General features: G+C 73.0%; 51 protein-coding genes (1 of these 51 running past the window's edge). 25 read left to right on the forward strand and 26 right to left on the reverse strand.

What is annotated here, in order from left to right; all coding sequences use genetic code 11:
• Positions 1-127 precede the first annotated feature (127 nt).
• Together V5O40_RS13355 and V5O40_RS13360 are read right to left on the reverse strand one after the other, a co-directional pair.
• A complete protein-coding gene (locus tag V5O40_RS13355) occupies positions 128-1,126 on the reverse strand; it encodes an aldo/keto reductase family protein (RefSeq protein WP_269737555.1) in 999 nt (332 codons plus the stop codon).
• Positions 1,127-1,171: 45 nt separating this feature from the next.
• A complete protein-coding gene (locus V5O40_RS13360; RefSeq protein WP_332905724.1) occupies positions 1,172-1,837 on the reverse strand; it encodes a TetR/AcrR family transcriptional regulator in 666 nt (221 codons plus the stop codon).
• A gap of 109 nt (positions 1,838-1,946) precedes the next feature.
• Between V5O40_RS13360 and V5O40_RS13365 the strand changes: the two genes are divergently transcribed.
• Positions 1,947-2,459, forward strand: coding sequence for a quercetin 2,3-dioxygenase (locus V5O40_RS13365; protein ID WP_332905725.1), 513 nt, complete (start codon positions 1,947-1,949; stop codon positions 2,457-2,459).
• A 285-nt stretch (positions 2,460-2,744) separates the two neighbouring features.
• Here V5O40_RS13365 and V5O40_RS13370 read toward each other — a convergent pair whose 3' ends face one another.
• From V5O40_RS13370 to nadA, 4 genes are all read right to left on the reverse strand, one after another.
• Positions 2,745-6,977 (reverse strand): WG repeat-containing protein, encoded by a 4,233-nt coding sequence (locus V5O40_RS13370; protein WP_332905726.1) that lies wholly within the window; start codon positions 6,975-6,977, stop codon positions 2,745-2,747.
• 491 nt (positions 6,978-7,468) lie between these two features.
• On the reverse strand, positions 7,469-8,074 hold the full coding sequence (locus tag V5O40_RS13375) for a DUF3043 domain-containing protein (RefSeq protein ID WP_332905727.1): 606 nt from the start codon (positions 8,072-8,074) through the stop codon (positions 7,469-7,471).
• A gap of 79 nt (positions 8,075-8,153) precedes the next feature.
• Positions 8,154-9,509: a UDP-N-acetylglucosamine 1-carboxyvinyltransferase gene (murA, locus tag V5O40_RS13380; protein ID WP_332905774.1), complete on the reverse strand. Its 1,356-nt coding sequence runs from the start codon at positions 9,507-9,509 to the stop codon at positions 8,154-8,156.
• A gap of 226 nt (positions 9,510-9,735) precedes the next feature.
• Positions 9,736-10,911 carry a quinolinate synthase NadA gene (gene nadA, locus V5O40_RS13385; protein WP_332905728.1) on the reverse strand — a complete coding sequence of 392 codons (1,176 nt, stop codon included), beginning with the start codon at positions 10,909-10,911 and terminating at the stop codon, positions 9,736-9,738.
• A 68-nt stretch (positions 10,912-10,979) separates the two neighbouring features.
• On the opposite strand from nadA, the gene V5O40_RS13390 reads away from it, so the two are divergent.
• From V5O40_RS13390 to V5O40_RS13400, 3 genes are all read left to right on the forward strand, one after another.
• Positions 10,980-12,119, forward strand: coding sequence for a glycerate kinase family protein (locus V5O40_RS13390; protein WP_332905729.1), 1,140 nt, complete (start codon positions 10,980-10,982; stop codon positions 12,117-12,119).
• Between the two features lie 151 nt (positions 12,120-12,270).
• The gene (erpA, locus tag V5O40_RS13395) at positions 12,271-12,639 is read left to right on the forward strand and encodes an iron-sulfur cluster insertion protein ErpA (protein ID WP_093401225.1); all 369 of its coding nucleotides are present in this window, start codon (positions 12,271-12,273) and stop codon (positions 12,637-12,639) included.
• Positions 12,640-12,899: 260 nt separating this feature from the next.
• A complete protein-coding gene (locus tag V5O40_RS13400; protein WP_332905730.1) occupies positions 12,900-13,877 on the forward strand; it encodes a carbohydrate kinase family protein in 978 nt (325 codons plus the stop codon).
• A 78-nt stretch (positions 13,878-13,955) separates the two neighbouring features.
• Here V5O40_RS13400 and V5O40_RS13405 read toward each other — a convergent pair whose 3' ends face one another.
• Positions 13,956-14,192, reverse strand: coding sequence for a sulfurtransferase TusA family protein (locus V5O40_RS13405; RefSeq protein WP_332905731.1), 237 nt, complete (start codon positions 14,190-14,192; stop codon positions 13,956-13,958).
• A complete protein-coding gene (locus V5O40_RS13410) occupies positions 14,189-15,340 on the reverse strand; it encodes a cysteine desulfurase family protein (protein ID WP_332905732.1) in 1,152 nt (383 codons plus the stop codon). Before V5O40_RS13410 ends, V5O40_RS13405 begins: the two co-directional genes overlap by 4 nt.
• A 193-nt stretch (positions 15,341-15,533) precedes the next feature.
• On the opposite strand from V5O40_RS13410, the gene ctaC reads away from it, so the two are divergent.
• Together ctaC and V5O40_RS13420 are read left to right on the forward strand one after the other, a co-directional pair.
• The gene (ctaC, locus tag V5O40_RS13415; RefSeq protein ID WP_332905733.1) at positions 15,534-16,505 is read left to right on the forward strand and encodes an aa3-type cytochrome oxidase subunit II; all 972 of its coding nucleotides are present in this window, start codon (positions 15,534-15,536) and stop codon (positions 16,503-16,505) included.
• A gap of 10 nt (positions 16,506-16,515) precedes the next feature.
• Positions 16,516-16,944: a cytochrome c oxidase subunit 4 gene (locus V5O40_RS13420; protein WP_269737544.1), complete on the forward strand. Its 429-nt coding sequence runs from the start codon at positions 16,516-16,518 to the stop codon at positions 16,942-16,944.
• A gap of 68 nt (positions 16,945-17,012) precedes the next feature.
• On the opposite strand, the gene V5O40_RS13425 is transcribed toward V5O40_RS13420, so the two are convergent.
• From V5O40_RS13425 to V5O40_RS13440, 4 genes are all read right to left on the reverse strand, one after another.
• Positions 17,013-17,210: a hypothetical protein gene (locus V5O40_RS13425; protein ID WP_269737543.1), complete on the reverse strand. Its 198-nt coding sequence runs from the start codon at positions 17,208-17,210 to the stop codon at positions 17,013-17,015.
• A 108-nt stretch (positions 17,211-17,318) separates the two neighbouring features.
• Complete coding sequence (gene trpD, locus V5O40_RS13430) at positions 17,319-18,365, reverse strand: anthranilate phosphoribosyltransferase (protein WP_332905734.1); 1,047 nt, start codon at positions 18,363-18,365, stop codon at positions 17,319-17,321.
• Positions 18,366-18,449: 84 nt separating this feature from the next.
• Positions 18,450-18,845: a response regulator gene (locus tag V5O40_RS13435; RefSeq protein ID WP_269737541.1), complete on the reverse strand. Its 396-nt coding sequence runs from the start codon at positions 18,843-18,845 to the stop codon at positions 18,450-18,452.
• A gap of 174 nt (positions 18,846-19,019) precedes the next feature.
• Positions 19,020-20,018 carry a cytochrome c oxidase assembly protein gene (locus tag V5O40_RS13440; RefSeq protein WP_408631871.1) on the reverse strand — a complete coding sequence of 333 codons (999 nt, stop codon included), beginning with the start codon at positions 20,016-20,018 and terminating at the stop codon, positions 19,020-19,022.
• Between the two features lie 108 nt (positions 20,019-20,126).
• On the opposite strand from V5O40_RS13440, the gene ctaE reads away from it, so the two are divergent.
• The 5 genes from ctaE (at position 20,127) to V5O40_RS13465 (ending at position 25,197) form a co-directional block, all read left to right on the forward strand.
• On the forward strand, positions 20,127-20,726 hold the full coding sequence (gene ctaE, locus V5O40_RS13445; RefSeq protein ID WP_164449244.1) for an aa3-type cytochrome oxidase subunit III: 600 nt from the start codon (positions 20,127-20,129) through the stop codon (positions 20,724-20,726).
• Positions 20,727-20,803: 77 nt separating this feature from the next.
• The gene (qcrC, locus tag V5O40_RS13450) at positions 20,804-21,643 is read left to right on the forward strand and encodes a cytochrome bc1 complex diheme cytochrome c subunit (protein ID WP_269737539.1); all 840 of its coding nucleotides are present in this window, start codon (positions 20,804-20,806) and stop codon (positions 21,641-21,643) included.
• Positions 21,644-21,654: 11 nt separating this feature from the next.
• Positions 21,655-22,740: a cytochrome bc1 complex Rieske iron-sulfur subunit gene (qcrA, locus tag V5O40_RS13455; RefSeq protein WP_332905735.1), complete on the forward strand. Its 1,086-nt coding sequence runs from the start codon at positions 21,655-21,657 to the stop codon at positions 22,738-22,740.
• Positions 22,737-24,356, forward strand: a complete 1,620-nt coding sequence (gene qcrB, locus V5O40_RS13460) for a cytochrome bc1 complex cytochrome b subunit (RefSeq protein WP_332905736.1) — start codon at positions 22,737-22,739, stop codon at positions 24,354-24,356. Before qcrA ends, qcrB begins: the two co-directional genes overlap by 4 nt.
• 166 nt (positions 24,357-24,522) lie before the next feature.
• Positions 24,523-25,197: a DUF4142 domain-containing protein gene (locus V5O40_RS13465; protein WP_332905737.1), complete on the forward strand. Its 675-nt coding sequence runs from the start codon at positions 24,523-24,525 to the stop codon at positions 25,195-25,197.
• A 48-nt stretch (positions 25,198-25,245) separates the two neighbouring features.
• Here V5O40_RS13465 and V5O40_RS13470 read toward each other — a convergent pair whose 3' ends face one another.
• The 5 genes from V5O40_RS13470 to V5O40_RS13490 all read right to left on the reverse strand — a co-directional run bounded on the left by V5O40_RS13470 (position 25,246) and on the right by V5O40_RS13490 (position 30,757).
• On the reverse strand, positions 25,246-25,533 hold the full coding sequence (locus V5O40_RS13470) for an Lrp/AsnC family transcriptional regulator (protein ID WP_164449239.1): 288 nt from the start codon (positions 25,531-25,533) through the stop codon (positions 25,246-25,248).
• A gap of 51 nt (positions 25,534-25,584) precedes the next feature.
• Positions 25,585-26,472: a sugar phosphate nucleotidyltransferase gene (locus V5O40_RS13475; RefSeq protein ID WP_332905738.1), complete on the reverse strand. Its 888-nt coding sequence runs from the start codon at positions 26,470-26,472 to the stop codon at positions 25,585-25,587.
• Complete coding sequence (locus tag V5O40_RS13480; protein ID WP_332905739.1) at positions 26,469-27,011, reverse strand: NUDIX hydrolase; 543 nt, start codon at positions 27,009-27,011, stop codon at positions 26,469-26,471. Before V5O40_RS13480 ends, V5O40_RS13475 begins: the two co-directional genes overlap by 4 nt.
• 74 nt (positions 27,012-27,085) lie before the next feature.
• Positions 27,086-28,873: a RelA/SpoT family protein gene (locus V5O40_RS13485; protein WP_332905740.1), complete on the reverse strand. Its 1,788-nt coding sequence runs from the start codon at positions 28,871-28,873 to the stop codon at positions 27,086-27,088.
• Between the two features lie 129 nt (positions 28,874-29,002).
• A complete protein-coding gene (locus V5O40_RS13490) occupies positions 29,003-30,757 on the reverse strand; it encodes a DEDD exonuclease domain-containing protein (RefSeq protein ID WP_332905741.1) in 1,755 nt (584 codons plus the stop codon).
• Positions 30,758-30,884: 127 nt separating this feature from the next.
• On the opposite strand from V5O40_RS13490, the gene V5O40_RS13495 reads away from it, so the two are divergent.
• The 3 genes from V5O40_RS13495 to V5O40_RS13505 all read left to right on the forward strand — a co-directional run bounded on the left by V5O40_RS13495 (position 30,885) and on the right by V5O40_RS13505 (position 34,873).
• Positions 30,885-32,315, forward strand: a complete 1,431-nt coding sequence (locus tag V5O40_RS13495) for an NYN domain-containing protein (protein ID WP_332905742.1) — start codon at positions 30,885-30,887, stop codon at positions 32,313-32,315.
• A 177-nt stretch (positions 32,316-32,492) separates the two neighbouring features.
• Positions 32,493-33,752, forward strand: coding sequence for a M48 family metallopeptidase (locus V5O40_RS13500; protein WP_332905743.1), 1,260 nt, complete (start codon positions 32,493-32,495; stop codon positions 33,750-33,752).
• The gene (locus tag V5O40_RS13505; protein ID WP_332905744.1) at positions 33,749-34,873 is read left to right on the forward strand and encodes a glycosyltransferase family 4 protein; all 1,125 of its coding nucleotides are present in this window, start codon (positions 33,749-33,751) and stop codon (positions 34,871-34,873) included. Before V5O40_RS13500 ends, V5O40_RS13505 begins: the two co-directional genes overlap by 4 nt.
• Before the next feature lie 135 nt (positions 34,874-35,008).
• Here V5O40_RS13505 and V5O40_RS13510 read toward each other — a convergent pair whose 3' ends face one another.
• From V5O40_RS13510 to V5O40_RS13530, 5 genes are all read right to left on the reverse strand, one after another.
• A complete protein-coding gene (locus tag V5O40_RS13510; RefSeq protein ID WP_332905776.1) occupies positions 35,009-36,664 on the reverse strand; it encodes a putative bifunctional diguanylate cyclase/phosphodiesterase in 1,656 nt (551 codons plus the stop codon).
• A 79-nt stretch (positions 36,665-36,743) separates the two neighbouring features.
• On the reverse strand, positions 36,744-37,553 hold the full coding sequence (locus V5O40_RS13515; protein ID WP_269738666.1) for an SAM-dependent methyltransferase: 810 nt from the start codon (positions 37,551-37,553) through the stop codon (positions 36,744-36,746).
• 162 nt (positions 37,554-37,715) lie between these two features.
• On the reverse strand, positions 37,716-38,384 hold the full coding sequence (locus V5O40_RS13520) for a response regulator transcription factor (RefSeq protein ID WP_007072219.1): 669 nt from the start codon (positions 38,382-38,384) through the stop codon (positions 37,716-37,718).
• Positions 38,385-38,391: 7 nt separating this feature from the next.
• A complete protein-coding gene (locus V5O40_RS13525) occupies positions 38,392-40,086 on the reverse strand; it encodes a GAF domain-containing sensor histidine kinase (protein WP_332905745.1) in 1,695 nt (564 codons plus the stop codon).
• Positions 40,087-40,100: 14 nt separating this feature from the next.
• The gene (locus tag V5O40_RS13530; RefSeq protein ID WP_332905746.1) at positions 40,101-41,900 is read right to left on the reverse strand and encodes an AMP-dependent synthetase/ligase; all 1,800 of its coding nucleotides are present in this window, start codon (positions 41,898-41,900) and stop codon (positions 40,101-40,103) included.
• Between the two features lie 145 nt (positions 41,901-42,045).
• Here V5O40_RS13530 and V5O40_RS13535 point away from each other — a divergent pair, with 145 nt between their 5' ends.
• The 6 genes from V5O40_RS13535 (at position 42,046) to V5O40_RS13560 (ending at position 47,303) form a co-directional block, all read left to right on the forward strand.
• Positions 42,046-42,501 carry an SRPBCC family protein gene (locus tag V5O40_RS13535; RefSeq protein WP_332905747.1) on the forward strand — a complete coding sequence of 152 codons (456 nt, stop codon included), beginning with the start codon at positions 42,046-42,048 and terminating at the stop codon, positions 42,499-42,501.
• 40 nt (positions 42,502-42,541) lie between these two features.
• Positions 42,542-43,246 carry a hypothetical protein gene (locus V5O40_RS13540; RefSeq protein WP_332905748.1) on the forward strand — a complete coding sequence of 235 codons (705 nt, stop codon included), beginning with the start codon at positions 42,542-42,544 and terminating at the stop codon, positions 43,244-43,246.
• Between the two features lie 68 nt (positions 43,247-43,314).
• On the forward strand, positions 43,315-44,262 hold the full coding sequence (locus V5O40_RS13545) for an ROK family glucokinase (protein WP_332905777.1): 948 nt from the start codon (positions 43,315-43,317) through the stop codon (positions 44,260-44,262).
• A gap of 2 nt (positions 44,263-44,264) precedes the next feature.
• Positions 44,265-44,990 (forward strand): endonuclease/exonuclease/phosphatase family protein, encoded by a 726-nt coding sequence (locus tag V5O40_RS13550; protein ID WP_408631872.1) that lies wholly within the window; start codon positions 44,265-44,267, stop codon positions 44,988-44,990.
• 91 nt (positions 44,991-45,081) lie between these two features.
• Positions 45,082-46,488 (forward strand): flavin-containing monooxygenase, encoded by a 1,407-nt coding sequence (locus V5O40_RS13555; protein WP_332905749.1) that lies wholly within the window; start codon positions 45,082-45,084, stop codon positions 46,486-46,488.
• An 11-nt stretch (positions 46,489-46,499) separates the two neighbouring features.
• Positions 46,500-47,303, forward strand: coding sequence for an alpha/beta hydrolase (locus tag V5O40_RS13560; RefSeq protein ID WP_408631873.1), 804 nt, complete (start codon positions 46,500-46,502; stop codon positions 47,301-47,303).
• Between the two features lie 31 nt (positions 47,304-47,334).
• Here V5O40_RS13560 and V5O40_RS13565 read toward each other — a convergent pair whose 3' ends face one another.
• On the reverse strand, positions 47,335-48,750 hold the full coding sequence (locus V5O40_RS13565; RefSeq protein WP_332905751.1) for an alpha,alpha-trehalose-phosphate synthase (UDP-forming): 1,416 nt from the start codon (positions 48,748-48,750) through the stop codon (positions 47,335-47,337).
• 175 nt (positions 48,751-48,925) lie between these two features.
• Entirely contained in the window at positions 48,926-49,771 is an 846-nt protein-coding gene (locus tag V5O40_RS13570; RefSeq protein WP_332905752.1) for a DUF308 domain-containing protein, read from the reverse strand.
• 284 nt (positions 49,772-50,055) lie between these two features.
• Between V5O40_RS13570 and V5O40_RS13575 the strand changes: the two genes are divergently transcribed.
• Positions 50,056-50,766, forward strand: a complete 711-nt coding sequence (locus V5O40_RS13575; RefSeq protein WP_332905753.1) for a lysophospholipid acyltransferase family protein — start codon at positions 50,056-50,058, stop codon at positions 50,764-50,766.
• Between the two features lie 43 nt (positions 50,767-50,809).
• On the opposite strand, the gene V5O40_RS13580 is transcribed toward V5O40_RS13575, so the two are convergent.
• Positions 50,810-54,427 (reverse strand): ATP-binding protein, encoded by a 3,618-nt coding sequence (locus V5O40_RS13580; protein WP_332905754.1) that lies wholly within the window; start codon positions 54,425-54,427, stop codon positions 50,810-50,812.
• Positions 54,428-54,540: 113 nt separating this feature from the next.
• Between V5O40_RS13580 and V5O40_RS13585 the strand changes: the two genes are divergently transcribed.
• Positions 54,541-54,750, forward strand: coding sequence for a hypothetical protein (locus V5O40_RS13585; RefSeq protein WP_210830200.1), 210 nt, complete (start codon positions 54,541-54,543; stop codon positions 54,748-54,750).
• A 79-nt stretch (positions 54,751-54,829) separates the two neighbouring features.
• On the opposite strand, the gene V5O40_RS13590 is transcribed toward V5O40_RS13585, so the two are convergent.
• Positions 54,830-55,522 carry a Crp/Fnr family transcriptional regulator gene (locus V5O40_RS13590; RefSeq protein ID WP_164449224.1) on the reverse strand — a complete coding sequence of 231 codons (693 nt, stop codon included), beginning with the start codon at positions 55,520-55,522 and terminating at the stop codon, positions 54,830-54,832.
• A gap of 263 nt (positions 55,523-55,785) precedes the next feature.
• On the opposite strand from V5O40_RS13590, the gene V5O40_RS13595 reads away from it, so the two are divergent.
• The 3 genes from V5O40_RS13595 to V5O40_RS13605 form a co-directional block, all read left to right on the forward strand.
• Complete coding sequence (locus V5O40_RS13595; RefSeq protein WP_164449223.1) at positions 55,786-56,283, forward strand: polyadenylate-specific 3'-exoribonuclease AS; 498 nt, start codon at positions 55,786-55,788, stop codon at positions 56,281-56,283.
• A 108-nt stretch (positions 56,284-56,391) separates the two neighbouring features.
• Positions 56,392-56,886 (forward strand): pyridoxamine 5'-phosphate oxidase family protein, encoded by a 495-nt coding sequence (locus V5O40_RS13600; protein WP_332905755.1) that lies wholly within the window; start codon positions 56,392-56,394, stop codon positions 56,884-56,886.
• Between the two features lie 156 nt (positions 56,887-57,042).
• Positions 57,043-57,671, forward strand: partial view of a 6-phosphofructokinase gene (locus tag V5O40_RS13605; protein WP_093401195.1) — the 5' portion only. It continues 400 nt past the right edge of the window; 629 of the gene's 1,029 nt are visible here — the first part of the coding sequence; the start codon lies at positions 57,043-57,045; its stop codon lies beyond the right edge, outside the window.

Consider the following 57,671-nt stretch of genomic DNA (forward strand, 5'->3'; position numbering starts at 1 on the left):
CTGCTCGGCCTGCCGCCGGGGCTGTACGCGACCGGTCTGGACCTGGTCCGCTTCTGGCAGGGCTGAGCCCGACCCAGGGGAGGCGTCCGCCCGGCCGGCGTGTGGTACGCCGGCCGGGCGGGACGGGTCAGGGCCGCTCGGCCGGCGACTCGGTGCGCGCCGGGTCCCGCTCGGTCACCGGCTCGACGATCTCGTCGATCGCCTTGAGCAGGCCGGCGTCGAGCTTGACACCGGCCGCCTTGACGTTGTCGTGCACCTGCTCGGGGCGCGAGGCGCCGATGATGGCCGACGACACGTTGGGGTTCTGCAGCACCCAGGCGATGGCCAGCTGGGGCATGGTCAGCCCGGCCTGGTCGGCCAGCGGCTTGAGCTGCTGCACCCGGGTCAGCACGTCGTCGGTCAGCCACTTGGCGATGAAGCCGGCACCGGACTTCTCGTCGGTGGCCCGGGAACCGGCCGGCGGCGGCTGGCCGGGCAGGTACTTGCCGGAGAGCACCCCCTGGGCCATCGGCGACCAGACGATCTGCCCGAGGCCCAGCTCCTCGCTGGTGGGGATGACCTCGCTCTCGATGACCCGCCAGAGCATCGAGTACTGCGGCTGGCTGGACACCAGCGGGATGCGCAGCTCGCGGGCGAGGCCGTGCGCCTCGCGGATCTGCGACGCCTTCCACTCGGAGACGCCGATGTAGTGCGCCTTGCCGGAGTGCACGACGTCGGCGAAGGCCTCCATCGTCTCCTCCAGCGGGGTGCTGTAGTCGTACCGGTGGGCCTGGTAGAGGTCCACGTAGTCGGTACGCAGCCGACGCAGCGATCCGTTGATCGACTCCATGATGTGCTTCCGGGACAGGCCCCGGTCGTTGCGACCCGGCCCGGTGGGCCAGTACACCTTGGTGAAGATCTCCAGACCCTCGCGTCGCTCCTGCTGGAGCGCCCGGCCGAGGACGTCCTCGGCGCGGGTGCCGGCGTAGACGTCGGCGGTGTCGAAGGTGGTGATGCCGGCGTCGAGGGCGGCTCGCACGCAGGCGAACGCCGCTTCCTCCTCGACCTGCGAACCGTGGGTGATCCAGTTGCCGTACGAGATCTCACTGACCATGAGGCCGGAGCGGCCCAGGTGTCGGAATTCCATGCTCTGACCCTAGCCCGCCCTGGTGGACCCGGCAGGCGACGGTGATCAGTCGGGGTCGGACAGCAGGGCGTGGCGCAGGCTGCGGCCGAGCCAGCGGCGGAAGGTCTCCTCGCGCCACCCGCGTTCCAGCACCAGCGCGCCGTAGTGCGCCGGGTCGTTGTAGAACCACACCTCGTCGATGGCGGTCTCGACGTCGGAACCCTGGCGCAACCGCGCGTCCAGGGCGCCCATCCGCTCGACCACCATCGTCGCGCCGAGCCGGCGGTTGCGCAGCAGCGTCCGCCAGACCTCGGCCACCTCGGGGCTGCCGTCGGCGGCCCGCCGGACGGTCTCGAACACCCGGGTGGTCCGCGCGCCGATCAGGGTGCAGACCCCGGCGTACGCGTCGAGTACCGCACCACCGGTGGTGGCCTCCCACACCGGCCGGTACCAGGGGCGTTGTGCCACCGGCACCGGCTCGTCGTCGCCGGCGAGCGCCTCGTCGAGCACCTGTCGCAGCAGCGCCGCCTTGGAGCCGAACGCGGCGAACACGGTGGGTCGGGCCACCCCGGCCGCGGCTGCCACGTCGGCCAGCGAGGTGGCCGTGTAGCCGCGGGCGACGAAGAGTTCGGTCGCCGCCGCGACCACGGCCTGTCGGGTACGACGGGCGTTCTCCTCGCGGATCCGGGACCGGTACGGCCTGGTCGGTTTTCCGTCCTTGACTTCATCCATGGCGTCGTCATACTAGCAATGTATTCACTAGACTCCCAGCTATCGAATAGCGGCTGACTATCCAATAGCTGACTGTCCAGCGAAGTTCGTCGTCACCGGGGAGGCACCCATGTCCGTCCATCCGTTCGTACGTCGGCCCGACGAGGGGGAGGCGTACTGGTTCCTGGGCAACCTGGTCACCGTCAAGGCCGCCGGCGCGCAGACCGGCGGTCGGCTCACCGCTGCCGAGTTCGTCAACCCGCCCGGTTTCGCCCCGCCACTGCACCGGCACCAGGTCGAGGACGAGATGTTCTACCTGCTGTCCGGCACCGCCACCTTCTACTGCGACGACGCGGTGCTGACCGCCGCACCCGGCGACTTCGTGCTGCTACCGGCGGGCCTGCCGCACACCTTCGTGGTCGGTCCGGACGAGCCGCTGCGGGTGCTGCAACTGACCACCCCCGCCGGCTTCGAGGAGTACGTCGCCGAGGTCGGGGTGCCGGCGGCGGAGCGTCGGCTGCCGGACCCGGCACCGGTCGACCCGGCCGCGCTCGGGCACGCCTCCGCGCGGCACGGGATCGAACTGCTGGGCCCACCACCCGGCCACCAGCCGACGGGCCCGACCCACCGGCCAGTACCGTGACCGCCCCCGGCGCACGTTCGGACGGGTCGAGGCCCGGTAGCGCCGGTGACGGCGCGCGGCGCCGGAGGATCGTCCTCGGCATTCCCGGCTACGAGCGCACTCCCGGCACCGGCGCCGGCACGCACCACCGGTGCGTGCCGGGCCCTCGCACCGGACGCCGCCACCCGTGCCGGGTGGGACCCAAGACCGGGCAGGCCCGGACGCGGCCGGTGGCGCCGGCCTGATCCCGCGCCGGAAGGCGACCGCCGGGTGGCCGTGCGGCGACAGGCGGTCGGGTCGCCGGCCTCAGAGCACCGGGTTGGCGTCGGCGAGCAGTCCGTCGATCTCGGCCACCACCGCGCCCGGGTGGTGGAACATCGGGTCGATCAACGACTCGCCACGCCGGTCCAGGGCACCCCAGTTCCCGGCGCTGTTGGTGGCCAGGAAGGCGACCGGGTGGATCAGCAACGCCGGATGCGCCGGCGCGACGATCACCTGGCCGCTCCGGTCCACCACGCCCTTGCGGCCCGCCAGGTCCACCACGGCCAGCCCCTCCTCGGTGAAGCCGTCGACGTGGTGGCCGTCGGCCAGGGTGGTGTGGAAGCCGTGGTAGCGGGTCGGCACCACGATCCGGCCGGTGCGGTCGACGGCGCCCCAGCCCTCCCGGCGGACCACCGCCACACCCTTGTGGAAGGGCCGCACGTCGGCGAAGCCCGGCGGCACCGCCACCGCGCCGGTGGCGTCGACGGCGTGCCAACCGCTCTCGTCGCGCACCACCCAGGCCAGGCCGTCGGAGAACGGCCGAGCCGCCAGGTAGGTCGGTTCGAGTACCGTCTCGCCGGCCAGGTCGATCAACGACCAGCGGTCGGTCCGCGGTCCGCGTACCCAGGCCAGACCGTCCCGGAACGGCTGCGCCTCCGCGTACCGGGCGGGCACCACCATGTCGCCCTCGGCGTCCGCGTAGCCCCACAGGCCCTGGCCGCCGTCGCGCGCCGGCACCGGAGTGCGGTCGCGCTCCAACACCTCGTCCCAACTGCGCGGGTACGGCCCGAAGCCGCTCTCCTCGGCTCGGCTGGCGACCGCGTCGAGGCCGGTCCGGACCCGGTCCAGCAACTCGGCGTCCTGCTCGCCGCGCAGGTCGAGAGCTCGCTCGAAGTGATGGCAGGCCTCGATCAGCCGGCCCTGGTCGTAGCAGCAGCGGGCGGCGTGCTCGTGCAGCGCGGCGCGGAGCCGGTCGGGTAGCTCGATCGAGTTGGCCTCCGCGAACAGCCGGTCGGCCTCGGCGAATTCGCCCCGCCAGCGCAGGATGTGGGCCAGCCGGGCCTGGGCGAGCGCGGCCCGGCGCAACTCACCGGTCGCCTCGGCGTAGGTCAGCGCCATCCGGCCGTCGGCCAGCGCGTCGTCCAGGTCGTTGAGGACCCGCGAGGCGACCGCGCGCAGGCTCAGCAGCCGGGCGCGGGACCGGTTGTCCAGCGCCGAGGCGAGTTTCTCGGTGAGCCGCTCCCGGACCTCGCGCAGCTCCTCCGGGTCGTCGACGGTCTCCCGCAGAGTCACCGGATCGAGACGCCAGCGGAAGTGGGCCAGCACCTGCTCGGGATCGGCCGGTGGTTCCGGTGCCGGCTCGTCGTCGGTCGCGTCCGCAACGTCCGGATCGTCGGCGGCCGGGAGCCCCGAGTCGGCCGAGGGGTCGGGCATCGCGTCGACCGGGCCGCTGCCATTGCCGACGTCACCCAGGGCGGTGCCGGCAGCACTCTCGGCGGCCTCGCCGGGGCGCCGGGTGTCACCGCCCGCCGCGCCGGTGGGCCCGGTGGGGTACCCGAGCTGAGCCGGGTCGTCCGCCGGCCGGGGGTCACCGGTCGGTGGGGGAGCCGGCGGCGTCGACACCGGCACGGCCGAGACCGGCGCACCGAGGTCGGTTCCGCCGGGAGCCCAGGAGTCCGGCGGTGCCGATACGGGCACGGCCGAGACCGGCGCACCGAGGTCGGGTCCGCCGGGAGCCCAGGAGTCCGGCGGTGCCGACACGGGTGGTGCCGTGGTCGGCGGTGTCCCGGCAGCCGGCGTGGGGACCGGTGGCTGCGAGACGGCGGGCGCCGGGAGCGGCGGCTGCGGCACCGGCGGTGGCGACGCGGGAGGTGCCGAGACCGGGGGCGGCGGGGTCGCCGGTGCCGGTGGTGTGACAGCCGGGCGATCGGGTGCTGGTGGTGCGGACGGTGCCGGGCTCGGAGGGGCCGAGACCGGCGGCGCGGCGGCCGCGACGTCGGGCGGTGCGAGGTCGGGTGGCGCCGGCCGGTCCGGCGCGGCGTAGCCGGGTGGTGCCGACACGGGTTCGGCGAGCGGCTCGGGGCCGGGTGGTGCGGGCGCCCCCCGTGGCGGTGCGGCGGTGGGCGGGGCCTGCGCCGCTGCGGGCGGCTCGGTGGTGGGCCCGAACCAGCTCTGTGGACCATCGGCGGGGGGACGGGCGGGTCCGGGCGCGGAGGGCTGGGGCGCTGGCGGAACGTACCGGGTGGGTTGGCGGGCCGGCGGTGCGGTCGGCATTCCCGGGTCGCTGCCGGCGAGATCGGGTCCTATCTCCGGCGGCGGTCCCACCGGTGCCGGATCGGCGACAGCCCCGGGCATCCGCCCCGACGCCACGGGCACCGACGGGTGGGTGGGTGGTGCGGAGACCGGCCGGTGGGCCGGTGGTGCGGGCACGGGCGGCTGGGTGGGTGGTGCGGAGACCGGTCGGTGGGTGGGTGGTGCGGAGACCGGTCGGTGGGTCGGTGGCGGAGCGACGGGTGGTGCGGCGGCCACCGAGGGTGCCGGTGTCGGTGGTGGCGAGGCGACGACCGGCTGATCGTGCAGGGGAGCGGGACGTACCTGGTGCTCGTGCAACGGCGCGGGACGTACCTCGTGCTGGTGCAGCGGTGCCGGTCGGACGGCGTCCCCCGTCGGTGCCCGGTCGGCAGCGGAGGCGGCCGCCGGCCGTTCCCGGTCCTGGCCGGGAAGGTCGGTCCGGTTGCGGTCGGGGCGGCCGACCGGTGCCCGGTCTGGACCTGGCGGCTTCAGGTCTTCGGCCGGCGCGGCAGGGCGATGGTGTGGCGCGGGGTCGACCCCCGGCTGAAGGTGCTGCGGAGCGGGGGAGACGGGCCGGGCCCGGCCGGCTGCGGGTGAGACGGGGCGGTCCCGCTCCGGGGCGGGAGAGACGGGATGGTCCGGCACCACCGACAGGTGACGGCGGCGGGGATCCTGGTCGGGTGCCCCGGAGACCGGCCGCTCGGGGTCGGGCAGCGCGGCGGCCGGCCGGTCGACGAACCGCTCCGGTTCGGGACCGTCCGGCCGCCGGTCGGCATCCCGTTCCTGCGGAGTCGGCCGCTGGTACTCGCGATGGTCCCGACCGCTGCTCGGCCGCAAGGGTCCGGGCGCCGGCCAGGGCAGGTCGCCGCGCGGCGGAGCGCCGTGCTCCTGCGGATCCGACGTCGACGGCTGCGGGCCACCCCACCGGCGGTTGCGGTCCGGGCGGACCCACTCGTCGGACGCGGTGCGGACCGGTTCGTCGTCGACATAGCCGTCCGGGTACGGCGCGGCGTCCGGGTCGCCGCCGCCGACGAAGTCTCCGCGGTAACCGTCGACCACCGGGCCGTCGGCGCGGGCCGGCTGCCCGGGGTGGTGACTCCACTGGTAGCGGGGACGCTGGGAGCCGTCCCCGGGTGGCCGGCGGTCGAGGCCGTCGGCCGGGCGGTGTGCGGCGGCGGGCCGACGCTCCTCGTCCGTCTCCGCCACCCAGCCGGGCTCCGGGCGGGCGGCCGGCGACACCGGTGCCCCGCGCCGGTACTCGTCGCGGCCGGTCGGCTCGGCGCGACGGCGCGGCCGATCCGGGTACGACTCGGGCTCGCGCTGGCCCCGTCGCTCCGGTTCGGGTCGTGGGTACCGGTCGTCGCGCCGATCGGGGTCACGTCGGTCGGGCTCCCGGCCGGCGTACCGCTGCGGGTCCCGTCGCGCGTACCGGTCGGGGTCGCGCTGGTCGCGGGCGCGGTCCGGGTCGCGTCGGTCGGACTCGCGCGGGTCCCGGCGATCCACGTACCGGTCCGGGTCGCGTCGGTCGCGCCGCGGCGGCGCGCCGGCGCCCGAGGCCTGCGGCCCGAAGTCCGACCAGACGACCCCGTCACGGCCTCGGGGAGCATCGTCGTACGAACGCCGCCCCTCGGGCCGGGCCCGCTCCGTCCGGGAGCCGGGTGGCACCGACCGGTCGTACGGTTGGGCTCCGTTCGGGCTCCCGGCGGGTCGACGGTCAGGGACTTCGTGCCGGCCCGGCCAGCCGTCCGGCTCGTCGTCCCAGGACCGGCCGACGTAGGTGCCGTCGGGCCGGGTCGGCGCGAGCGGCGGCACCTCGGCGCGTCCGACGGCGCTCGCCCGACCTCGTGGGGGCGGTGGCTGGTGCTCGACCCCGATGTCACCCGGGTAACGCTGGCCGGGGAACTGCGGCTGCCATTCGCTCGTCGGCTCGACGACCCAGGACGGCTCGGCGGGATCGTGCCACCGGTCGGCGTAGCCGCGACTCATCCGTCGGACCTGTCGCTGCGATCGGGACGCCGCCGGCAGGCGGCGCACGTCTGGCCGACGGAGGAACCGACGGCCTGACGCCGCCGGTCGGTCGGGACACCCGGCGCGGGAGCCCGTCCGACGCAACCGCGACGACCGGGCCGTGCACCACGGCCCGTGCCGGAGCCCAGGGCCGGCGCCCGCCCGCTCACGGTCGCGCCCCGGTGGTCGGCTCGCGTCCGCTCGCTCACGGCGATGTCACCTCGTCGGAAATGGTCGCGCTGGGCACCCCCGGAGGCCGACAAAATCGCTTGTCCGGGCACCGGATGGCTGCGCATGGAGGGTAACGGCGCGGGCTCGGTCACCGCCACTGCGGCACCCTCGTCAACCCAAACGTTATCCTATTGATCCGGACATTTATCCCTATGCCGGTATCGGACTCCCGACGCTGCCACACCCACCGTCAGCCGCTCGTCGCCCGGCCCGGTGTGCGGCGCGGACCGGACCCGCGGTCAGACCCGGTCGCCGATGGCGACCCGTGGCTCCGGCGTACGCAGCTTGCGGAAGGTGATCGCGCGCATGATCGCGTAGAGGTACAGCGACCCCATCCGCTGGGTGGACTTCGGGAACCGCTCGCGGACCAGCTTCTTGATCTTGCGCGAGATGAGCACCGAGTCGACCACCACACCCAGCGCCAGCGCACCCCAGAGCAGGTTGGAGGCCAACCGGATCACCGGCGGCATCGCCTGGTTCGAGCCGATCAGCACCACCAGCGCGCCACCGAAGAACCAGGTGCCGACGGTGCGCCGGGAGTCGACCACGTTGCGGGCCAGCAGCCGCTCCGGCCCCCGGTCGCGGGGGCCGCCCTCCCGCCGGAACTCCGCTGCCGCCTCGGCTCGACGCTGCCGGCGTACCACCTTCGCCTCGTCCTTGCTCAGCGGCTTCGTCGCCCCGGCGGGTCGACGCCCGGTCACGGGCCGCTTGGGCGTCTCCCGGCCCTTGGCCGGGGTGTAGGCACGGGACCGAGCCGCCTCGGCCGCCTCCTCCTGCGCCGGGGTCAGCGGCTCGGTGGCGGGATCGGCGAGGTCGGCGGACTTGCGACGAAACAGCGACGGCACGCGGCAAGGGTAGCCAACGCCGCGCGCCCGCCGCACATCGCGGTGCGGCGAACGCGCGGTGGGTGGCGCCTCGGGCCGGCTACGGTCGTTCCACGTGCGCGCCGAGGTCGGCGAGCTTGGCCTCGAAGTCCTCGTAACCCCGGTTGATCAGGTCGACGCCGTAGACCCGGGAGGTGCCCTCGGCGGCCAGCGCGGCGATCAGGTGGCTGAAGCCCGCCCGCAGGTCGGGAATGACCAGGTCGGCGGCGTGCAACTTGCTCGGGCCGGCGATCACCGCGGAGTGCTTGAAGTTGCGTCGGCCGAAGCGGCACGGGGTGCCGCCCAGGCAGTCCCGGTAGACCTGGATGTTCGCGCCCATCGAGTTCAGCGCCTCGGTGTAGCCGAGTCGCTGCTCGTAGACCGTCTCGTGGACGATGGACAGCCCGCGCGCCTGGGTCAGGGCGACCACCAGCGGTTGCTGCCAGTCGGTCATGAAGCCCGGGTGCACGTCGGTCTCCAGCGCGGTGGCCTGGAGTTCGCCGCCCGGGTGCCAGAAGCGGATGCCGCCCTCCTGCCCCGGCTGTCCCAGCCGAGGGGGACGGGTGTCGGTCACCTCGTACTCGCCGCCGACCGAGCGGAAGACGTTCAGGAAGGTCATCATGTCGGCCTGTTCGGCGCCGAGCACCTCGACGTGACCCCGGGTGGCAAGCGCCGCCGCCGCCCAGCTCGCCGCCTCGATCCGGTCCGGGATCGGCCGGTGGGTGTAGCCGTGCAGCTTCGGTACGCCCTGGATCTCGATCACCCGGTCGGTGTGCACCTTGATGATCGCGCCCATCTTCTGCAGGACACAGATCAGGTCGACGATCTCCGGCTCCACCGCCGCGTTGCGCAGCTCGGTGACGCCCTCGGCCATCACCGCGGTCAGCAGCACCTGCTCGGTCGCGCCCACACTCGGGTAGGGCAGCGCGAACTTGGTGCCGTGCAGCCCGTTCGGCGCGGACAGGTGCAGCCCTTCGGGGGTCTTCTCGACGGTCGCACCGAACTCCCGCAGCGCCTGCAGGTGGAAGTCGATCGGCCGGGGCCCGATGTGGCAGCCGCCCAGGTCCGGAATGAAGGCGTGCCCGAGGCGGTGCAGCAGCGGCCCGCAGAACAGGATCGGGATCCGGCTGGAGCCGGCGTGCACGTTGATCTGGTCGGTGCTGGCGCTCTCCACGTTGGCCGGGTCGAAGACCAGCTCGCCATCCTCGTCGCCGTCGGTGACCTTGACACCGTGCAGCCCGAGCAGACCCCGGACGACCTCGACATCGCGGATCTTCGGTACGTCGAACAGCCGGCTCGGGCTGTCGCCGAGCAGGGCGGCGACCATCGCCTTGGAGACCAGGTTCTTCGCGCCGCGCACGCAGATCCGCCCTTGCAGCGGCGTGCCTCCGTGTACGACCAGGATGTCGTCGGTCAACGCAACCTCCAGCGCGTGCGTGCTGCCGTTTCGATGGATGGACACCACCGGTTCGCTACCCGGGGCGCGACCGCGCGCAAACGCCCGCGCCCGCATGTGTCGTCGCCCGGCAGCATAGCCCTCCGTGATGAGAATGGATCCGGTCACACCGCCTCGGAGGGCATTTATCGGTGATCCGGCACTTTCGCGTACACCGGGTGTTACTGAGAGTGATGCCCGGTCGAGATCAGGCGCCAGGCAGCGCGAGCATCTGGTCCAGCGCCACCCGCGCGTGGTGCGCGGTGTCGGCGTCAACCGTGATCCGGTTGACCACCCGCCCGGCGACCAGTTCCTCAAGCGCCCAGACCAGGTGCGGCAGGTCGATGCGGTTCATCGTCGAGCAGTAGCAGACCGCCCGGTCCAGGAACATGATCTGCTTGTCGGGGTGGGCCAGCGCCAGCCGGCGGACCAGGTTCAGCTCGGTCCCCACGGCCCAGGCGGAGCCGGCCGGGGCGGCCTCGATGGTCCTGATGATGTACTCCGTCGACCCGACCAGGTCGGCCGCCCGCACCACCTCGTGCCGGCACTCGGGGTGCACCAGCACGGTCACCCCGGGCACCCGCTGCCGGACGTCGTTGACGCTGTCGAGGGTGAACCGGCCGTGCACCGAGCAGTGCCCGCGCCAGAGGATCATCTTCGCCTCGCGCAGCTGCTCGGCGGTGAGCCCGCCGCCCGGCTTGTGCGGGTCGTACAGGACACAGTCGTCGAGGGAGAAGCCCATCTCCAGCACGGCGGTGTTGCGGCCCAGGTGCTGGTCGGGCAGGAAGAGCACCTTCTCGCCCTGCTGGTACGCCCACTCCAGGGCCCGCTTCGCGTTCGACGAGGTGCAGACCACGCCACCGTTGCGCCCGACGAAGCCCTTGATGTCCGCCGAGGAGTTCATGTAGGTGACCGGGACGGTGCGCTCCGCCAGGCCCAGCTCGGTGAGCACGTCCCAGGCGTTCTCGACCTGTGGCAGCGCGGCCATGTCCGCCATCGAGCAGCCGGCGGCCAGGTCGGGCAGTACGACCTGCTGCGCGTCCGAGGTGAGGATGTCCGCGCTCTCGGCCATGAAGTGCACGCCGCAGAAGACGATGAACTCGGCCTGCGGCCGGGCCGCGGCCTCGCGGGCCAGCTTGAACGAGTCGCCGGTCACGTCGGCGAACTGGATCACCTCGTCGCGCTGGTAGTGGTGGCCCAGCACGAAGACCCGGTCACCGAGGGCGGCCTTGGCCGCCGTCGCGCGGGCCACCAGGTCGGGATCGCTCGGTGCCGGCAGGTCACCCGGACACTCCACGCCACGTTCGGTGGCGGGGTCGCTGCCGCGGCCGAGGAGCAGCAGCGCAGTGGCGGTGTTGGAGGGCTCAACCCAGGTCGACGTCACGCCCTCCATGGTCCCACAGCGCGACCGCCCTGCCGCCCGTGCCGGTGTGGGCTGCCACACTGCCAGGCATGCGCGTACTGCTCTGCCCGGACAAGTTCGCCGGTACGCTCCCGGCCCCGCAGGTCGCCGCCGCCGTGGCGGAGGGCTGGCGGGAGGTGGCACCCGGCGACGACCTGCTGGTCAGGCCGTTGGCCGACGGAGGGCCGGGCTTCCTCGACGTGCTCGCCGAGGCGCTGCCCGGCCAGCGGGTGCCGGTGCCGACGACAGATCCACTGGGCCGCCCGGTCACCGGTGAGATGCTGCTCACCGACGGGGGCGCGGTCGCCTGGCTGGAGAGCGCGCAGGCCTGCGGGCTGCACCTGCTCTCCGCCGCCGAGCGCGACCCGCTGGCCACCACGTCGTACGGCCTGGGTCTGCTGATCGCCGCCGCGGTCGAGGCCGGCGCGCGCACGGTGGTGGTCGGGCTCGGTGGCTCGGCGACGAACGACGGTGGCGCGGGAATGTTCGCCGCCCTGGGCGCGGTGGCGCTGGACGGCACCGGCGCGGCCCTGCCGTACGGCGGTGCGGCGCTGGCCGCGGCGGCGAAACTCGACGGGACGCCCCGGTTGCGGGACGCCCGGCTGATCGCGGCGACCGACGTCGACAACCCGCTGCTCGGGCTGCACGGCGCGAGCAACGTCTTCGGCCCGCAGAAGGGCGCCGACCGGGCCGACGTGCTGCTGCTCGATGCCGCGCTCGGACGCTGGGCCGAGGTGCTGGAGCGGGACCTGCCCGGCTGTCCCAGTGGGTTGGGCGCACTGCCCGGTGGCGGCGCCGCCGGCGGTGTCGGTGCCGGGCTGCTCGCCCTGGGCGGGCGGTGCGAGTCCGGCATCGGGCTGGTCAGCCGGGCCGTCGAACTGGACACCGTGCTCGACGAGGTCGATCTGGTGGTCACCGGGGAGGGCCGATTCGACCACCAGTCGCTGCGCGGCAAGGTGGTGGCCGGAGTGGCCGGGGCCGCGCGTGACCGGGGCGTACCCTGTGTCGTGCTCGCCGGGCAGGTCAGCACCGGGCGGCGGGAGGCGGCGTCGGTCGGGGTGACCGACACGTACAGCCTGGTGGAGCACTTCGGCGGTGAGGAGCGCGGCGGGTTGGCCGCCGCGCTGGAGCGCCCGGCGCAGGGGCTGCGTGAACTCGGCGCCCGGCTGGCCCGGCAGTGGAGCCGCTGACCCGGTTCGCGCCGAGTGCCTGGTCACGCCGCCGGGTGCCGCGGCCACCGGCGGCCTACAATCAGAAACTGGACCACTGTGGGAATCGCTGACCGGCGGCTGACGTTGGCCAGGGGAGGACCACACCGACGCGCCGCAGGGAGAATTCCACGTGACCACGCCAGCGCAGACCGAGTCGACCGAGGCCAAGGCCCCCACGTCCGTCGTCCTCACCGACGTCGCGGCGCAGAAGGTCAAGGCCCTGATCGAGCAGGAGGGCCGCGACGACCTGCGGCTCCGGGTCGCCGTGCAGCCGGGCGGCTGCTCCGGCCTGCGGTACCAGCTCTTCTTCGACGAGCGTTCGCTCGACGGTGACATCGTCACCGACTACGACGGTGTCGAGGTCGTCGTCGACCGGATGAGCGCCCCCTACCTGGCCGGCGCCACGATCGACTTCGCCGACCGGATCGACGCCCAGGGCTTCACGATCGACAACCCCAACGCGGGCAACTCCTGCGCCTGCGGAGACTCCTTCAGCTGAGCCCCGGTTCTGCACGCGGACGGCGGGACGGCCCAACGGCCCTCCCGCCGTCCGCGTCTCTGCTTCCGGACGCCGCGCCCAACGGCGTCGACCAAGAAGTTCTGGTCGCGACACGCTCGGCGGCACGGCCAGAACTTCTTGATCATCCGTGCGGGGCTTGGGGTCGGTGGGTGGGGCGGGCGGGATGGCGTCGGGTGGTCGCTCGGGGATCGCGGTGCCGGTAGGCTGACCGGGCTCTGCCGCCGAATCCGAGGGTTGCCATGAAGATCGCCGTGACCGGCTCGATCGCCACCGACCACCTGATGAGCTTCCCCGGTCGGTTCGCCGACCAGCTCATCGCCGACCAGCTGCACAAGGTCTCGCTCTCCTTCCTGGTGGACGATCTGGTGCTGCGCCGGGGCGGGGTGGCGGCCAACATCGCGTTCGGCATGGGCCAGCTCGGTCTCCAACCGGTGCTGCTCGGCGCCGTCGGCGCCGACTTCGCCGACTACCGCTCCTGGTTGGAGCGGCACGGCGTGGACTGCGACTCGGTGCACGTCAGCGAGATCGCGCACACCGCCCGCTTCGTGTGCACCACCGACACCGACATGTGCCAGATCGCCTCGTTCTACGCCGGGGCGATGAGCGAGGCTCGCAACATCGAGCTGCACCCGGTCGCCCGGCGTCTCGGCGGGCTGGACCTGGTGCTGGTCGGCGCGAACGACCCGGAGGCGATGCTGCGCCACTCCGCCGAGTGCCGTGAGCGTGGCTACCCGTTCGCCGCCGACCCGTCGCAGCAGCTCGCCCGGATGCCCGGCGAGGACGTGGTGGCCCTGATCGACGGTGCCGACTACCTGATGACCAACGACTACGAGAAGTCGCTGCTGCAGAGCAAGGCCGGACTCTCCGACGCGCAGCTGCTGGACCGGGTGAAGATCCGGGTCACCACGCTGGGCAAGCACGGGGTGGAGATCGCTGGGCGGGAGATCGAGACGATTCACGTGCCGATCGCCCGGGAGACCCAGGCGGTCGATCCGACCGGCGTCGGCGACGGCTTCCGCGCCGGCTTCTTCACCGCGCTGTCCTGGGGGGTCGGGCTGGAGCGGGCCGCGCAGGTCGGCTCGTTGCTCGCCACGCTGGTGCTGGAAACCGTCGGCACCCAGGAGTACCAGGTGCGCCGTGACGCCTTCGTCAAGCGCCTCGCCGAGTCCTACGGCGACCACGCCGCCGACGAGATCCGCCCGCACCTGCTCCGCTGACCGGCCCAGCGGCCGTGACCCGGCTGCGCGGTCAGCTCGACAGCGGCCACATACCCGTCCCACTGCCGTGCCGGTCGGTCAGTGGGCGCGGCGCACGTCGTAGCCGGGCCCGGGGGCGTCGCCCAGGAACTCCTGCTGGCGCATGCGGCACCAGGCCGGGATGTCGACAGCGGCGGCCGGATCGTCGGCGAGCACCCGGACCACCGCGCCCACCGGCAGCTCCGGCAGCCGGCGGGCCAGGGCGATCACCGGCAGCGGGCAGCGCTGGCCGAGGCAGTCGAGCACCTCGTCGAGCTGGTCGTCGGGGTTGGTCACAGCCCCACCACCCCCGCCTGTTCCCGCAGGTCGGCGACGATGCCGGGCAGCTCGGTGAGGAAACGCTCCACGTCGGCCTCGGTGCTGCCCGGGTGCAGCGACACCCGGACGTTGCCGTGCGAGAGCACCCCCATCGCCTCCAGCACGTGCGACGGGCGCAGGGTGGACGAGGTGCAGGACGAGCCCGAGGAGACGGCAAAACCCCGCCGGTCCAGCGCGTGCAGCAGCGCCTCCCCGTCGACGTACAGGCAGGAGAAGGTGACCAGGTGCGGTAGCCGGCGCTCGGGATCGCCGACCACCTCCACGTCCGGCACCTCGGCCGCCACCCGGGCCCGGATCCGGTCCACCAGCGCGGACAGCCGCGCCGCCTGGGCCGCCGCGTCGGCCGCCACCGCGCGCAGACTCGCCGCCGCCGCGACCACCGCCGGCAGGTTGAGCGTGCCTGGCGTACGTCCCGACTCCCGCTCGTCGGTCGGCCAGGGCGACTCCCAGCGGGTGCCCTTGCGCACCACGAGCAGTCCCACGCCGGGCGGACCGCCCCACTTGCGGGCACTCGCGGTCAACACCGACCAGCCGGGTGGCACCGGCACCCGGCCCACCACCTGGGCGGCGTCGACGTAGAGCGGCACGCCGACCCGGGCGCAGGCCGCGGCGGCGGCCTCGACCGGCTGCACCGTGCCCACCTCGTGACTGGCCGCGATCAGCGCGGCCGACGCCACCTGCGCCCCGGCGACCGCCGTCGACCAGGCGTCCAGGTCCAGCCGGCCGAGGCGGTCGACCGGCACCTCGACGGCCGTGCCGCCGTCGGCGACGTGCTGTTCGGCGGCGTGCAGCACGGCCGAGTGTTCGATCGCCGAGTGCACCAGCACCCGGCCGGCCCGCCGGCGTCCACGCAGGCCACCGAGCACGGCGGCGTGCGCGGCGGCGGTGCCGCTGGCGGTGAAGGACAGCTCGTCGGGGCGTACGCCGAGGGTCTCGGCCGTGGCCTCGCGCGCGGCGTCGAGCAACTGACGCGCGCGCCGGGCCGGCGAGTAGAGCCGGTCCGGGTCGGCCCAGCCGTCGTCGAGCGCGGCCAGCAGCGCCTGGCGGGCGACCGGATGCAGCGGCGCGGCGGTGGCCGCGTCCAGGTAGACGGGGGAGGCAGTCACGTCTGCCCACGCTATCGCCCCGGTCGGCACCCGATCCCCCGTCGGGTGCGGACAACGACCCCAACCGGGTCCAGCCCGTCATGGTCGAGTAATCTGCGACCGTCGGTGACGCCTTTGCCGCCGGTGCGGCGGCTCCGCTCGGCGGAGCCGGCCGAAACGAGGACACCGCGGCGCGCTAGGGAGGCAGGACCAGGTGGTCGCAAGGAGTTCGGAGGTACGGCCGACGGCCGTACGGCACAGCGCATCCTCGCGAGCCGGTGGGCGGCGGGGGCGGCGTGCCGGGCGTCTCGCCGGGCTCGGATTCAGTGGGGCGGCGCTGCTGGTCCTGCTCACGGGCTGTGACGTCGGAGCGGCGTTCGGCGGCTTCGGCTGGCCGCAGGGCGGCATCACTCCCGAGGCCCGGCGGATGTACGACCTGTGGATCGCCTCGTGCATCGCGGCGCTCGCGGTCGGCTTCCTCGTCTGGGGCCTGATCTTCTGGTGCATCGTGCGCTACCGCAAGCGCGGCAACGAACTGCCGGTGCAGACCCGCTACAACCTGCCGATGGAGTTCCTCTACACCATCGCGCCGGTGCTGATCGTCTCGGTGCTCTTCTACTACACCGCGGTGGTGCAGACCGACGTGGTGAAGACCACCAACAACCCCGACGTGACCGTCGAGGTGGTGGCCTTCAAGTGGAACTGGCAGTTCAACTACCGCGACGGCCAGGGCGTCGACGCCGAGACCACCGCGTCGGTGCTCGGCACCAGCGAGGTCATCCCGATCCTGGTGCTGCCAACCGACCGGTCCATCCGGTTCGAGGAGACCAGCCGCGACGTCATCCACTCCTTCTGGGTGCCGGAGATGCTGTTCAAGCGGGACGTCTTCCCCGGCAGCATCCGTAACGTGTTCCAGGTCTCGGAGTTGCAGACCGAGGGGGCCTACGTGGGGCGCTGCGCCGAGCTGTGCGGCAGCTACCACGCCTTCATGAACTTCGAGCTGCGGGTCGTCTCGCCGGAGAACTTCGACCGCTTCCTCGCCGCGAAGCAGGGCGGCGCCTCGACCCAGGAGGCGTTGACCTCCATCGGCGAGGAGCCGTACGCGATCACCACGAGGCCGTTCGAGACGCGGCGTGACGAGAGCAACTTCAACCCGGACACCGCTCCGGCCGGCACGGGAAGCTGAGGCAACCGGCATGAAGACCGAGTGGCGTATCTTCCTGATCATCGCCGGGTTCCTGCTCTTCGCGACCGTCCTCTACGGCGGCTGGACGTGGGCCGACTCGGACGGTCGGGTCGAGTGGATCGGCACCGTGGCCCTGCTGCTGTCGTTCCTGCTCTGCGCGATGTGCGGCGGCTTCTTCTGGTTCGTCTCCCGCCGCATCGACCTGCGCCCGGAGGACCGGCCGGACGCCGAGATCGCCGACGGCGCGGGTGAGATCGGCTTCTTCAGCCCGGGCAGCTACTGGCCGTTCGGGCTGGCCCTGGCCGCCGCGATCGCCGGCCTGGGCCTGGTGTTCTGGCAGTTCTGGCTGCTCGGCCTCGGTGCGGTGGCCGTGATCCTGGCCGCCTGCGGCCTGCTGTTCGAGTACTACAGCGGCACTCGGCGTACCGCCGAGCACTGAGCCTCGCAACGCGACAGGGCCCGCCCCCACCGGGGCGGGCCCTGTCGTCGTCGGGTGGGCGGGTTGGTTCAGGCGGCGCGGTGGTGGACGGCCGCACGGCGGCGGGTCGACCGGCGCGGTGCCGTGCTGACGAACATCATGATCGCCGCACCGCAGCCGGCGCAGGCCCGTTCGGGGCAGTCGGCGCCGTGGCCGTCGACACAGGGCGGTGCCTCGAACGGCTGGATGCTGCCGCAGATGTCGCAGTGAAGCTCGCGCTCCGACACGGACCTCTCCTTTCGCTCGGGGCGGCCGATCGTCGGACATCGCCGGAACTACTCGGTTGTAGTTTCCCACGCCCCTCCGACGTGCCGCGCCGCGCGGCACGGGCGAGGTCAGGCGGTGCGGGCGACCTCGATCCAGCGGTCGAGGGTGCGGGCGGCCGCGCCGGAGTCGATCGACTCGGCGGCCCGGCCCAGACCGGCGCGGAGCGCCTCGGTCAGGTCGCCGTCCAGCGGACCCTGGGTGGCCAGCGCCGCCGCCGCGTTGACCAGGACGGCGTCGCGCACCGGCCCCGGCTCGCCGGCGAGCAGGCGTCGGGCCACGTCGGCGTTGTGGGCCGCGTCGCCGCCGCGTAGTTCGGCGATGGTGGCCCGGGGTACGCCGAGGTCGACCGCGTCCACCACGGTCTCCCTGACGGCCCCGTTCTGGGCGATCCAGAACCGGGTCGCGGCGGCGGTGGTGAACTCGTCCAGTCCGTCCTCGCCGCGCATCACCAGCACCGAGTCGCCCCGGGCCGCGAAGACGGCCGCCATCACCGGCGCCATCGTCGCGTCGAAGCAGCCGACGGCTCCGGAGCGGGGACGGCCGGGATTGGTCAGCGGGCCGAGGAAGTTGAACGCGGTCGGCACCCCCAGCTCGCGGCGGACCGGACCGGCGTGGCGCATGCCGGGGTGGAACCGGGCGGCGAAGCAGAAGCCGATGCCGGCCTCGGCGACGCACCGGGCCACCTGCTCGGGCCCGAGATCAAGGGGGATGCCGAGGAACTCCAGCAGATCGGCGGTGCCGCAGGAGGACGAGGCGGCCCGGTTGCCGTGCTTGACCACGCGTACGCCGGCCCCGGCCACGACCAGCGCCGTCATCGTGGAGATGTTCACCGTGTGGGCGAGGTCGCCACCGGTGCCGACCACGTCGAGCGCCTCGGCGCGTACCTCCTCGGGCAGCTCGACCGGGACGGCCCGGCTCAGCATCGCCTCGACCAGCCCGGTCACCTCGGCCGGGGTCTCGCCCTTGGCCCGCAGCGCGACGGCGAAGCCGGCGATCTGGGCCGGCGCGGCCGATCCGGACATGATCTCGCCCATCGCCCAGGCGGTGTCGGCGGCGGACAGTTCCTCGCCGCGCAGCAACGCGGTGAGCAGGTGTGGCCAGGTCCGATCGCCCATGGCGGGCCTCCCGAGCAGACGGTTACGGGTGGGACGGGACCGGCGCCGGCTCGCCCGGCGCCGTGGCGGTGCCGGAGTGGGACGTCAGGCGGGTGCGCTCGTGCGCAGCAGCTCGGTCACCGTGGCGGCGGTGGTGACCGGGTCGAGCGGGTGCACCAGGGTGGCGTCGACCTCGGCGAAGGACGCCAGCCAGCGGTCGGCGGCGCGGGCGATCACCACGCAGGTCGGCGGGGCGTCGTCGCGGTCGTCCTTGATCTGCCGGGCGATGCCGATGCCGCCGCCGGGGGTGGCCTCACCGTCGAGCAGCATCAGGTCGATCTCGTAGTCGTCGACCAGTCGGATGCACTCGGCGTAGCTGGACGCCTCGACGAACTCGACTCGCAGGTCGGCCGCGGGTCGGGTGCCGACGGCGAGCCGCATCCGGTCCCGTACCTGCGGGTCGTCGCTGTAGAGCAGGACGGTGCACAGACGGTCACTCATGCCGACACTCCGCTTCGCCTCGTGCCGTCCTGAGGTGCCATCGCACCGAGCGTGACCCGCTCGCTGTGCTCGCTCATGGCTCCCAACGGCTCCCACTTCCTAGCTGCGTGGCTGATCGTACCGGCCGGTGTGGTGCGCGTGACACGCCGCCCCGGCCGGTCCGCCGGGCTGGTCTCAGGCGGTGGATTCCGCCCGTCGGCGGGCCTCCTGGCGGTCCAGCTCGCGGTCGATCCGGCGGGCCTCCCGCTCGGCCTGCCGCATCCACTGCACGACCAGGACCGCGAGCATCGTCACGCTGACGAACTCGCCGCCGGCCCACAGGATGCCGCCGGCCAGCACCTGGTCCTCCCAGGGGTCGGCCCAGCTCAGCCCGAGCGAGGGGTACCAGTCGCCGCCGAAGAGGGTGGTGCTCTGCATGATGGTCAGCCCGAGCACGGTGTGGAACGGCACCGACAGCAGCATCAGCAGCGCCCGCCCGGGGTACGGCCAGCGTCCGGGCAGCGGATCCAGCCCGAGCAGCGGCCAGAAGAAGACGCAGCCGGTCATGATGAAGTGCGCGTGCACCAGCTCGTGCGCCCAGGCGTGTTCGAGCGTGTAGCGGTACAGGTCGGTGAAGTAGAGCGCGAACGGGTTCACCACGAAGATGGCGAACGCCACCAGCGGGAAGGTGTAGATCCGGGCGATCCGACTGTGCACCACCGCGAGCAGCCGCTTGCGGGGGCCGGTCGGCAGGGTGCGCAGGGCCAGGGTCACCGGCGCGCCCAGGGCCAGGAAGATCGGCGAGACCATGGACAGCACCATGTGCTGCACCATGTGCACCGACAGCAGCGTGGTGTCGTACGTCTCCAGCCCGCTGACCGTCACCGAGGCGATGCCGCCGAGGCCGGGGCCGAGGAAGAAGATGGTCCGGGCGATCGGCCAGCGGTCCCCACGCAACCGCAGCCGGTACACCCCGTAGAGGTAGAGGCCGGCCGCGAGGACCAGGCCGACGGCGAGCCAGCTGTCCAGCCGCGCCTCGGTGAACACGGCGGTGATGGAGAACGGTGGCACAGTGGCCTGGGCCGCCAGACTTCCGGCGCTCGTCGTCGCCTCGGTGGCGGCCGAGCCGGTCGCGGCCGCGGTGAGCAGCGGCGCGGCCGCGGCGGCCAGGGAGATCGGATCGACGTGCAGCACACCAATCAGCCTAGGTCAGGCGAACCGGACGGTACCGATCGGGCCACTACCGACCCGGGTTTCACCCCCCGCTGATCGGCGGCCGTGGTGAACGGCAATAATGACCGCGTGACTGCGGCCCCAGCCATTGACAAGAGCCGGATCCACTCTCTGACGCGGCCGAACATGGTCAGCGTCGGGACGATCGTCTGGCTCTCCAGCGAACTCATGTTCTTCGCGGCGCTGTTCGCGATGTACTTCTCCATCCGCGCGGCGGCGCCGGAGCAGTGGGCGGAGCACACCGAGGTCCTCAACATCCCGTACGCGACCACCTTCACGGTGATCCTGGTGTTGTCCTCGGTGACCTGCCAGCTCGGCGTGTTCGCCGCCGAGAAGGGTGACGTCCACGCGCTGCGGCGCTGGTTCACGATCACCTTCGTGATGGGCCTGATCTTCGTGCTCGGCCAGCTCAACGAGTACCGCGAGCTGGTGCACCACGGCGTCAAAATCAACAGCGACGGCTACGGGTCGATGTTCTACCTGACCACCGGCTTCCACGGCTTGCACGTCACCGGTGGTCTGATCGCCTTCGTGATCTTCATGATCCGCACCACCATGGGCCGGTTCACCCCGGCCCAGGCCACCTCGGCGATCGTGGTGTCGTACTACTGGCACTTCGTCGACGTCGTGTGGATCGCGCTCTACGCCATGATCTACTGGCTTCAGTGATCTTGGCGCGCACCAGCCGCCTTGCCGCTGCTCCACCCCCCCGCAACACAAGGTCCAACCGGTTAAGGACACAGGTCATGACTTCTCACAACGACCGCCGACGCGGTCTGTTCGCGCGGCTGCGCGGGCGGCCCGGGGCGCCCAGCAGGGGCCGCCGCCGGCTGGGTGCTGCGGTCCGGCTGGTCGCCGCGCTGATGCTGGCCGGCGGCGCCTACACCGTGCTCGCCCCCGGCGCCGCCGCCCAGGAGAACCCGCCGCTGAGCAGCGCCGCCGCCGACGGCAAGGCGCTGTTCGACGTGAGCTGTGTGAGCTGCCACGGTCGCAACGCGCAGGGAGTCGAGGGGCGCGGGCCGAGCCTCATCGGCGTCGGCGCCGCCTCGGTGGAGTTCCAGGTGAGCACCGGTCGGATGCCGATGGCTCGGCAGGAGGCCCAGGCGGCGCGCAAGCCCGAGGTCTTCACCCGCGACGAGATCGACCAGCTCGCGGCGTACGTCCAGGAACTCGGCGGTGGCCCGGTGGTGCCGGCCGGCGACAACCTGCACGCCGACGGCAACGTCGCGATCGGCGGCGAGCTCTACCGGATCAACTGCTCGCAGTGCCACGCGTTCAGCGGTGGCGGCGGTGCCCTCTCCTCCGGCAAGTACGCGCCGAGCCTGCGGCCGGCCACCGACCGGCAGATCTACGCGGCGATGCTCAGCGGCCCGCAGAACATGCCGGTCTTCGGTGACAACCAGATCACGCCGGAGCAGAAGGCGGACATCATCGCCTACATCCAGCAGACGCTGAAGGACGACGGCGACCCGGGCGGCCTGTTCAACCTGGGCCGGTACGGACCCTCCACCGAGGGGGTGGCGATCTTCCTCGTCGGTATCGTCGCGCTGGTCTTCGCCAGCCTGTGGATCGCGGGCAAGTCGTGAGCGGGGGGACCATGAGCAGCCAGACCGGGCAGCCGACGCTGCCGGGCGGGGAACCGCTCGACGTGAACGACCCCCGGCTCAGCCGGTTCGACATCGTCCGGGAAGGCGCCCGGCGCGACGACATCGAGATCGTCCACTACGAGCCGCAGGTGGCGCCGGGCACCAAGGCCGAACGGCGGTTGGTCCGCACGGTCGCGGGCTTCTTCCTGCTGACCGGGCTGGCGGCGACGGCCTTCCTGGCCATCTACATCTGGTGGCCCTGGGAGTACGAGCCGGGTCGCGGTGGCGACAAGCTCTACACCCCGCTGCTCGGCGTGACCCTCGGCGTCGCCCTGCTCGGCATCGGCTTCGGCATCCTCACCTGGGGCAAGAAGCTGCTGCCCAAGGAGGTGTCGATCCAGGACCGGCACGAGGGCGCGGTGCCCGCCGAGGACCAGCGGATCACCGGCGAGACCATGGCGTACATGGCCGACGAGCTGGGCGTGAAGCGTCGGCCGCTGCTCGGCGTGTCGCTGCTGGCCGGTCTGCTGCCGGTCGGTGCCGTCGCCGCCGCGCCCCTGGTCGGCGGGCTGATCTCCGACCCGCACAAGGACGACCAGATGTTGACCACCGGGTTCGCCCCCCGGGACGGTCAGAAGATCCGTCTGGTCCGCGAGGACGGTCGGCCGATCCGGCCGGCCGACATCAGCGCCGGTGGTCAGATCACCGTCTTCCCGGGTGTGGAGCACGGGGTGAGCAACCGGTACGCCGACTCGCCCACCCTGCTGATCCACCTGCGCGAGGACGACGCCGTGGAATCGCGGCGCAACAACGAGCGGGCCGGGCACGGCGGCTACATGTGGGGCAACTACGCCGCCTACTCGAAGGTCTGCACGCACGCCGGCTGCCCGGCGAGCCTGTACGAGCAGCAGACCAACCGGCTGCTCTGCCCGTGCCACCAGTCGCAGTTCCTGATCACCGACAACGCCAAGCCGATCTTCGGTCCGGCCAGCCGGCGGTTGCCTCAACTGCCCATCGAGGTGGACGCTGAGGGTTACTTCGTGGCGACGTCCGACTACACCGAGGCTGTCGGGCCCGACTTCTGGGAGCGGCCGTGAAGCGGCGAAAGTTTGACGTGGCAGCGGTGCCGGGCAACACCGCCCGAGCGGTCGACGACCGCTTCCAGGTGGCGACCCCGCTGCGCCGACTGCTCAACAAGGTCTTCCCGGACCACTGGTCCTTCCTGCTCGGCGAGATCGCGCTCTTCTCGTTCATCGTCCTGCTGCTGACCGGGGTCTTCCTGACCTTCTTCTTCGAGCCGGCGATGACGGAGGTCATCTACAACGGCAGCTACGCCCCGCTGCGGGGCACGCCGATGTCGGCCGCGTACGCCTCGACGCTGGACATCTCCTTCGACGTCCGCGGTGGCCTGATCATGCGCCAGATGCACCACTGGGCGGCGCTGCTGTTCATGGCCGCGATCGTGGTGCACATGCTGCGGGTCTTCTTCACCGGCGCGTTCCGCAAGCCGCGGGAGACCAACTGGATCATCGGCTCGCTGCTGTTCTGGGTCGGCTTCCTGGCCGGCTTCACCGGTTACTCGCTGCCGGACGACGGCCTGTCCGGCACCGGCCTGCGGATCGCCTCGGCGATCATGCTGTCCATCCCGGTGATCGGTTCCTGGGTGACCGCGGCGGTGTTCAACGGCGAGTTCCCCGGCACGATCATCATCAGCCGGTTCTTCATCGCCCACGTGCTGCTCATCCCGGGTCTGCTTGTCGCGTTGATCAGCGTGCACCTGGGCCTGGTGTTCAAGCAGAAGCACACCCAGTGGCCGGGGCCGGGCCGGACCAACGGCAACGTGGTCGGCGAGCGGATGTTCCCGCGCTACGCGATCAAGCAGGGCGGCTTCTTCATGGTCGTCTTCGGCGTGATCGCGCTGATGGGCGGTCTGTTCCAGATCAACCCGGTCTGGCTGTTCGGCCCGTACGAGGCGTGGGTGGTCTCGGCCGCCAGCCAGCCCGACTGGTACGTCATGTTCCTCGACGGCTCGACCCGGTTGATGCCCGACTGGGAGATCACCATACCCATCGGCGAGGGGTACGTGATCCCGCCGCTGTTCTGGCCGACAGTGGTGCTACCCGGCATCCTGGTGGCGATATCCCTGCTCTATCCCTTCATGGAGGCCCGCCACCTGAAGGACTACCGCAGCCACAACCTGCTCCAGCGTCCCCGCGACGTCCCGTTCCGCACCGGCCTGGGCGTCATGGCCCTCACGTTCTACGTGATCCTGACCCTCTCGGGCGCGAACGACGTCATCGCCGACAAGTTCCAGATCAGCCTGAACGCGATGACCTGGGCCGGCCGGATCGGTCTGCTGCTGCTGCCGCCGCTGGCCTACTACGTCACCTACCGGATCTGTCTCGGCCTGCAGCAGCACGACCGGGAGGTCCTCGCGCACGGCGTGGAGACCGGCATCATCCGGCGGCTGCCGGACGGGCGGTTCGTCGAGGTGCACCAGCCGCTCAGCGCGGGCGACGGGCACGGCGAGCTGGATTACGCCGGTTGGGTGGTACCGAAGAAGATGAACCGGCTCGGTGCCCTCGGCCCGGCCATCCGGGGCTTCTTCTACCCGATCGAGCGGCCGGCCGAGGCGCCGGTCTCACCGGGGCACCCCCCGGTCGAGCCGCGGCCGGAGCGGGAGGAGATCACCAGCGGGGAGAACCGCCCCTGAGATCCGTCGTAACGTGACGTGGCGCCCGTCGGACCTGCTCCGGCGGGCGCCACGCCCGTTTCGCCGCATCCGGACGTCGTCATCGCTTCCCGCCGTCGCCGGATCGCAGGAATAACCCCGGTCAGCCGGGTATCCGTGCGGTCCAACGTCTCAACGGGGAGGAAGCATGTTGGGTATCAAACGCCTCGGCCTGCTGGCCGCGCTGGTGCTGGTGGGGATCGCACCCGCCGCGGCGGCGCAGGCGGCGGCGCAGCCGTCGGAACAGGACACCCAGTACCTGCAGGCGGTCCACCAGGTCAACCTGTACGAGATCGCCGCCGGTGAACTGGCCCAGGAGAAGGGCCAGAACCAGCAGGTCAAGGAGCTGGGGCAGCAGTTCGTCACGGACCACACCGAGTTGGACCAGTCGGTGCAGGACCTGGCCGGACAGCTGAACGTCGACCTGCCGAGCGAACCCACCACGGAACAGCAGGCCGGTCTCGACCAGCTCAACAACGCCAGCGGTGAGGAGTTCGACCGGCTCTGGGTGACCCAGGAACTGGCCGGCCACGTCCAGGCCATCCAGGCGACCCAGACGGAGATCTCGCAGGGCACCGAGCCGCAGGTGGTCCAGCTCGCGCAGACCGCGCTGCCGGTCCTGCAGGCGCACTACGACGCCCTGGTGATGCTGGCCGAGGAACTCGGCATCCCGGTCCCGGAGACCAGCCCGAGCGGCACGGCCAGCCCGGGTGGCACCGTCCCGGCTCCGGGCGGCACCACGCCGGCCCCGGGTGAGACCTTCACCGAGGAGCCGGTCCCCGGTGGCACCGTCACCGAGACCCCGGTGCCGCAGCAGAGCTGACCCGGCGGTACGAGCCGAGCCGGTCCACCCCGTGCGGGGTGGGCCGGCTCAGTCGGTGCTGCCCAGCCCGATGGCGAAGGCTTCCTCCAGGTCGTGCCGCGAGTACGCGCGGAAGGCGATGTGCGACTCGGTGTTGAGCACCCCCGGCACCTTGGAGATGCTGCCCGCGATGATCTGGGCGATCTCGTCGAACTCGCGGACCCGGACCATGGCGATCAGGTCGACGTGCCCGGCCACCGAGTAGACCTCGCTCACCCCCGGCAGGTTGGCCAGTGCCTCGGCCACCTCGGGGATCGAGTCGGTGGCGCAGTCGATCAGCACGATCGCGGTGATCACGGGACTCTCCGTTCGTCGGCGTCGTCGCTCATGCTAAGGCCAGGCCCCGGATCAGGCCGCCGGGACGGTCAGGTCGACACCGGCCCGGATCACGTCGCGCAGCTGCTCCTCGGCGCCGACGACGGCGTTCGGCCAGATCACGCTGCGACTGACCGCGCCCCGGACGGTGGCACCCGCGCCCACCACACAACGGTGACAGGTGCCGGTGACCGTGGCGGCCGGGTCGATCAGGCAGCCGTCGCCGGCGGCGTGCAGGTTCGCGGCGAGGTAGTCGGCCGGGGTGCCCGTGTCGATGAAGGTGCCCTGGTAGCCGACCACGGTCAGCCGGCCGGCGGCCTCGGCCGGACGCCACACCGCGCGTACCAGGTCGCCGAAGGTGGCGGGCAGGTCGCGGACCAGCCGCCACGGCAACAGCGAGAAGCCGGTGAAGACGTGGCCGTCGAAGGTGCCCGGCGCGGTCGGGTCGGCGGCCGGCTGCCCGAGCAGGCGCACCGAGTCGCCGTCCCAGCCGGCCAGCAGCGCGGCGATGTCGGGGCCGGGCGGGGCCGCCGGGTCGGACAGGTAGGCGTCGGCGTTGCCGACCAGCACGCCCCGGCCGTCGATCCAGTCCCGCAGCCGCCCCACGCCGCCGGCGGTGCCGAGCGGGCTGCCCGGCTCCACCGACAGGTGCGCCCGCGCCCCCACCCGCCGCACCACCTGGTCGCCCAGATAGCAGGCGTTCACCGCGACCGAGGCCGGGCCGGTCAGGCCGAGACCGGCGAGCCGGGCCAGCGCCCGGTCCAGCAGGGGCACGTTGCCCACCGGGCAGAGCGCCTTGGGTACCCGCTCGGTGAGTGGGCGCAGCCGGGTGCCCTCGCCGGCGGCGAGCACCACCGCGCAGATGCCGTCAGCGGGCGCGGCGGGCCGCCTGCCGCCTGCCGCGCCCTCGGGCCGGGTCACGGCGTCGTGTCGGGCAGCGGCGGCGGGAACTGTCCGGCCAGCGGACCGATGTCGTAGTAGGCCAGCAGGCGGGCGGTCGGCCAGGTCAGCTTCGGCAGGTCGTCCAGTGGATGCCAGGTGGCCTCGAAGACCTCGGCACCGTCGACGGTCAGCTCGGTGCGTGAGGCCGGCACCTCGGCGGTGAACACCACGTCCACCCATCCCTTGGCGTGCACGATGGCGTTGGGTGCCGCCGGGGTGAGTCGGGCGGGGGAGAGCCGGACCCCGGTCTCCTCGTACAACTCCCGGGCGGCGCCGACGGCCGGGTTCTCGCCGCGTTGCAGCAACCCCGCCGGCAGGGTCCACCCCCGGCCCGGCGGCTGCCGCAGCAGCAGCAACCGACCCGCGCCCGACGCCTCGCTGTCGCGGAGCAGGGTGACGGCACCGACGATGTACTTCGGTACGGCCATCCGGACCAGCCGACGTCGGACCGGCAGCGGCAGCCGGTAGAAGACCTGGTACGCGACGGCGCGCCCGGTGCGGCGGGTACGGGGGATCATGACTCCAGGCTAGTGGCCGTGAGCCTCGCTCGCGCCACGAGGACCACGCCGAGTACCGGGTGGGGCCGGGTCGGTCACTGACGGTGATCGACGAGGTCGATGAGTTGGCGCACCACGGCGTCCGGCTCGATGACCCGGTCGAAGACCGCGACCAGCAGGGTTTCCAGATCCGGGTAGCCGAGTTCCTCCGACAGGCGCAGCAGCGGCAGATCGCTGGCCAGCCCCCGGTTGTGCTGGCGCAGGGCCAGCCCGATGGTGGCCCGGCCCAGCCGTACCTTGTCGCTGATCGAGATCCCCGGCTCGCTGTGCTCGGCGAACCACCTGTTGATCTGCATCTGGGCGTGTGGGGACTTGACGAACCCCAGCCACTCACGACGCGGTCCACGCGGGGCCACCTCGGCGTCGAGGCTGCTCTCCTCGTCGGTCTCGGTGAAGATCTCCACCACGTCACCCTCCTCGAGCTCGGAGGAGAGCGGGACCAGCCGACCGTTGACCCGGGCCGCCAGACACCGGTCACCCCGGTCGGTACCCAGCTCGTAGGCCAGGTCGACCGGGGTGGCACCGGCCGGCAGCACGATCTGCCGCCCGTCGGCGACCACCTGGATCTGCGCCTCGGACAGGTCGCAGCGCAGCGAGTGCAGGAACTGGGCCGGGTCGGCGGCGTCCTGCTCCCAGTCCAGCACCCGGCGCAGCCAGTCGAGCTGCCCCGAGCGGACGGTGGCCCCGCCGGAGCGGGGGAAGCGGAAGTCGGCGGCCACTCCGTACTCGGCCGCGCGGTGCATCTCCCGGGTGCGGATCAGCACCTCGACGGTGCGGTTCTTCGGCCCGCAGACGCTCGTGTGCAGGGACCGGTAGAGGTTGTTCTTCGGTGAGGCGATGAAGTCCTTGAACCGGCCCGGCACCGGCCGCCAGAGGCCGTGCACGGCACCGAGCGCCGCGTAACAGTCGGTCGGCGGACCATCGACCACGATGGTGATCCGGGGCAGGTCGAACGGAGCGGTGTGGCCACCGGCCACGGTGTCCTTCCAGATCGAGTAGAGGTGCCGGGGCCGCGGGGCGACCTCGGCGTCGACCCGGCTGCGCCGTAGCGCCACCCTGGCCTGCGCGACCACCTCGGCGAGGTAGCTGTCCCAGCCGGGCCGGTCGTGCACGTGCCGCGCGATGCGGGCGTGCTCGTCCGGCTCGAGGTGCAGCAGCACCACGTCGTCCAGCTCCCGTTTGAGGGTCTGGATGCCCAGCCGGTCGCAGAGCGGTACCAGCACCTCCTGGGTCTTGCGGGCGATGCGTTCGCGGGAGGCGGCCGAGCGTACGCCCAGGGTGCGCATGTTGTGCAGCCGGTCGCAGAGTTTGATGATGAGCACCCGGACGTCCTTGCCGGCCGCGATGATCATCTTGCGGATGGTCTCCGCCTCGGCGGCCTGCCCGTAGAACGCCTTGTCGAACTTGGTCACCCCGTCGACCAGGTGGGACACCTCGTGGCCGAAGTCCTCCGCGAGGGCCTGCAACGTGTAACGGGTGTCCTCCACCGTGTCGTGCAGCAGTGCCGCGACCAGAGTGGTGGTGTCCATGCCGAGTTCCGCGCAGATCTGGGCGACCGCCAGCGGGTGGGTGATGAACGGTTCCCCGCTCTTGCGGAACTGCCCCCGGTGCATGTTGTCCGCGATGGTGTACGCCCGGCGCAGCACCGCCGGGTCGGCGCCGGCGTGGATGGCGCGGTGGGTGCGTACCAGTTGCCCGACCGGTTCGGTCTCGGTGGTCGGCCAGGTCAGCAGCGATCGGAGTCGTCTGGTCAGGGGCAGCTCGCCGGGCTGTGTCGGGAGCGCACCGCCCAGGGCGCCGCCGTGGCCGGCGTTGACGTCCACCTGGGACACCCCCTCACGCCTGCTGCACCACCGCCGGAATCCGGCAAGCGGGAGCAGACCCTCGAAACGGGCAGGACTGCACTTCCTTAACAGAGTAAGTGAGTCGACGTAGTCCGATCGGACAGTTGCTCATGAGCGTTCGGACCAGAGTTGCCGGGACGCCGCGCTCTCCGCCTTGGTCAACAGGTCGCGGAACCGTGCCGCGCCGGCCACCGGCGAGGACCATCCGGCGGACATCTCGACCAGTCGGGTCTCCGGTCGCTCCAACCAGGACAGGATCCGCTCCGACTCCTCCGGGCTGGCCGCCGGGACCGGGCCGTGCCCGGCCGGCACCGTCTCGGCGGTGGCCCGGATGGCGGTCAACGTCGGTCGGGGATGGACCCCGGGCGGTGACACGCCGGCACCGGCGAGCCGGCCGTGACGTACCAGCGCCAACTCCCAGCCGCCGCCGGCCGCGGGATGCGCGGCGGCCACCTCGGCGAGCCCACTCAACGCGGCGAGGCGCTGCATGCGTACGGCGGCCCGCAGCACCGCCGCGAGGCGGGAGCGCAGCGCGGCCGCCTCCTCGTAGCGCTGGGCGGCCGAGAGCGCCTCGATCCGCGCGAGCAGGGCGTCCACCACCGGCTGCGGATCGCCGGTGGTGGCGGTGGCGAACGGGGTGACCGCCCGGGCGTCGTACTCCTCGGGTGAGATCCGGTGCTCGCAGGGTGCCGGACAGCGGCCCAGCTCGGCCAGCGCGCAGGCCGGCGTGATCGTGCGCAGCGACAACCGGTGGGTGCACTGCCGTAGCGGCACCGCGTCGTGGAAGCCGGCGGCGGCCAGCTCGGCGGCCCGCCGCGAGGTGAACGGGCCGAGGTACGCGCGGTCGCCCGGGGAGATCTCCCGGACCACCGACAACCTGGGGTACGGCCCGTCGGTCAGCTTCAGCCAGACCACCCGCTCCGGGTACTTCGACCGTCGGTTGTACGGCGGCGCGTGGGCCGCGATCAGCCGCAGCTCACGCACCTCGGCCTCCAGCGAGTGCGCACACTCCACGGCCTCCACCCGTTCGGCGGCGGCCAGCATCTCCGAGATCCGGGCGCGTTTCTCCGCGGCGGTGAAGTAGCTGCGTACCCGGGTGGCGATGTCCCGGGAGGTGCCGACGTAGAGCGGTCGCTCGTCGGCGGCCCGGAAGATGTAGACCCCGGGGGAGCGGGGCAGGCCCTCGGCCAGGTGCCGCTTGCGACGCTGCGTCGGGGTGACCGCGCGGGCGAACTCGATGGCGTCGCCGATGGTGTCGACCCGGTGCCCGCCGAGGCGGCCGATCAGCCCGTGCAGCACGTCGACGGTGGCCCGGGCGTCGTCCAGGGCCCGGTGGGTCGGCTGCGTGGCCGCCCGGAAGTACGCGGCGAGGGTGCCGAGCTTGCGGTTGGGCACCTCGTCGCGCAGCAGCACCCGTCGGGCCAGCGCCGCGGTGTCCAGCACCCGCGGGTTCGGCCAGCGGTAGCCGTGCTTCGCGCAGGCCGCCTTGAGGAAGCCGACGTCGTACGGCGCGTTGTGGGCGACCAGCACCGCGTCCGAGACGAACTCCAGGAAGCTCGGCAGCACCTGCTCGATCGGCGGTGCCGGCAGCAGCATCGCCTGGGTGATGCCGGTCAGCACGGTGATGAAGGGTGGGATCGGCACCCCGGGGTTGACCAGGGTGGCCAGCACCCCCAGCTCCTCGCCGCCGCGCACCTTGACCGCGCCGATCTCGGTGATGCCGCCGCCGTCGGGCGCGCCGCCGGTGGTCTCGAGGTCGACCACCACGAACGTCGTCGCGTACAGCGGCAGCGCCGGGTCGACACCGCCGACGGTCGGGTCGAGGCCGGCCAGCGGCGGTTGCCGGAACTCCTGTGCTGCCATCCGCGGCACCGTAACGGTCCGGTCCGACACTCGCGCCCCACCGGCCCCAGACGTCACCACCGGTCTAGGATGAGAGATCGGCTCACTCACCGGGCGGTGGGCCCGGTCCCGGTGGGAGACTTGCCACATGCCCCTCACCGAGCCGCACGACGACAACCTCCCGCAGGAGGAGCAGGTCGTCGCGGCGCCCGCGGCCGGTGACGGTGCCACTGACGACCCGACGCCGGACCCCGGGCCGGTGGACCCGGGGCAGCCGGAGCCGGAGCCGATCCTGCCCGAGCCGGTGCGGCAGCGGATCGTTTCGCTCACCGCCGCCGTGCTGCCCGGTCTGCCCGCCGACGAGGTGCCCGTGCCGCTGCGTCGGGTCGCCAAGTTCGCCCCGAACCGACGCGCCCGGCTCGGCGCGCCGGCGATCGCCGCCCAACTCGCCGCCGATCCGCTGTTCCGGCAACGGGTCACCGCACGGGTGCTGGCCGACGCCGGTGACCTGGGCACCGCCGTGGTGGAGGGCACCGCGCCCGCCGCCGCCGATCCGGTCGAGGTGGCGGCCCTGGCCTACCTGGCCCGTCCCCGCGGCTGGCGGGAGCTGATCGACGCCAGCGGGGCGGCGGTCCGCGCCGAGGCGGACACGGCGGTGGTGGCCGAACTGGTCCGGCAGGCCGAACAGCGGGCCACCCGGGCCGAGCACGACCGGGCGGTCGCCCGGGTGGAGGCCGACAAGCTGCGCGACGAACTGGCCCGGGTACGCGAGGAACTGGGCCAACTGCGCGAGGAGGCCCGGCAACTGGCTCGTACGCTGCGGGAGAGCCAGGCCCGGGAGCGTCGGGCCAACGAGCTGCTGGCCACCGAGCGGGGCCGGGCCACCCGGGCCGCCGCCGACGCGGACGCCGAACTGCGCCGGGTCCGGGCCCGGCTGGCCGAGGCGGAGGCCGCCGCCGGTGCGGCCCGCAGCAGCGCCAAGGAGGCCCGCTCGGTCGACGACGCGCGACTGTGGCTGCTGCTGGAGACGATCGGTCAGGCCGCCGTCGGGCTGCGCCGGGAGCTGGCCCTGGATCCGGTCGACAAGCTGCCCGCCGACTTCGTGGCCGACTCCTTCACCGATTCCCCCACCGCCACCGGGGCCGCGGCCCGGGCCCAGGACACCGACGACCCGGCCCGGCTGGACCAGCTCCTGGCGCTGCCCCGGGCGCACCTGGTGGTCGACGGCTACAACGTGACCAAACGCGGCTTCGGGGAGATGTCGCTCGAGCAGCAGCGCAAGCGGCTGGTGAGCGGCCTCGGCGGGATCGCCGCGCAGACCGGTGACGAGGTCACGGTGGTCTTCGACGGCGCCGAACGGGTGCACGGCCTACCACCCACCCCGCGTGGCGTGCGGGTGCTGTTCTCCCGCAAGGGTGAGACCGCCGACGAGCTGATCCGCCGACTGGTGCGGGCCGAACCACCGGGCCGTCCGGTGGTGGTGGTGTCCTCCGACCGCGAGGTGGCCGACGGGGTACGCCGGCACGGCGCGTACCCGCTGGGGGCGGATTCGCTGGTGCGCCGGCTGTCGCGGTCCTGAGCCCGGCCGCGGTCCTGAGCCGGCCCTGCGGTGGGCCGACGGGCGTGGGGCGGACCCACCCCGGGACATAGGATGGGCGCCCATGGCGACAGGAGCGGCGGGCATGAGGCGCACAGCGGGCGACGGATCGGTTCGCGCTCGCCGCGGCGGATCACCGGTGCCGGACGGGGCGGCGTGGTGAGCCCGCGAGGATGGGCGCTGCTGACCCTGGCCGGACTGGGTGTCGCCCTGGTCGTGGCGGCGCTGGTGCTGATCCCGTGGCAGCGTCCACCGGCCCCCCGGGCAGACCAGCTCGCCGCCCTGCGTGACCTGCCGACCGAGCAGGTGGAGCGGGCCCGGCAGTTCCGGTCCGCGCTGCGTCCCGGCGGGTGGGCGGCGCTCGGCGTCGGGCTGCTGGTGGCCCTGGCACTCGGGTTGACCCCGCTGGGCAGCCGACTGGTCGAGTTGGCCGGCCGGCCCTTCGGCGGGCACTGGATCGCGCAGGCGATCCTCGGTGGTCTGGCCGTGGTGCTGGTCGCCGACCTGGTGACCCTGCCGTTCTCGGCCTGGCGGCACAGCGTGCTCACCCGTTACGGGCTGGCCACCAACGGCTGGGGCGGCTGGGCGGTGGACCTGCTCAAGTCGTACGCGGTGAGCGCCGTCATCGGTGCGGTGGCGCTGCTTGGCTTCTACACCGTCGTACGACTCGCCCCCCGCTGGTGGTGGGCCTTCGGCGCGGCCGGTGCCGCCACCCTGGTGGCGCTGCTGTCCTTCGTGCTGCCGGTGCTTGTCGAGCCGGTCTTCAACCGGTTCCGCCCGATGGAACCGTCACCGCTGCGCAGCCAACTCATGGAGCTGGCCGAACGGGACGGAGTGCCGGTGCGTGACGTGCTGGTCGCCGACGCCTCCCGGCGCACCCGGGCGGTCAACGCGTACGTTTCCGGGTTGGGACCGACCCGTCGGGTGGTGGTCTACGACAACCTGCTGCGCGAGGCGACGCCGGCCGAGGTGACCGCGGTGGTGGCGCACGAACTGGGCCATGCCCGGGACCGGGACGTACCGGTCGGCACGCTCACCGGCGCGCTCGGCGCCGCCGCCGCGGTGGTGGCGCTCTACCTGATCGGCTCCTGGCCACCGCTGCTGCGCCTGGCCGGGGTCGACTCGGTGGCCCAACCCCGCGCGTTCCCGCTGCTGCTCGCCCTGGTCACGGTGGCCGGGCTGGTCTTCGCCCCGGTGCAGGCGCTGATGTCGCGGCGGGTCGAGGCCCGCGCCGACGCACACGCGCTGGCGTTGACCGGCGACCCGGCCGCGTTCGAGTCGATGCAGCGGCGGCTGTCCGCGGTCAACCTCTCCGACCCCGACCCGCCCCGCTGGGAGTACCTCTACTCGGCGTCGCACCCGTCCACCGTGGAGCGGATCGCCGCTGCCCGCGCGTACGCCCGAAAGGTTTCGCGGTGAGCCGCACGTTGCTGGTGACGAATGATTTTCCGCCCCGGCCGGGCGGCATCCAGTCGTTCGTGCACAACCTCGCGGTGCGCCAGCCGGCCGGTTCGGTGGTGGTGTACGCGTCGCGCTGGGCCGGGGCGGACAAGTTCGACGCCGACCAGCCGTTCGAGGTGGTGCGGGAGCGCACCAAGGTGTTGCTGCCCACCCCCCTCGTGGCGCGCCGGGCCGCCCGACTGGCCCGGTCGTACGGCTGCGACACGGTCTGGTTCGGTGCGGCGGCTCCGCTCGGCCTGCTCGCCGCCGGGCTGCGCCGGCGGGCCGGGATCCGGCGGGTGGTCGCCCTGACCCACGGTCACGAGGTCGGCTGGGCGGCGTTGCCGATGGCCCGGACGGCGCTGCGGCGCATCGCGAAGGACACCGACGTGGTGACCTACCTGGGGGAGTACACCCGCACCCGGCTGGCCCGGGCCGTGGCCGGCCTGACCGAACTGCGGCGACTCGCGCCCGGTGTGGACACCGACGTCTACCACCCGTCCGTCGACGGTGGCGCGGTGCGGCACCGGCTCGGCCTGGCCGACCGGCCGGTGGTGGTCTGCGTGTCGCGGCTGGTGCCCCGCAAGGGCCAGGACATGCTGATCCGGGCGATGCCGCTGATCCGCCGCCGGGTGCCCGACGCCGCGTTGCTGGTGGTCGGCGGCGGACCGTACCGGACCACGCTGGCCCGGCTGGCCCGGCAGTCGGGGGTGGAGCGGGACGTGGTCTTCACCGGTTCGGTGCCCTCGGCAGAACTGCCCGCCCACTACGCGGCCGGCGACGTGTACGCCATGCCGTGCCGCACCCGCAACCGGGGTCTGGACGTCGAAGGGCTCGGCATCGTCTACCTGGAGGCGTCGGCGACGGGCCTGCCGGTGGTCGCCGGCAACTCCGGTGGTGCCCCGGACGCGGTGCGCCAGGGCGAGACGGGCTACGTGGTGGACGGCCGGGATCTCGCCGAACTCGCCGACCGGGTGGCCACCCTGCTGGCCGACCGGGACCTGGCCCGGCAGTTCGGCGCCGCCGGCCGGGCCTGGGTGGAGCGGGAGTGGCGCTGGGAGACGCAGGCGCGACGCCTGGCGACGCTGCTCGACGGCTGAGCCACCGACGGGCCTCGCCGGTCCGGTGTAGCGGCCGGCTCGGGTGGGGACGCTGACCGGCTCCGCGTTGCGGCGGCAGAAGTGGCGGGCTCCGCGGTGCGGTGGCTGGCGTTGCGGTGAGCGGCCGTGGCTGGTTCAGCGGATGCGGGCGAGGATGTGGTCGGGGGAGGCGGGGCGGCCGAAGTGCCAGCCCTGGCCGGCGTCGCAGCCGATCGCCCGCAGCCGCTCGGCCTGTCCGCCGGTCTCCACCCCCTCGGCGGTCACGGTCAGGTCCAGCGCGTGTGCCAGCGAGACCAGCGAGGCGAGGATCCGCTCGTCGGCGCGGGCCTCCGGGGTGCGCAGGCCCCGCACGAACTCGCCGGCCACCTTCAACTCGGTCACCGGCAGGTCCCGCAGATAGGCCAGGTTGCTGTAGCCGGTACCGAAGTCGTCGATGGCGATCCGGATGCCCAGGTCGGCGAGGGCGCGAAGGGCCCGTACCGGCTCCTCGGAGGTGGTCATCATCGTGCTCTCGGTGATCTCCAGTTGGAGCCGGTTGGGCGGCAGGCCGGTACGCCGCAGCAGGGCCCGCACCTCCTGCACCAGACCGGGGCGGCGGACCTGCCGCACCGCCAGGTTGACGCTGACGTACGGGGGCTCACCCGAGGTGGACGTCCAGCCGACCGCCTCGCGGCACGCCTCGGCGAGTACCCAGCCGCCGAGCGGCACGATCAACCCGGTCTCCTCGGCGAGACCGATGAACTTGTCCGGGCGCAGCACCCCGAGCCGTGGGTGGCGCCACCGGACCAGCGCCTCGACGCCCAGCAGCGAACCGTCGTGCAACGAGGTCAACGGCTGGTAGTCGAGGAAGAACTCGCCGCGTTCCAGCCCCGCCGGGATGGCCGCGCACAGCTCCTGGCGGGCCTGTTCCCGGCCGTCGCGCTCCGCGTCGTACAGGGCCCATCCCGCGCCCCCGGCCGACTTGGCCCAGTGCAGGGTGCTGCCCGCGGCCCGCATCAGGTCGTCCGGCGAGGTGCCGGCGACCCGCCGTTCCACGATGCCCACGCTCGCCGTGACGGTCACGTCATGCCCGTCGACCACCACCGGCTCGGAGAGCGCGGCCAGTGCCGCCTCGGCGACGGCGACCACGTCTCCGGTGCCGGTGGACCGTTCGACGAGGACGACGAAGGCGTCCCCGCCGAGCCGCGCGACCAGGTGCGGCTCGACCGCCCGCCGCAGTCGCCGGGCCGCCGCCACCAGGGCCCGGTCGCCGATCTGGTGCCCGAAGGAGTCGTTGACCCGCTTGAACCGGTCCAGGTCGAGGAAGCACAACCCGACCCGGCGGCCGCTGCCGGCCGACGCGTCGACGGCGGCGGCGAGGCGTTCGGCGAAGAGCGTGCGGTTCGGCAGGTCGGTCAGCGGGTCGTGGGTGGCCTGGTGCCGGAAGCGGGCCTCGCTGGCCCGGAGAGCCTGCTCCGCCTCGGCGCGGGCGGTCATCGCGGCCCGCCGGATGGACTCCTGCTCGTCGAGGGTCCGGTCCCGCAGCGCCCGGGCGTAGCCGGTGGCGACCGCGCCCAGCAGGCGGGCCATCCGGTCCTCGATGTCGTCGGCGACCAGGTCGAGGTCGCGGACCAGACGGAGCTGGATCACCTCGACGGTCCGCCCGAGCGCCTCCGCGGAGACGATGTGCGCGGCCACCAGCTCGTTGGCGACCTTGTGCCCGACCCGCAGGTCGAGCGGCTCCGCCCGCAGCGCCTCGGCGAGCAGGTCGGTGAGCCACTGCAGCAGCACCTCGAGCTGGGCGTGGGTCATCGGCAGGTAGCTGGTGCCCGATACCGCCTTCGCCCAGGCGCGGGCGAACACGCCGACGCAGGGCCGGCCGTCCGCGGGCTTACCCACCGAGGCGCCCGACCCCGCCGAGGAACACCGCCCGTTCGGCGTCCTCGGCGCTCTCCGGCGTCTCCGGGCGCCACTGCGGCACCCACACCACGCCGGGCTCGACCAACTCGAAGCCGTCGAAGAACCCGGTCAGCTCGGCCCGGCTGCGTATCCACAGCGGGTTGTCGGTGCGCCGGTAGACCTCCTCGGCCTCGGCCCGCTCGGCCTCGTCCCGGCCGTCGTCGCTGGCCTGCGACAGGACCAGGTAGCTGCCGGGGGCAAGTGCCGCCCGCAGCGTCCGCAGCACCTCGGCCGGCCGGTCGTCGTCGGAGACGAAGTGCAGCACCGCCACCACCAGCACCGCCATCGGCTGGGAGAAGTCGAGCATCGCGCGCACGTCGGGATGGGCCAGGATCCGGTCGGGATGGCGCAGGTCCTCCTGGATCACCGCCGTACGGTCGTTGCCGGCCAGGATCTCCCGGCTGTGCGCCACGGCGACCGGGTCGACGTCGACGTAGACCACCCGCGAGTCGGGGGCGTGCCGTTGCGCGATCTCGTGCACGTTGCCCACGGTGGGGATGCCGGAACCGATGTCCAGGAACTGCCGGATGCCGGCGTCGGTGAGGAACTGCACGGCCCGGCGGAGGAAGGCGCGGTTGGCCTGGGCCATCAGCGGTGCCTGCGGCACCACCGCCACCATCGCTCGAGCGGTCGCCCGGTCCACGGCGAAGTTGTGTGAGCCGCCGAGATAGTAGTCGTACATGCGGGCGACGCTGGGACGTTCGACGTCGATCGACTCGGGTGCCCAGTCCGGCCGCTGCAAGTGCCTCACCCCTTCGCCCACCCTCGGCGGCGACGCCGCCCCGGCGGGTATTCTGCCCCGCTTTCGCGAGGGAGGCCAGAGCCGGTACGGGCCGGAGGCCGTCGATGCGAAGATCCGTGCCCCGCCGAGGTGGGACACGGATCTTCGTCGGTGACGTGCCGATCAGAACTTCGGCGCGTCCGGTGCCTCGAGCAGACCGAGCCGCAGCGCGGTCATCAGCGCCTGTGCCCGGTTGGCCGCGCCGAGCTTCTCGTAGAGCTTCGAGATGTGGGTCTTGGCGGTCGATTCGCTGACGAACAGCTGCTTGGCGATGCCGGCGACGCTCATGCCGTCGGCGAGCAGCCGCAGCACCTGACCCTCGCGGGGGGAGAGTTGCGGGCCGGACGGGGCGAGTCGACGCTTCATCGCCTCGGCCAGGTCGGCGGCGGTGAAGGCGCTGGGGGAGGAGGCGGCGTGCCGGGCGGCGGCGACCACCTCGTCGGCCGGCGCGGTCTTCGGCACGAACGCGCTGGCCCCCGCCTCCAGGGCGCCGAAGAGCTGGTCGTCGCCGGCGTACATGGTGAGCACCACGATGCCCATCGACGCGCTGGACTTGCGCAGCGCCCGGGTGGCCTCCAGGCCGCTGCCGTCGGGCAGCCGCAGATCCATGATCACCACGTCCGGTTGCAGGGCACCGGCCTGCCGGACCCCCTCCGCCGCCGTGGCCGCCTCGCCGACGACCTCGAACTGCCGGTCGCGCTCGAAGGCGTGCCGCAGGCCCTTGCGGATCAAATCGTGATCGTCGACAAGGAGGACCTTGGTACGGGTTGCCGGTGTCGGGCTTGTGGTCATCCTCGGCTTACTCCCCTTCTGCTGCGGCGGCGCTACCGCGAACGTTATCGCGCCGGGGCGGTGAACCGACCACCACCGCGACGGTCGTCCCGCTCGGCTGTCGCGGCCTGATCTCCAACCGGCCCCGGATACGTTCCGCTCTCTCGGCCATGATCGCAAGACCATAGTGCCCGTCCGAGCGCTGGTCACCTATGCCGTGACCGTCATCCGACACTTCGATCTGCGCGTAGGGCGGATCCACCTCGCAGGTGACCCAGAGGTTGGCCGCGCCGGCGTGCTTGCGGGCGTTGGTGACCGCCTCCTGGGCGATGCGCAGCAACTCCGCCTCGGTCGCGGCGGGCAACCGGGCGGTGGACTCGTCCAGGGACAGATGGACCCGCAGTCCGCCGGAGGCGCCGACGGTGCGGGCGTACTCGGCGATCGCGGCGGCCAGGCCGCCGTGCCGGTCCACCTCGCTGCGCAGCTCGAACAGGCTCAGCCGCAGTTCGGTGATCACCCGGGTCACCTCGTGGCGCAGCAGACGCAGCGACTCGGCGGTCTCCTCGGCGTCGTCGTGCACGGTGGCCAACGCGTTGTCGATGCCGTAGCCCACCATCACCAGCTCCTGGGCCACCCCGTCGTGGATCTCCCGGGCCAGCCGCTGCCGCTCCTCGTTGGTGGCCAGCGAGCGCACCTCGTCGAAGAGCAGGGCGGCTTCCAGGCGCAGCGCGGCCGGGCCGGTCAGCGCGGTCACCTGGGCCACCACCGGTGGCGGGTACGCGTGCGCCGTGTCGGTCTCCAGCACCACCAGACCCACCGTGCGCAACCCGGCCACCAGCGGCACGATCAGCGCCGAGACCTCGCCGCCACGGTGTGAGCGGGACTGCGAGCGGGCCGAGGTCTGCGACTGCTGGCTGGCCCAGGCGTCGGCGATGGCCGAGTCGGCGTCGATGGTGGTCTCCCAGTCGACCCGGTCCGCGCCGAGCTGGGCGAGCACCACCAACCGGCCACCACCGCTGGCGGAGAGCACCGCGCCCCGGTCGGTACGGGCCACCGTGCGCAGTTCCTCCAACAGGTGCTCGGAGATCCCGCCCGGATCCAGCGTGGCGCCGGGCAGTTGACGGGCCACCGTACGCAGCTGGGTCAGCAGCCGGGTCGCCTCGGCGTACGGCTGGGGTTTGCTGTCGTGGCGGGCCTGCATCACCCGGTGCAGGGTGCCGGCGGCGTAGAGACCGAGGGCGGCGAGGATCAGCCACTGGGCGCAGACGGCGAGATAGCCGGGCTGGCTGAGCTGGCGAACCCCACCCACCTCGGTGACCGCGCCGGCGAGCAGCAGACTGCCGGCGGTCACGGCGATCAGCGCCGCGCCCTCCCGGAAGCGGCGACGCAGCGCGGTGACGGTCACCGGCACCGCGAGGTAGGGCAGCACGGCGGAAGCGCCGAGACCACCGATGTGCCCGCCGACGGTGGCCACCGCGGCGACCTGGCTGGCCGCCAGACCGAGCACGACCACCTCCGCCACCCGGCTGAGTGGACCGACGAGCCGGTGTTGGGGTGCCAGCATCGCCGGCAGCCCGGCCAGCGCCAGCAGGACGATCCACCACAGCTGGGCCACGTCGCGGGTGGCGAACAGGGTCAGGACGGCGACCAGCGTGAGTACGACGACGCGGGCCGCCGCGGCGAGCGGGTGCGAGCGGGCCAGGGCGGATGTGGAGGCGGGCACGTGACGGATCGTAGTCAGCCGCGGTAGATGTCGGCGATCTCCGCCGCGTACGTCTTGTGCACGACCTGGCGCTTGACCTTCAGCGACGGGGTCAACTCCCCGGTCGCCTCGGTGAAGTCGCGCGGCAGCACCCGGAAGACCTTGATCGCTTCGGCCTTGGAGACCGACTGGTTGGCCCGGTCCACGGCCGCCTGGATCTCCGCGCGCAGCCCCTCGTGCTCGCGCAGTTCCTCGATCCCGGTGTCCGCCGGCAACCCCGCCGACTCCAGCCAGCCCGGCAGGGCCTCCTCGTCGAGGGTGACCAGCGCGGCGATGAACGGCTGCCGGTCTCCCACCACGACGCACTGGCTGACCAGGCGGTGCGACCGGACCTGGTCCTCCAGCACGGCCGGGGCGACGTTCTTGCCGCCGGCCGTCACGATGATCTCCTTCTTCCGACCGGTGATGGTCAGGTAGCCGTCCGCGTCGAGCGAACCCAGGTCGCCGGTGCGGAACCAGCCGTCCGGGGTGAGCGCCTCGGCGGTGGCCGCGTCGTTGTGCCAGTACCCCTGGAAGATGAGATCACCGGCGATGAGCACCTCGCCGTCGTCGTCGATGCGGATGGTCACCCCGGGCAACGGCCTGCCGACCGTGCCGATCCGGGTGAATCCGGGCAGGTTGGCCGAGGCAGCGGGAGAGGTCTCGGTCAGGCCGTACCCCTCGCAGACGGTCACGCCGATGCCCCGGAAGAAGTGGCCGAGCCGGGCGCCGAGCGGTGCGCCGCCGGAGATCGCGTCGCGGCAGCGCCCGCCGAGCGCGGCCCGGAGTTTGCCGTAGACCAGCCGGTCGAAGAGCGCGTGCTGGGCACGCAGCGCCAGGCCCGGCCCGCCGGGCGTCTCGAGCGCCTCGCTGTACGCGATGGCGACCGCCTCGGCCCGGGCGAAGATCCCGCCCTTGCCGCCGGCCTCGGCCTTCTGCTTGGCGCCGTTGTAGACCTTCTCGAAGACGCGCGGCACCGAGAGCACGAAGGTCGGCTTGACCTCCTGCAACTCGGCGACCAGGTTCTTGGTGTCCGAGCAGTGCGCCATCGTGGCCCGGGCCTGCACCACGCCGATCTGGATCAGCCGGGCGAAGGCGTGCGCGAGCGGCAGGAACAGCAGGGTCGACGCGTTCGGCCCGAACAGGTTCGGCAGCACCGGGACGGCGTTGGCGATGTCGGCGTACATGTTGCGGTGGGTCAGCACGCAGCCCTTGGGCCGTCCGGTGGTGCCGCTGGTGTAGATGATCGTCGCCACGTCCGAGGAGCGCAGGCCCGTGCGGCGGCGCTCGATCTCGGTCGGCTCCACCTCCGCGCCGGCGGCCATCAGATCGTCCACCCCACCCAGGTCGATCTGCCAGACGTGGGACAGGGCGGGCAGTTGGTCCCGGACGCCGGCCACCAGCGTGGCGTGTGCGGTGGTCTCCACCACCACGGCCACCGCGCCGGAGTCACCCAGAATCCAGGCGGCCTGCTCGGCGCTGGAGGTCTCGTAGATCGGCACGGTGACCGCACCGGCCGCCCAGATGGCGTAGTCGACGAGCGTCCACTCGTACCGGGTGCGGCTCATCAGCGCCACCCGGTCGCCCGGCCGCACCCCGGCGGCGACCAGCCCGCGGGCGACCGCGGCCACCTCGTCGCGGAACCGCCGGCAGGTCACGTCGGTCCAGGCGCCCGTGGCGTCGCGGCGGACGAACTGCACCGCGTCGGGCGCGGCCTCGGCGTTGTGCCAGACCGGATCGGTGAGGTTGGCCGAATCGCCGACGGTGACGATCGGCGGGACGGTGAACTCGCGCACCTGCACTCCCTCGTGCTCACGGGACCTGGTCGGGCCGCCACCTGCGCGGGTGGCCTCGTCGAAACCTACCCGCCCGGTCGGCCGGGAGCACATCGCAGGTGGGCGGCGCGGCACGCGGGCGGTCGCCGGACGGTAGCCTCCCACCATGGCGGACTCCTCCACCCAGTCGATCATCATCGGCGCGTCACCGGACCGGGTGGCCGCGGTCATCTGTGACTTCCCGAGCTACCCGGAGTGGACCGACGCGGTCCGGGAGGCGGAGGTGATCGAGGAGTACGAGGACGGTTACGCCAGCCAGGTCCGTTTCGTCCTCGACGCGACGGTGATGGCCGACGAGTACGTGCTGGCGTACGCCTACGCCGAGGACCTGTCCCGCGTCGAGTGGCACCTGGTGGCCCCGTCGAAGATGCAGAAGGCGCAGCGGGGCGCGTACGACCTGGAGGCCAACGCCGACGGGAGTACCACCGTGACCTACACCCTGGAGGTGGAGCTCGCGGTCGGGATGCTCGGCATGTTCCGCCGCAAGGCCGAGAAAATGATCATGGATGCGGCGTTGAAGCAGCTCAAGCGCCGGGTAGAAGCATCCGGTGCGGCGCAGTGACGCGTCCGGCGACCCGGCCGCCGCGGTAGAGGAGCCCAGCATGGGTGCGACAGATCCGGGCACGGCCCGGGAAGAGGCGGAGCGGCTGGTCGCCACTCTGCTGGCCACCGTGCGGATGGCCGCCGCCAACCCGGCGGCGGTGCCGCTGGGCCCGCTCGGCGGGATCGTGACCGGTGTCCTCGGTCACAACGACGCCCCGGGGACCGCCCCCGGTGGCACCGGGGGTGGTTTCGCCACCGGCGCGGCCGAATGCTGCGTCTGCCCGGTATGTCGGGGCATCGCCGCGTTGCGCGACCCGAGCCCCGAATTCGCCGAACGACTGGCCACCGGTGCCGGGGACCTGGCCGCTGGCCTGGCCAGTTTCCTGCGCGCCTTCGGCTCGGCCGGTCCGACCGCCGAGCCGGCGTCCGGCTCCGCCGCCGAGGCCACCGCCACCGCCTCCGCCGACCCGTACGGCGACCACGTGTGGCGCGAGGCCACCCGGACCGGGCATGATTCTCAGCCGGCACCGGAGCGGGACGTCTGGTCCGCCGCGACCCGGGTGGAGGACGTCGCCGTCCCGACCGCCGCGCCCGTCGACGCCGCCGGGCCGGTCGCACCGGCCGGACGTCGGGCGTCGACCGAGCGTCGCGTGGTGCCCGCCTCCCGGGTACCCGACGGCGAGCCCGCGCCGGGTGACGAGCCCGCACCGGACGGACGTACCGTGCCCGGCGGGCGGCAGGACGCACCAGGCGACGGGGCCTGACCAGGACGACCCGCACCACCGGCGAGGGCAGGTGTGCGCGGGTGGCACAGCAGAGGGGAGTGGCGGCGGTGACGCTGACCATCGGAGTCGACGTCGGTGGCACCAAGGTGGCCGGCGGTGTCGTCGACGACACCGGCACGGTCCTCGTGCAGACCCGACGGGACACCCCCGCCGACGACGTCGGCAAGACCCGCGACGTCATCATCGAGCTGGTCGCCGAACTGGCCGCCGGCCACGACATCCAGGCGGTCGGCATCGGCGCGGCCGGTTGGATCGACGCCAGCCGTTCCACCGTGCTCTTCGCCCCGAACCTGGCCTGGCGCGACGAGCCGCTGCGGGCGTACGTGAGCGCGGCGGTCGGGCTGCCGGTCATCGTCGAGAACGACGGCAACGTGGCGGCCTGGGCGGAGTTCCGCTACGGCGCCGCCCGCCACGCCGACGACTCGATGGTCATGTTCACCATCGGCACCGGCGTCGGCGGCGGCATCGTGCTCGGCGGCGAGCTGGTCCGCGGCGCCCACGGCATCGCCGCCGAACTCGGCCACATGCTCACCGTCCCCGACGGCCACCAGTGCGGGTGCGGCCGGCTCGGCTGCATCGAGCAGTACGCCAGCGGCAGCGCCCTGGTCCGGTTCGCCCGGGCCGCCGCCCGGCAGGAGCCGCACCGGGCCGCCGCCCTGCTGGAGTTGGCGGACGGGGAGGCCGAGGCGATCACCGGCCCGATGGTCACCGCCGCCGCCAAGGGCGGCGACCCCGTCTCGGCCGAGGCGTTCGCGCAGGTCGGCCGCTGGCTCGGCACCAGCCTGGCGGACATGGCGCAGATTCTCGACCCGCAGATCCTGGTCGTCGGCGGTGGCGTCATCGACGCCGGTGACCTGTTGATGGGCCCCACCCGCCGCTCGTTCACCGACGCGCTGGCGCAACGCAGCCGGCTGCCGGTGGCCGAGATCCGGCCGGCCGAGCTCGGCAACTCCGCCGGCGTCATCGGCGCCGCCGACCTGGCCCGGCGGATCTGACGGTGTCCTCGACACCGCACCCGGTGGCCGAGCACGGGGTGCCGCTGCGCGTGCTGTCGTACAACGTCCACGGCCAGCGCGACGACACCGCCGCGCTGGCCGCGGTGGTGCGCCAGGCGGCACCGGACGTGGTCATCGTCCAGGAGGGACCGCGCCGGTTCCGGTGGCGGGAGAAGTCGGCCGCGTTGGCCGAGTCGTTCGGTCTGGTGGTCGCCGCCGGCGGTTTACCGTCGCTGGGCAACCTGCTGTTGACCAGCCTCCGGGTACGCGTGACCGGCACCCGCTGCCGGCGCTTCCCGCTCACCCCCGGCCGGCACCTGCGCGGCGCCGCGTACGCCGACTGTCGGGTGGGCACCTCGGCCCGGTTCACGGTGGCCGGGTCACACCTGTCCACCGACCCGGTGGAGCGTCCCGGCCAGGCCGAGCTGTTCAAGCGGGACCTGGCCGCCGCGCCTCATCCGGTGATCGCCGCCGCCGACCTCAACGAGGAGCCGGGCGGGCCGGCGTGGCGCACCGTCGCCGACGGGCTGACCGACGCGGCGGTGGCGGCCGACCGGGCCGACCGGCTGACCTACTCGTGCGCGGATCCGCGCCGGCGCATCGACGCGATGTTCGTCGACGCGCGGATCACCGTGGTCGACTACGACGTGGTGGACACGCCGCTGGCCCGGCGGGCCAGTGACCACTTCCCGGTCCTGGTCGACCTGCTGCTGCCCACCACCGCCTGACATCGGCCGCTCGCCGGGCTGGACATCCCGCTCCGTTGTGGAGAGGATTTCGCGCGACCCGGCACTCGTGCCGAGACGAAGGAGACCCCCGGTGCCCACCTCCACCGAGCCCGGCCGGCCAGATCCGGAGACGACCACGCTCGCCCGCGGCCCCGACGGCCGCCCCGTCTCCGACCGGGGCGACACCGTCTGCGTCATCGGTGCCGGTGCCAGCGGCCTGACCGCCGTGAAGAACCTCGCCGAGCACGGCTTCGGGGTCGACTGCTACGAACGGGAGACCGGCGTCGGCGGCGCCTGGAACTGGCGGCACGACCGCAGCCCGGTGTACGCCAGCACCCACCTGATCTCGTCGCGGCCGTTCACCCAGTTCCCCGACTTCCCGATGCCCGACGACTGGCCGGACTACCCGCACCACGGTCAGTTGCTGTCCTACTTCGAGCGCTACGCCGACCACTTCGACCTGCGTCGGCACATCTGGTTCGGCACCGAGGTGGTGCGGGTCGAGCCGGTCGGCGACGACCGGTGGGACGTCACCACCCGCAGCACCGGCGGTTACGGTCCCGAGCGCACCTCCCGGTACGGCGCCGTGGTGATCGCCAACGGGCACAACTGGTCACCGAAGCTGCCCCGCTACGAGGGGCTCGAGCAGTTCCGTGGCGAGGTCATGCACGCCTCGTCGTACAAGGACTCGGCGCAGCTGCGGGGCAAGCGGGTGCTGGTGGTGGGTGCCGGCAACACCGGCTGCGACATCGCCGTGGAGGCCGCCCAGCAGGCGTCGCGGTGTTGGCACTCCACCCGTCGCGGCTACTGGTACGCGCCGAAGTACGTCTTCGGTCGCCCGGCCGACCAGGTCAACGACCTGCTGCTGGCGCTGCGGGTACCGCTGCGGGTCCGGCAGTGGCTCTATCACCGGACGCTGCGACTGACCGTCGGTGACCTGACCCGCTTCGGCCTGCCGAAGCCGGACCACCGGGTGTACGAGACACACCCGATCGCCAACAGCCTGCTCGTCTACCACGTGGGCCACGGCGCGATCACCCCGGTACCGGACGTCGCGCGCTTCCACCCGCACTCGGTGGAACTGACCGACGGCCGGCAGCTCGATCCGGAACTTGTCGTCTTCGCCACCGGTTACCTGCCCCGCTTCGAGTTCCTCGACGGCAAGCTGCTCGGTGACGACGAGGGGGTGGGCCGGCCCCGACTGTGGCTCAACGCCCTCGTACCGGACCATCCCACGCTCGCGGTGACCGGGCTGGTCCAACCGGACTCCGGCATCTTCCCGCTGGCCCACTGGCAGGCCGTGCTCTTCGCCCGGTTGCTGCGGGCACGCGTCAGCCGTCCGGAGCGGGCCGCCGCCTTCGCCGCCCGGGTACGCGCCGGGGCCGGTGAACGCTACTCGGGACAGGTGAAGGACTCCACCCGGCACTGGTTCGAGGTCGGGCACGCCGACTACCTGCGCGCGCTGGAGCGCGCCCTACGCGAGCTGGAGAGCAAGTGACCGAGCGGGTGATGCGCGGCTGGGAGTGGGCGCGGCCGGTGCGCCCGGTCCGGCGTGAGGTGCTCAGCGCCGTCCCGGAGTTGGAGGAGGGGCGACCGCCGCTGCTGTTCGTGCCGGGCTTCGGCCATGGTGCCTGGGCGTACGCGGAGAACTGGCTCGGACATGTCGCCGCCCGTGGCTTCAGCGCCTACGCGATGAGCCTACGCGGGCACGGCGGCAGCGCCCCGGCGCCGGAGGCGACCCTGCGGGCGTACGCCCACGACGTGGTCCAGGTGGCGGCCAGCCTGCCGCGGCGGGCAGTGCTGGTGGGACACGGCGCCGGGGCCCTGGTGGTCGCGCACGCCTTGGCCCGCTACCCGGCGAAGGCGGCGGTGCTGGTGGCGCCGGTCTTCGGCGGTTGGGCGACGCTCGGTACCGCGTTGCGCCGCAACCCGTTCGGCACCCTGCCGGCGGTCTTCGGCGCCGGATTGCGGCTCAACCGCAGGCAGCTGTTCAGCGCGGAACTGCCCGAGGCCGACGCTCGGCGGCACGCCGCGCGGCTGGGGCGGGCGGCCCGGCGGGCCCAGTGGCAGCTGTTGGCCGGCGCCGATCCGGAGCCGGCGGTGGGCGATCCGCCGGTGCTGGTGCTGGGTAGCCCGGACGACCGGGTGGTGCCGTCCGCGGCGCTGACCCGTGCCGCGCGGCGGTACGGTTCGGCTCCGCTGCTCTTTCCCGGCATGGGGCACGACCTGATGCTCGACGCCCGGTGGCGGGAGCCCATCGACGCGATCCTCGACTGGCTGATCAAGGAGCCGGGCCGCGACGACCTCGGCTGAGGTCGCCGCGGGCGTGGCCCGACGGCCGGTCTCAGCCGCCGCCGAGGTGGGCGAGCATCGAACCGCTCTGATCCAGAGTGGACAGGTAGGAGCGGGCCCAGGCCCGGATGTCGTGCTCGTGCAGGTACGCGCGCATGGAGCGCATCCGTTCCCGTACGTCGGCGGGGTCGGCCCGCACCGCCGCGAGCAGTCCCTGCTTGAGCCCCTCCAGGTCGTGCGGGTTGACCAGGTACGCCTGCGGCAGCTCGGCGGCGGCCCCGGCGAACTCGCTGAGCAGCAGCGCGCCGGTGTCGTCGACCCGGGCGGCGACGTACTCCTTGGCGACCAGGTTCATGCCGTCGCGCAGCGGGGTCACCGCCATCACATCGGCGACCCGGTAGAGCGCGGCCAGCTCGGCACGGTCGAACGGCTGGGTGAGGTAGTGGATGGCGGGCTCACCGACCCGGCCGAACTCCCCGTTGATCCGGCCGACCTCCCGCTCCACCCGGTCCCGCAGGATCTGGTACTGGCTGACCCGCTCCCGGCTGGGCACCGCCACCTGCACCAGCACCGTGTCGCGGACCTTGACGTGCCCGCCGGCCAGCAGCTCGCTGTACGCCTTGAGTCGCTGCTCGATGCCCTTGGTGTAGTCCATCCGGTCGACGCTGAGGATCACCTGGTCGGGGCTGCCCAGGTCGTGGCGCAGTCGGCGAGCCCGGTCGGCCACGTCCGGGCGGTCGGCCAGCGCGGCCATCTCGACGGTGTCGATCGACACCGGGAACGCGCCGATGCGCACCACCCGGTCGTCGATCCCGATCCGTCGGTCGGTGGCCGGCAACCCCAGCACCTTCGTCACCAGCTGGGCGAAGTTGTGCGCCGCCTGGGCGCGCTGGAAGCCGACCAGGTCGGCGCCGAGCATCCCGCGCAGCAGTTCGGCCCGGCGGGGCAGCTGCATGAACAGCTCCGGCGGCGGAAAGGGCACGTGCAGGAAGAAGCCGATGCGCAGGTCGGGTCGCAGCGTGCGGAGCAGCCCCGGCACCAGTTGCAGGTGGTAGTCCTGCACCCAGACCACCGCGCCGGGCTCGGCGACCTGCGCGGTGGCCTCGGCGAACCGCTGGTTGACCCGAAGGTAGGCGTCCCACCAGCGCCGGTGGTGTTGCGGCTGCTCGACCGCGTCGTGGTAGATCGGCCAGAGGGTCGCGTTGGCGAAACCCTCGTAGTGGTCGCGCAGGTCGTCGCCGCTGAGCGGCACGGAGTGCATCCGCACCCCGTCGATGTCGGGCAGGTCGGGCGCGGGACCGGTGCCGCCGGCCCAGCCGACCCAGGTCGCGGGGGTGTGGCGGAGCAGCGGGTGCAGCGCGCTGACCAGCCCACCGGGGCTGCGCCGCCACTCGCAGGCACCGTCGGGTGCCACGCTGTCGTCGATGGGTAGGCGGTTGGCCACCACCACGAGGGAACTCTGTCGCATCTCGGGCATTCCGATCAGCAGGGGAGTGACCGCCACGAGGGAGGAACAACCGGGCAGTCGGCGGGTGACGTGACGTACTGCGGTATTCCTACTGACAGTAAGTTACACCACTGTTACGCGCCTCGGCACGGGCCGTCGCCGTCCCGGTATCCGGACGGCTACCCTGCGCGCCGACTCAGACCACGGCGCCGTCGTCCGGGTCGCGGTCGTCGGCGTCGCCGGGCCGCAGCCGCCACACCAGCGTGACGAAGCCGGCGAGGATGCCGGTGAAACCCAGCAGCGTGACGATGCCCTGGTCGGCGGGGAGCAGATCGGGGAAGAGGAACAGCACGAAGCCGAGCAGCACGGCGAGGATGCCGGCCAGCGCGAACTTCGACACGCGGGGAAGCGGCGGTGGCGGCGGCGGTACGTAACGCTCGTCGTCGTCCGGGTCGTCGGGCAGCTCCGAGCCGAAGGTGTCCAGGCCGTCCAGCAGCGACGGGCCCTCACCGTCGCGGGGCCCACGCCCGACCGACACGCCGGAGATGTCGGCGGCCCACGGCAGCCGGCGCACGTCGGTGGCGGTCGGGCCGGGCTCGTCGGTGCCCGGTCGGGTGGCGGTGGCCGTGCCACCCCGCCCGGCCGGGTCGTCCACGTTCTCGGCGGCGGGCCACGGGTGGTCGCCGGTGTCCGGCGGGGTGTGGAAGCCGGCGACGATCCGTTCCCACTCGGCGTCGATGTCCGGCTCGCCGCCGACCCGGGCGTCGCCGGTCTCGTCGGCGAGCTGACTGAGGTAGTCCCGGGCGGTGCTCAGGTGCGAGCGGTCCACGTAGAGCCGGTCGACCGGCCGGGACGGCACGGTGGTGGTGCGGGTGACCGGGTTCAGGTCGGCCGACGGTTGCAGGTAGGCGGCGATCCCGCCGGCGGCCAGCACGTCGAGCAGGTGCTCGCCGACGCGTGGATCGACATCACCGGCGATGGCGTACTCGCTCGCGTCGAGACCGTTGTCCCGCCGTCCCCGGCGGGCCCCACCCGCTGACACCGACCATCCTCCTCATCGCGCCACCGGCGCGCCCCGCGGCCCCTCGGCGCGCCCCCGCACGCCCCGTGCCCTGAATCGTGACACGTCGAGGGTGGGTTCCGGGAGTGCCTTGTGGCGCGGCGTACGGCCGAACGCCGGCCAGGAGGTCGGTCCGACACCGAACGTGACGGGCGGTTTCGGGCCGAGCGTCCGTTGCCGCGGCCGGCCGGCGGTTCGTAGGCTCGTGCCACGATCACCCGGTCCGGCGCGGTCCGCGGTGACCAACACCTGCCGAAAGGACGCCGGTGCTCTACTGGCTGCTGAAGTACGTGCTGCTCGGCCCGCTGCTGCGGCTCATCTTCCGGCCGCGGGTGGAGGGTCTGCACCACGTGCCGGCGACCGGTCCGGTCATCCTGGCCAGCAACCATCTCTCCTTCTCCGACTCGATCTTCACGCCGCTGATCGTGCCCCGGAAGGTCACCTTCGTGGCCAAGGCGGAGTACTTCACCGGCAAGGGAGTCAAGGGCTGGTTGACCAAGATGTTCTTCACCGGCACCGGCACCATCCCGGTGGACCGCTCCGGTGGCCGGGCCGCCCGTGCCGCGCTGGACACCCAGCTGACGGTGCTGCGCTCCGGTGGCGTCGCCGGCATCTACCCGGAAGGCACCCGTTCGCCCGACGGTCGGCTCTACCGGGGCAAGACCGGGGTGGCCCGCCTGGCGCTGGAGAGCGGTGCGCCGGTGGTGCCGGTGGCGATGCTCAACCTGGACGAGATCCAGCCGCCGGGCCAGCTCATCCCGAACCTGGCCCGGGTACGGATCCGCTTCGGACCGCCGCTGGACTTCTCCCGGTACGCCGGGCTGGCCGGTGACCGGTTCGTCGAGCGGGCGGTCACCGACGAGATCATGTACGAGTTGATGGAGCTCTCCGGCCGGGAGTACGTCGACGTCTACGCCCAGCAGCTCAAGACCCAGCCCACCCCGACGACCGCGCCGGCCACTCCGGTCGCGGCCTGAGCCGCCCGCCCCGCGCGGGTGTGCGGCGCGGCCCGCGCGTCGGTCAGGAGGCGAGCGTCCGGGCGGTGCCGGTGGGTGGATAGGCCAGGGCCAGCAGGCCCGGCGCGGCGTTGCGGTGCGCGAAGGCGCGCAACTCGGTCAGGGGCGCGCCGGCCGTCGCGTGGTCGTCGGTGGCCGCCAGTTCACGTACCGCGAAGGTCAGCGCCAGCATCCGGTCGGTGACGTCGGGAATGCCGGCGTAGATCTCGGCGGCGGCGAGGTGCAGCTCGGCGGCGTGCCGGTGGTTGTCGTCGAACCCGGCCAGCGCGCCGGTCACGGTCCGCAGTGCCGCCTCCGACCAGGGCGTACGGTGGCCGACCCGGTCGAGCATGGCGCGTACCCGGGCCGCGGGCTTGCGTCCGGCGAGGCTGGCCGCCCAGCCGGCCGCCGCGATCCACTCGCCACTGGCCAGCGCCGGCACCGCCGTCCACGACTCGGCCAGCTCGTCGACGAGCGCGGCGGCCTCGTCGAGGCGACCCTGCACCGCCCGGCACAACGCGCCCATCGCGAGCATCGTCCAGTGCAGCCGGTGGAAGCCGCTGCGCCGCGCGGTGTCCAACGCGGCGGCCACGTCGTCGCGCGGCGGCGCCCCGTCCGGCGCCCCGTCGGCGGGCGGGCCCGGCGGCACCGGCTGGCCGCGCAGCACCAGCAGGCACGACCGCAGGCCGCGTACCTGCATGTCCCAGCTGCCGGTCGGGGTGTTCATGCAGGCGTCGGCGGCGGTGAGCAGCCGGTCGAAGTCCCCCTCGAACCAGGCCCGCGTCGCCTCGCTCGAGTAGCTGGTGGTCAGGGTCTGCCCGCTGGCGGTGCGGGCCGGGGCGGCGGCCAGCAGCGCGTCGGAGCGTACCCAGTCGCCCTCCTCGCAGACGGCGTAGGCGAGATTCTGGGTGGCCCGGGGCAACGCGAGCAGCTGACCGGTCCGGCTGGACTCCACGATCGCGTACAACTCGTCGAGCCCGGCCCGGTCGCCGGCCTGGTACCGGGCGGTGGCCGCGGTGATCCGGGCGTTGGTGCGGATCTCGGTCAGCCCGAGCCGCTCGCCGATCTCCGCTGCCGTGTCGGCCGCCGCGACGGCCGGATCACGCTCGTAGTTGAGCATGTGCAGCCGCCCCAGCTCGGCGAAGGCGTCGGCCTTCTGCGCGCTGTCCGGCAGCGGGTCGAACAGCCGTACCGCCCGGTCCAGACAGGCCAGTGCCGCCGGTCGGTCGGCGCGCAGCCACGCCGCCTGGCCGAGCAGCGTCCAGGCCCGCGCCGCGCACGCCTCGTCGCCGTACGCGAGCAGCCGCTCGGCGAGCGCCTGCACCTGCTCCGGTCCACCGCCGGAGAGGAAGGCGTTGCCGTCGCGGTGGAACGAGATCTCAGTGCTCAACAGCTCCAACTGGAGCCGGCCCACCGGATCCGAGTCGTCGGCCAGGCCGAGCGCCCGGGCCGCGTGGCCGGCGGCGGCGTCCAGCCCGTGCAGCGCGTACGCCCGGCGGGCCGCCCGGTGCAGTGCGGCCCGGGCCGGCGCGGCGTAGCGGTTGGTCTCCATGCCCAGCGAGCGGGCGATCTCGTGCGCCGCCCAGCGGTGGTGCGCCAGCACCTCGGCCAGGTCGGTGTCCCGACTCTGCGACAGGGTGTCCAACCAGTCGGCGGTGCGATCGTGCCGGGCCACCCGCTCGGTCCGGGGCAGCCGCTGGTAGCACACGTCCCGGACCAGGACGTGTCGGAAGCGGTACTCCGGCTGGCCGGCCATCGTGGAGGTGGTCTGCTCGTGGACGAAGTCCCGCTGTTCCAGCCGACGCAGGGCACGCTCGACGGACTCGACCGGCTGGCCGACGGCGGCGGCCACCGCGCCCGGCCAGAACTGCACCCCGACCACGGCGGCGGCCAGCAGCACCGCCCGGTCCTTGGCGTCGAGCAGGTCGACCCGGTTGGCGATGACCGCGTGCACGCTCTCCGGCATCGGCAGGTCCAGGTGCTTCTCCAGCGACCAGCCACGGCCGGACTGTCGCAGCGCCCCCTGCTCGATCAGCATCCGGACGTACTCGTGGGCGTAGAGCGGATTGCCGCCGGCCACCTCCACCAGCGGGGTGAGCAGGTCGGCGGAGAACGCGGCCTGGCCGAACATGTGCGCGTACAACGCGGCGATGCCGGTGTCCCGCAACGGCGGCAGGGCGATGGTGACCGAACCGGTGATGGTCCCCGCCCAGCTCGGATCCCGGTCGACGAGTTCCGGGCGGGCGGTGCACAGCAGCAGCAGCGGTACGTCCCGCGCCGCCGCGCCCAGCAACTCCACGAAGCGCAGCATCGGATCGTCGGCCCAGTGCAGATCCTCGAAGACCAGCACGGTGGGGCGACGGGCCGCCAGGGCCAGCAGGAACCGCCGCCACGCCGACTCCGCCTCCTCCGCCGGCAGCGGGTTACCGGCCAGCCCGACCAGCGGACGCAGCGCGTCGGCCACCCGGCCCCGCTCGGCGACACCGACCAGCTCGCCGACGGCGGCGGCCAGCCGTTGCGCGGCGCTGGCCGCCGGATCGGTGTCGAGGATGCCCGCCTCGGCCTTGACGATGTCGGCGAGCGCGGCGAACGTGACGTTCTCGCCGAACGGTGGACACCTGCCGATCCGCCAGGTCAGCGGCTCGTCCACCAGCCGGCCGGTGTGCCGGTGCAACTCGCGGACCAGCCGGCTCTTGCCGATGCCGGCCCGGCCGAAGACGGTCACCACCTGGGGTCGGCGGTCGCGCAGGCTGCGGTGCAGGGCGTTGACCAGCATGCCCAGCTCGTGTTCCCGGTCGATCAGGGGAGTGGTGTCCGGTTCCCGATCGGTGGGCTGCTGACGTACCGCGGACCGGGCCAGCCACACCTCGGTCGGTGCCGACCGACCGCGCAGGGTGACCGGGGGTTGCTCGTCGTACCGGATGGTGTCCCGGGTCAGCGCGTGCGTGGCGCCGTCGACAAGCACCCCGCCCGACGGCGCCGCCGACTGCAACCGGGAGGCGGTGTTGACCACGTCGCCGGCGACGATCGCCTGCCCACCGTCGCGGGCGGCGGCCACGTCGACGAGCGCCTCACCGGTCGCCACCCCGACCCGGAAGCGCAACCCGTCGGTGCCGGTCGGGGTGAACCGGGTCAGCACCCGCTGCAACTCCAACCCGGCCCGCACACACCGCAACGCGTCGGTCTCGGTGGCCACCGGCGCACCGAACAGCGCCATCACCGCGTCGCCGATGTACTTCTCCACCACCCCGCCGTACTGGCCGACCACCCGGCGGGCCGCCGAGAAGAAGCCGGTCTGCATGCCCCGGACCAGCTCCGGGTCGGCCCGCTCGACGTACGGGGTGAAGTCGATGAGGTCGACGAAGAGCACGCTGACCCGGCGGCGATCCTCCTGGTTCAGGGCGCCCGGTCGGTCGGTGCCGGCCCGGGGCGCGCCGCAGGAGGTGCAGAAGGCCACGTCCGGCGCGAGCGGGCGCAGGCAGTGCGGGCAGACGGCACCGAGTTCCGCGCCGCAGCCACCGCAGAAGCGGTCGCCCTCGGCGGCGGTACGTCCACAGCGGTCACACTGCGCGGCGATGACACCCTCCAGTGGCAGGCCCCCGACCCCCCGGGGCGCAGCATCGAGTATCGCTGTCGGACGCACTGTCGGGTACCGGGCTGTTGGCTTGTGGACACTCAGCCGGGCAGTTCACCACGCTTCGGAACGGCTAGATTCAGGCAGCCGATTCGTTGACCGCTGATCAGGGGGACAGCTCCATGGTGTACGTGATGCTGAAGAGTGACTGGACCGACGGAAACGGGGTCGCCCACTCCGCCGGAGACTCGGTGGACGTGGACGCCGCCACCCTCGCGCAGCTCCAGGCCCAGGGGATCGTCGGCGAGGTGCCCGGCGGTGGCAAGGACGGTACGGACTGGGTCGGACCGGGTGGGACGGACTGGGTCGGACCGGGCAGCACCAAGCCCTGACCGAACGCGCGTGGGCGGGGCCGGGACAATCGTCCCGGCCCCGCCTCGGTCTTCGCCGCCGCGTTCGGTGCGGGGCCGCTCAACGCTCGTTCATGCCGGCGCGGCGGCGCAGCGCGGGCACGTCGGTGACCACGATCCGCCGGCCCTCGGTGCGCAGCCAACCCCGGCTGGCGAACGACCCGATCGCCTGGTTGACGCTCTGCCGGGACCCGCCGGCCATCTCGGCGAGCTGGCTCTGGTTCAGCTCGATGGTGATCATCGGGGCCTGGCTCTCGCCGGCGAGCCGGACCAGCGTCTTGGCCACCCGGCCGGGCAGATCGAGGAAGACGTGGTCGGCGTTCTGCTCGGTCAACCGGCGGATCAACGCACCGAGGGACCGCATCACCGCGTCGAGGATGCGCGCGTTCGAGTGCACCAGCTCCATGAAGGCCGGGCGGGACAACGCCAGCGCGGCGGTGTCCTCGATCGCCTCGGCCGAGGTCGAGCGGGTCGAGGCGTCCAGCAGGGAGACCTCGCCCAGCACGTCCGGTGGTCGCATCACGGTCAGGATCGCCCGCTCGCCGGTGGGCGCGGTCCGGAACACGGCCACCGCGCCCCGCCGCAGGATGATCAGCGACTCGCCCGGGTCGTTCTCCACGAACAGCAGCTGCCCCTTGCGGTAGGTGCGGGGCACCGCCGCGGCGACCACCCGCTGGCGTACCTCCGGCTCGAGTCCGGCGAACATGTCAACGCCGGTGAGCGCGTCGCCCGGCTCCGGCAGGCGCATCTCCACGGCCCCACCCCTCCCCGGTCAAGGACCCCAACTCGCTCACCGGGTGAGCCTGAAGGCCCTGACGAGGTGATCCGACACCCGTTCGGCGTCCGGCAGCGGTAACACATCAGATCATGACGGTCCGGTCGCGTGCTGTACACCCCTCAAATCACTTCCGTGACCGGTTCGAGCTGGGCGTGACCTCGGTGCGGGGCCATGGAAGCGCTCCCGGTGTCGCCGACCCGATGGACGGGCCGCGGTGACCGTCGGCGAGGATGGTGGCGATGGCCTACCGCTACTTCTACGACTGCGAGTTCATCGAGGACGGCCGGACCGTCGAACTGGTCTCGATCGGCGTCGTCGACGAGCACGGCCGCGAGTTCTACGCGGTCTCCACCGAGTTCGACGCGTCCCGTGCGGTGCCCTGGGTGCGTCGCAACGTCCTGGACAAGCTGCCCTCCCCGGCCGACCGGGCGTGGCGGTCCCGCGAACGCATCCGCGACGACCTGTACGAGTTCCTGGTCGAGCCGATCCGGGACCGGCCCGGCGAGGAGGTGGAGCTGTGGGCCTGGTACGCGGCGTACGACCACGTGGCGTTGGCGCAGTTGTGGGGCGCGATGCCGGCGCTGCCCCGGGAGATCCCCCGGTACACCAAGGAGTTGCGGCAGCTGTGGGACGACCGGGGGCGGCCCCCGCTGCCGAACGCCGCAGCGGCCCGACACGACGCGCTGGTCGACGCCCGGCACAACCTGGCCCGGTGGCGGGCGATGACCGGTTCGTGAGATCCGGCGATTCGGTGGTTTGACCGGAGCCGTCCCGGGCACCGGGTTCGCCGAAGGGGTCCGAGGCGAGGGAGTTGCCGGCGTGGGCAGGCGCAGGGGAGTACCGACGTGAGCGGCGGGGTGATCGGCGGCCGGCGGGCCCGGGCCCGGATCACCGAGCTGATCCGGGCCGCGCGGATCTGCGTCATGACCACGATCTCCCTCGACGGTCGGCTGCTGGGCCGGCCGATGGTGCTGCAACGGGCGGAGTTCGACGGGCAGTTGTGGTTCTTCGCGTACGCCGACTCGGCGACCGTCCGCCAGGTGCGGGTGAACCCGGAGGTCGAGCTGGGCCTGTACGACCCGCGGGCGCAGGTCTGGGCCTCGATCACCGGCAGTGCCCGGGACGACCACGACCAGGCCCGCGCCGAACGACTGTGGCATCCCGGGCTGGCCGCCTGGTTTCCGGACGGTCCGGCCACCGCCGGTCTCACGCTGGTCGGCGTGCACCCGACGGCCGCACGGTGCTGGGACGCCAGCGGTGAGCAGGTCGAGCTGATCGGCCCGGTGTGCGCCGCGCCCACCGGTGGATCCCCGGCCGATCGCCGGGAGGACGGCTACTGACCGGTAGTGGGGCGCGGTGTGCGTCGTACCGGGCGGCGACTACAGTTCGTAGGGACGGCCCGCCCCGGGCCGGCAACGGTGCCGAGGTCCGCGCTGACACATATCCTGGGGCTTGATCGGGCTTGACCAGATGCTCCCCAGGAGGATGAGCAGATCATGCGTATCGGCGTGCTCACCGGCGGCGGCGACTGCCCGGGTCTCAACGCGGTCATCCGGGCGGTGGTCCGTAAGGGCGTCGCCAGCTACGGCCACGAGTTCGTGGGTTTCCAGGACGGTTGGAAGGGCCCGCTGGAGGGCTTGTCCCGTCCGCTCGGCATCGCGGAGGTCCGCGGCATCCTGCCCCGTGGCGGCACGATCCTCGGCTCCTCCCGGACCAACCCCTTCAAGATCGAGAACGGCGTCGAGCGGATCAAGGACAACCTGGCCGCGCAGGGCGTCGACGCGCTCATCGCCATCGGCGGTGAGGACACCCTCGGCGTCGCCACCAAGCTCCACGAGCTGGGCGTCAACGTCATCGGCGTGCCGAAGACCATCGACAACGACCTCGGCGCGACCGACTACACGTTCGGGTTCGACACGGCCGTCAACATCGCCATGGAGGCGATCGACCGGCTGCACACCACCGCCGAGAGCCACCACCGCACCCTGGTGGTCGAGGTGATGGGCCGGCACGCCGGTTGGATCGCCCTGCACGCCGGTCTGGCCGGCGGTGCCAACGTGATCCTGCTTCCCGAGCGGAACTTCGACGTCGAGCAGGTCGCCGGCTACGTCGAGAAGCGCTTCCA

Source organism: Micromonospora palythoicola, assembly GCF_036689795.1.
Classification (GTDB): domain Bacteria; phylum Actinomycetota; class Actinomycetes; order Mycobacteriales; family Micromonosporaceae; genus Micromonospora; species Micromonospora palythoicola.

Excerpts from the sequence above, each read along its gene's own strand:
- V5O40_RS13355 (WP_269737555.1), bottom strand. The coding sequence starts at position 1,126 with ATGGAATTCCGACACCTGGGCCGCTCCGGCCTCATGGTCAGTGAGATC.
- V5O40_RS13360 (WP_332905724.1), bottom strand. The coding sequence starts at position 1,837 with ATGGATGAAGTCAAGGACGGAAAACCGACCAGGCCGTACCGGTCCCGG.
- V5O40_RS13365 (WP_332905725.1), top strand. The coding sequence starts at position 1,947 with ATGTCCGTCCATCCGTTCGTACGTCGGCCCGACGAGGGGGAGGCGTAC.
- V5O40_RS13370 (WP_332905726.1), bottom strand. The coding sequence starts at position 6,977 with ATGAGTCGCGGCTACGCCGACCGGTGGCACGATCCCGCCGAGCCGTCC.
- V5O40_RS13390 (WP_332905729.1), top strand. The coding sequence starts at position 10,980 with ATGCGCGTACTGCTCTGCCCGGACAAGTTCGCCGGTACGCTCCCGGCC.
- V5O40_RS13400 (WP_332905730.1), top strand. The coding sequence starts at position 12,900 with ATGAAGATCGCCGTGACCGGCTCGATCGCCACCGACCACCTGATGAGC.
- V5O40_RS13420 (WP_269737544.1), top strand. The coding sequence starts at position 16,516 with ATGAAGACCGAGTGGCGTATCTTCCTGATCATCGCCGGGTTCCTGCTC.
- trpD (WP_332905734.1), bottom strand. The coding sequence starts at position 18,365 with ATGGGCGATCGGACCTGGCCACACCTGCTCACCGCGTTGCTGCGCGGC.
- V5O40_RS13435 (WP_269737541.1), bottom strand. The coding sequence starts at position 18,845 with ATGAGTGACCGTCTGTGCACCGTCCTGCTCTACAGCGACGACCCGCAG.
- qcrC (WP_269737539.1), top strand. The coding sequence starts at position 20,804 with ATGACTTCTCACAACGACCGCCGACGCGGTCTGTTCGCGCGGCTGCGC.
- qcrA (WP_332905735.1), top strand. The coding sequence starts at position 21,655 with ATGAGCAGCCAGACCGGGCAGCCGACGCTGCCGGGCGGGGAACCGCTC.
- V5O40_RS13465 (WP_332905737.1), top strand. The coding sequence starts at position 24,523 with ATGTTGGGTATCAAACGCCTCGGCCTGCTGGCCGCGCTGGTGCTGGTG.
- V5O40_RS13480 (WP_332905739.1), bottom strand. The coding sequence starts at position 27,011 with ATGATCCCCCGTACCCGCCGCACCGGGCGCGCCGTCGCGTACCAGGTC.
- V5O40_RS13490 (WP_332905741.1), bottom strand. The coding sequence starts at position 30,757 with ATGGCAGCACAGGAGTTCCGGCAACCGCCGCTGGCCGGCCTCGACCCG.
- V5O40_RS13495 (WP_332905742.1), top strand. The coding sequence starts at position 30,885 with ATGCCCCTCACCGAGCCGCACGACGACAACCTCCCGCAGGAGGAGCAG.
- V5O40_RS13510 (WP_332905776.1), bottom strand. The coding sequence starts at position 36,664 with ATGACCCACGCCCAGCTCGAGGTGCTGCTGCAGTGGCTCACCGACCTG.
- V5O40_RS13520 (WP_007072219.1), bottom strand. The coding sequence starts at position 38,384 with ATGACCACAAGCCCGACACCGGCAACCCGTACCAAGGTCCTCCTTGTC.
- V5O40_RS13535 (WP_332905747.1), top strand. The coding sequence starts at position 42,046 with ATGGCGGACTCCTCCACCCAGTCGATCATCATCGGCGCGTCACCGGAC.
- V5O40_RS13540 (WP_332905748.1), top strand. The coding sequence starts at position 42,542 with ATGGGTGCGACAGATCCGGGCACGGCCCGGGAAGAGGCGGAGCGGCTG.
- V5O40_RS13560 (WP_408631873.1), top strand. The coding sequence starts at position 46,500 with ATGCGCGGCTGGGAGTGGGCGCGGCCGGTGCGCCCGGTCCGGCGTGAG.
- V5O40_RS13565 (WP_332905751.1), bottom strand. The coding sequence starts at position 48,750 with ATGCGACAGAGTTCCCTCGTGGTGGTGGCCAACCGCCTACCCATCGAC.
- V5O40_RS13585 (WP_210830200.1), top strand. The coding sequence starts at position 54,541 with ATGGTGTACGTGATGCTGAAGAGTGACTGGACCGACGGAAACGGGGTC.
- V5O40_RS13595 (WP_164449223.1), top strand. The coding sequence starts at position 55,786 with ATGGCCTACCGCTACTTCTACGACTGCGAGTTCATCGAGGACGGCCGG.